At 65.0% G+C, this 56,856-nt stretch carries 52 protein-coding genes (2 of these 52 running past the window's edge); 37 read left to right on the top strand and 15 right to left on the bottom strand.

The annotated features are described in order from the left end of the window. The 5 genes from EPO50_RS23525 to gdhA all read left to right on the top strand — a co-directional run. On the top strand, positions 1-498 hold the 3' portion of the coding sequence (locus EPO50_RS23525; protein ID WP_296348063.1) for an ABC transporter permease. The gene continues 444 nt to the left of window position 1, outside the view; 498 of the gene's 942 nt are visible here — the last part of the coding sequence; its start codon lies beyond the left edge, outside the window; the stop codon is at positions 496-498. Position 499: 1 nt separating this feature from the next. Then, positions 500-1,375 carry an ABC transporter permease gene (locus EPO50_RS23520; RefSeq protein WP_296348061.1) on the top strand — a complete coding sequence of 292 codons (876 nt, stop codon included), beginning with the start codon at positions 500-502 and terminating at the stop codon, positions 1,373-1,375. Between the two features lie 2 nt (positions 1,376-1,377). Continuing rightward, positions 1,378-2,385 carry an ABC transporter ATP-binding protein gene (locus EPO50_RS23515; protein ID WP_296348059.1) on the top strand — a complete coding sequence of 336 codons (1,008 nt, stop codon included), beginning with the start codon at positions 1,378-1,380 and terminating at the stop codon, positions 2,383-2,385. Continuing rightward, positions 2,382-3,398 (top strand): ABC transporter ATP-binding protein, encoded by a 1,017-nt coding sequence (locus tag EPO50_RS23510; RefSeq protein ID WP_296348057.1) that lies wholly within the window; start codon positions 2,382-2,384, stop codon positions 3,396-3,398. The genes EPO50_RS23515 and EPO50_RS23510 overlap by 4 nt, the downstream gene beginning before the upstream one ends. 89 nt (positions 3,399-3,487) lie before the next feature. Next, positions 3,488-4,831, top strand: coding sequence for an NADP-specific glutamate dehydrogenase (gdhA, locus tag EPO50_RS23505; RefSeq protein ID WP_296348056.1), 1,344 nt, complete (start codon positions 3,488-3,490; stop codon positions 4,829-4,831). Positions 4,832-4,889: 58 nt separating this feature from the next. On the opposite strand, the gene EPO50_RS23500 is transcribed toward gdhA, so the two are convergent. Together EPO50_RS23500 and EPO50_RS23495 are read right to left on the bottom strand one after the other, a co-directional pair. Beyond that, entirely contained in the window at positions 4,890-5,525 is a 636-nt protein-coding gene (locus tag EPO50_RS23500; RefSeq protein ID WP_296348054.1) for a DUF1062 domain-containing protein, read from the bottom strand. 413 nt (positions 5,526-5,938) lie between these two features. After that, complete coding sequence (locus EPO50_RS23495) at positions 5,939-7,132, bottom strand: aminotransferase class V-fold PLP-dependent enzyme (RefSeq protein ID WP_296348052.1); 1,194 nt, start codon at positions 7,130-7,132, stop codon at positions 5,939-5,941. A 65-nt stretch (positions 7,133-7,197) separates the two neighbouring features. Here EPO50_RS23495 and EPO50_RS23490 point away from each other — a divergent pair, with 65 nt between their 5' ends. The 8 genes from EPO50_RS23490 (at position 7,198) to EPO50_RS23455 (ending at position 17,384) form a co-directional block, all read left to right on the top strand. Further along, on the top strand, positions 7,198-7,878 hold the full coding sequence (locus tag EPO50_RS23490; protein ID WP_296348049.1) for a GntR family transcriptional regulator: 681 nt from the start codon (positions 7,198-7,200) through the stop codon (positions 7,876-7,878). A gap of 14 nt (positions 7,879-7,892) precedes the next feature. Further along, complete coding sequence (locus EPO50_RS23485) at positions 7,893-8,882, top strand: tripartite tricarboxylate transporter substrate binding protein (protein WP_296348048.1); 990 nt, start codon at positions 7,893-7,895, stop codon at positions 8,880-8,882. Beyond that, complete coding sequence (locus EPO50_RS23480; RefSeq protein WP_296348046.1) at positions 8,840-11,803, top strand: FAD-binding and (Fe-S)-binding domain-containing protein; 2,964 nt, start codon at positions 8,840-8,842, stop codon at positions 11,801-11,803. The genes EPO50_RS23485 and EPO50_RS23480 overlap by 43 nt, the downstream gene beginning before the upstream one ends. 118 nt (positions 11,804-11,921) lie before the next feature. Next, complete coding sequence (gene nudC, locus EPO50_RS23475) at positions 11,922-12,851, top strand: NAD(+) diphosphatase (RefSeq protein ID WP_296348044.1); 930 nt, start codon at positions 11,922-11,924, stop codon at positions 12,849-12,851. A 33-nt stretch (positions 12,852-12,884) separates the two neighbouring features. Then, complete coding sequence (locus EPO50_RS23470; protein ID WP_296348042.1) at positions 12,885-14,021, top strand: NADH:flavin oxidoreductase/NADH oxidase; 1,137 nt, start codon at positions 12,885-12,887, stop codon at positions 14,019-14,021. A 46-nt stretch (positions 14,022-14,067) separates the two neighbouring features. After that, positions 14,068-15,228 (top strand): HlyD family secretion protein, encoded by a 1,161-nt coding sequence (locus EPO50_RS23465; protein ID WP_296348041.1) that lies wholly within the window; start codon positions 14,068-14,070, stop codon positions 15,226-15,228. After that, entirely contained in the window at positions 15,225-16,361 is a 1,137-nt protein-coding gene (locus EPO50_RS23460; RefSeq protein WP_296348039.1) for an FUSC family protein, read from the top strand. Before EPO50_RS23465 ends, EPO50_RS23460 begins: the two co-directional genes overlap by 4 nt. 123 nt (positions 16,362-16,484) lie before the next feature. Continuing rightward, positions 16,485-17,384 (top strand): DMT family transporter, encoded by a 900-nt coding sequence (locus tag EPO50_RS23455; RefSeq protein ID WP_296348037.1) that lies wholly within the window; start codon positions 16,485-16,487, stop codon positions 17,382-17,384. A 13-nt stretch (positions 17,385-17,397) separates the two neighbouring features. On the opposite strand, the gene EPO50_RS23450 is transcribed toward EPO50_RS23455, so the two are convergent. Further along, entirely contained in the window at positions 17,398-18,690 is a 1,293-nt protein-coding gene (locus EPO50_RS23450) for a transcription antitermination factor NusB (protein ID WP_296348035.1), read from the bottom strand. Between the two features lie 153 nt (positions 18,691-18,843). On the opposite strand from EPO50_RS23450, the gene EPO50_RS23445 reads away from it, so the two are divergent. Then, entirely contained in the window at positions 18,844-20,559 is a 1,716-nt protein-coding gene (locus EPO50_RS23445; protein ID WP_296348033.1) for an ABC transporter ATP-binding protein/permease, read from the top strand. Here EPO50_RS23445 and EPO50_RS23440 read toward each other — a convergent pair. Further along, complete coding sequence (locus EPO50_RS23440; protein ID WP_296348031.1) at positions 20,542-21,468, bottom strand: hypothetical protein; 927 nt, start codon at positions 21,466-21,468, stop codon at positions 20,542-20,544. The two genes, EPO50_RS23445 and EPO50_RS23440, sit on opposite strands and share 18 nt — an antisense overlap. A 95-nt stretch (positions 21,469-21,563) precedes the next feature. Here EPO50_RS23440 and EPO50_RS23435 point away from each other — a divergent pair, with 95 nt between their 5' ends. After that, entirely contained in the window at positions 21,564-22,196 is a 633-nt protein-coding gene (locus tag EPO50_RS23435) for a helix-turn-helix domain-containing protein (protein WP_296348029.1), read from the top strand. Between the two features lie 3 nt (positions 22,197-22,199). Continuing rightward, on the top strand, positions 22,200-22,685 hold the full coding sequence (locus EPO50_RS23430) for a hypothetical protein (protein WP_296348027.1): 486 nt from the start codon (positions 22,200-22,202) through the stop codon (positions 22,683-22,685). On the opposite strand, the gene EPO50_RS23425 is transcribed toward EPO50_RS23430, so the two are convergent. The 5 genes from EPO50_RS23425 to EPO50_RS23405 all read right to left on the bottom strand — a co-directional run bounded on the left by EPO50_RS23425 (position 22,682) and on the right by EPO50_RS23405 (position 28,635). After that, positions 22,682-22,918 carry a hypothetical protein gene (locus EPO50_RS23425; RefSeq protein ID WP_296348025.1) on the bottom strand — a complete coding sequence of 79 codons (237 nt, stop codon included), beginning with the start codon at positions 22,916-22,918 and terminating at the stop codon, positions 22,682-22,684. The two genes, EPO50_RS23430 and EPO50_RS23425, sit on opposite strands and share 4 nt — an antisense overlap. A gap of 34 nt (positions 22,919-22,952) precedes the next feature. Next, the gene (locus EPO50_RS23420) at positions 22,953-24,008 is read right to left on the bottom strand and encodes a 2-oxoacid:ferredoxin oxidoreductase subunit beta (protein ID WP_296348023.1); all 1,056 of its coding nucleotides are present in this window, start codon (positions 24,006-24,008) and stop codon (positions 22,953-22,955) included. After that, on the bottom strand, positions 24,005-25,849 hold the full coding sequence (locus EPO50_RS23415) for a 2-oxoacid:acceptor oxidoreductase subunit alpha (RefSeq protein ID WP_296348021.1): 1,845 nt from the start codon (positions 25,847-25,849) through the stop codon (positions 24,005-24,007). The genes EPO50_RS23420 and EPO50_RS23415 overlap by 4 nt, the downstream gene beginning before the upstream one ends. Beyond that, on the bottom strand, positions 25,834-27,648 hold the full coding sequence (locus EPO50_RS23410) for an FAD-dependent oxidoreductase (protein WP_296348019.1): 1,815 nt from the start codon (positions 27,646-27,648) through the stop codon (positions 25,834-25,836). Before EPO50_RS23410 ends, EPO50_RS23415 begins: the two co-directional genes overlap by 16 nt. A gap of 177 nt (positions 27,649-27,825) precedes the next feature. Next, a complete protein-coding gene (locus EPO50_RS23405) occupies positions 27,826-28,635 on the bottom strand; it encodes a helix-turn-helix transcriptional regulator (RefSeq protein WP_296348017.1) in 810 nt (269 codons plus the stop codon). A 72-nt stretch (positions 28,636-28,707) separates the two neighbouring features. Between EPO50_RS23405 and EPO50_RS23400 the strand changes: the two genes are divergently transcribed. From EPO50_RS23400 to EPO50_RS23365, 8 genes are all read left to right on the top strand, one after another. Then, positions 28,708-29,904 (top strand): MFS transporter, encoded by a 1,197-nt coding sequence (locus tag EPO50_RS23400; protein ID WP_296348015.1) that lies wholly within the window; start codon positions 28,708-28,710, stop codon positions 29,902-29,904. Positions 29,905-30,011: 107 nt separating this feature from the next. Next, on the top strand, positions 30,012-31,964 hold the full coding sequence (locus EPO50_RS23395; RefSeq protein WP_296348013.1) for an alkyl sulfatase dimerization domain-containing protein: 1,953 nt from the start codon (positions 30,012-30,014) through the stop codon (positions 31,962-31,964). 88 nt (positions 31,965-32,052) lie between these two features. Next, positions 32,053-33,363 (top strand): ABC transporter substrate-binding protein, encoded by a 1,311-nt coding sequence (locus tag EPO50_RS23390; protein ID WP_296348011.1) that lies wholly within the window; start codon positions 32,053-32,055, stop codon positions 33,361-33,363. Between the two features lie 59 nt (positions 33,364-33,422). Further along, the gene (locus tag EPO50_RS23385) at positions 33,423-34,184 is read left to right on the top strand and encodes an ABC transporter ATP-binding protein (protein ID WP_296348009.1); all 762 of its coding nucleotides are present in this window, start codon (positions 33,423-33,425) and stop codon (positions 34,182-34,184) included. Positions 34,185-34,198: 14 nt separating this feature from the next. Then, complete coding sequence (locus tag EPO50_RS23380; protein ID WP_296348007.1) at positions 34,199-34,903, top strand: ABC transporter ATP-binding protein; 705 nt, start codon at positions 34,199-34,201, stop codon at positions 34,901-34,903. Positions 34,904-34,945: 42 nt separating this feature from the next. Then, positions 34,946-35,827, top strand: a complete 882-nt coding sequence (locus EPO50_RS23375; RefSeq protein WP_020696823.1) for a branched-chain amino acid ABC transporter permease — start codon at positions 34,946-34,948, stop codon at positions 35,825-35,827. A gap of 14 nt (positions 35,828-35,841) precedes the next feature. Next, positions 35,842-36,798, top strand: coding sequence for a branched-chain amino acid ABC transporter permease (locus EPO50_RS23370; protein ID WP_296348416.1), 957 nt, complete (start codon positions 35,842-35,844; stop codon positions 36,796-36,798). Next, a complete protein-coding gene (locus EPO50_RS23365; protein WP_296348004.1) occupies positions 36,791-38,386 on the top strand; it encodes a GMC family oxidoreductase in 1,596 nt (531 codons plus the stop codon). The genes EPO50_RS23370 and EPO50_RS23365 overlap by 8 nt, the downstream gene beginning before the upstream one ends. Here EPO50_RS23365 and EPO50_RS23360 read toward each other — a convergent pair. From EPO50_RS23360 to EPO50_RS23350, 3 genes are read right to left on the bottom strand one after another with little or no spacing between them, the layout of a single operon-like run. After that, a complete protein-coding gene (locus EPO50_RS23360; RefSeq protein ID WP_296348002.1) occupies positions 38,363-39,400 on the bottom strand; it encodes an adenylate/guanylate cyclase domain-containing protein in 1,038 nt (345 codons plus the stop codon). The two genes, EPO50_RS23365 and EPO50_RS23360, sit on opposite strands and share 24 nt — an antisense overlap. Before the next feature lie 2 nt (positions 39,401-39,402). Next, positions 39,403-40,389, bottom strand: a complete 987-nt coding sequence (locus EPO50_RS23355; protein ID WP_296348000.1) for a threonine/serine dehydratase — start codon at positions 40,387-40,389, stop codon at positions 39,403-39,405. After that, positions 40,386-41,078 carry a haloacid dehalogenase type II gene (locus tag EPO50_RS23350; RefSeq protein ID WP_296347998.1) on the bottom strand — a complete coding sequence of 231 codons (693 nt, stop codon included), beginning with the start codon at positions 41,076-41,078 and terminating at the stop codon, positions 40,386-40,388. The genes EPO50_RS23355 and EPO50_RS23350 overlap by 4 nt, the downstream gene beginning before the upstream one ends. 63 nt (positions 41,079-41,141) lie before the next feature. Between EPO50_RS23350 and EPO50_RS23345 the strand changes: the two genes are divergently transcribed. From EPO50_RS23345 to EPO50_RS23330, 4 genes are read left to right on the top strand one after another with little or no spacing between them, the layout of a single operon-like run. Beyond that, positions 41,142-41,432 carry a monooxygenase gene (locus EPO50_RS23345; RefSeq protein WP_296347996.1) on the top strand — a complete coding sequence of 97 codons (291 nt, stop codon included), beginning with the start codon at positions 41,142-41,144 and terminating at the stop codon, positions 41,430-41,432. After that, the gene (locus EPO50_RS23340) at positions 41,432-42,403 is read left to right on the top strand and encodes an aldo/keto reductase (RefSeq protein ID WP_296347994.1); all 972 of its coding nucleotides are present in this window, start codon (positions 41,432-41,434) and stop codon (positions 42,401-42,403) included. The genes EPO50_RS23345 and EPO50_RS23340 overlap by 1 nt, the downstream gene beginning before the upstream one ends. 48 nt (positions 42,404-42,451) lie before the next feature. Then, positions 42,452-42,691 carry an AbrB/MazE/SpoVT family DNA-binding domain-containing protein gene (locus EPO50_RS23335; protein ID WP_296347993.1) on the top strand — a complete coding sequence of 80 codons (240 nt, stop codon included), beginning with the start codon at positions 42,452-42,454 and terminating at the stop codon, positions 42,689-42,691. 3 nt (positions 42,692-42,694) lie between these two features. Beyond that, positions 42,695-43,081: a PIN domain-containing protein gene (locus EPO50_RS23330; protein WP_296347992.1), complete on the top strand. Its 387-nt coding sequence runs from the start codon at positions 42,695-42,697 to the stop codon at positions 43,079-43,081. Positions 43,082-43,102: 21 nt separating this feature from the next. Here the strand turns inward: EPO50_RS23330 and EPO50_RS23325 are convergent, their stop codons facing one another. Continuing rightward, a complete protein-coding gene (locus tag EPO50_RS23325; RefSeq protein WP_296347990.1) occupies positions 43,103-45,286 on the bottom strand; it encodes a transglycosylase SLT domain-containing protein in 2,184 nt (727 codons plus the stop codon). A gap of 79 nt (positions 45,287-45,365) precedes the next feature. Between EPO50_RS23325 and dapA the strand changes: the two genes are divergently transcribed. The 9 genes from dapA (at position 45,366) to EPO50_RS23280 (ending at position 54,619) form a co-directional block, all read left to right on the top strand. Continuing rightward, on the top strand, positions 45,366-46,244 hold the full coding sequence (gene dapA, locus EPO50_RS23320; protein WP_296347988.1) for a 4-hydroxy-tetrahydrodipicolinate synthase: 879 nt from the start codon (positions 45,366-45,368) through the stop codon (positions 46,242-46,244). A gap of 33 nt (positions 46,245-46,277) precedes the next feature. Further along, entirely contained in the window at positions 46,278-46,751 is a 474-nt protein-coding gene (gene smpB / locus EPO50_RS23315) for an SsrA-binding protein SmpB (protein ID WP_020696813.1), read from the top strand. Between the two features lie 22 nt (positions 46,752-46,773). Beyond that, entirely contained in the window at positions 46,774-47,445 is a 672-nt protein-coding gene (locus EPO50_RS23310; RefSeq protein WP_296347983.1) for an SDR family oxidoreductase, read from the top strand. 15 nt (positions 47,446-47,460) lie between these two features. Further along, a complete protein-coding gene (locus EPO50_RS23305; protein WP_296347980.1) occupies positions 47,461-48,597 on the top strand; it encodes an acyl-CoA dehydrogenase family protein in 1,137 nt (378 codons plus the stop codon). Between the two features lie 116 nt (positions 48,598-48,713). Next, positions 48,714-49,805 (top strand): TRAP transporter substrate-binding protein, encoded by a 1,092-nt coding sequence (locus EPO50_RS23300; RefSeq protein ID WP_296347978.1) that lies wholly within the window; start codon positions 48,714-48,716, stop codon positions 49,803-49,805. A 119-nt stretch (positions 49,806-49,924) separates the two neighbouring features. After that, positions 49,925-51,469, top strand: a complete 1,545-nt coding sequence (locus tag EPO50_RS23295; RefSeq protein ID WP_296348414.1) for a carboxyl transferase domain-containing protein — start codon at positions 49,925-49,927, stop codon at positions 51,467-51,469. 8 nt (positions 51,470-51,477) lie between these two features. Continuing rightward, complete coding sequence (locus EPO50_RS23290) at positions 51,478-52,260, top strand: enoyl-CoA hydratase-related protein (RefSeq protein ID WP_296347976.1); 783 nt, start codon at positions 51,478-51,480, stop codon at positions 52,258-52,260. Next, positions 52,260-54,263: an acetyl/propionyl/methylcrotonyl-CoA carboxylase subunit alpha gene (locus EPO50_RS23285; protein ID WP_296347973.1), complete on the top strand. Its 2,004-nt coding sequence runs from the start codon at positions 52,260-52,262 to the stop codon at positions 54,261-54,263. Before EPO50_RS23290 ends, EPO50_RS23285 begins: the two co-directional genes overlap by 1 nt. After that, complete coding sequence (locus EPO50_RS23280) at positions 54,260-54,619, top strand: lipocalin-like domain-containing protein (RefSeq protein ID WP_296347972.1); 360 nt, start codon at positions 54,260-54,262, stop codon at positions 54,617-54,619. The genes EPO50_RS23285 and EPO50_RS23280 overlap by 4 nt, the downstream gene beginning before the upstream one ends. Here the strand turns inward: EPO50_RS23280 and EPO50_RS23275 are convergent. Both EPO50_RS23275 and EPO50_RS23270 read right to left on the bottom strand, forming a co-directional pair. Further along, a complete protein-coding gene (locus tag EPO50_RS23275) occupies positions 54,616-55,890 on the bottom strand; it encodes a solute carrier family 23 protein (RefSeq protein ID WP_296347971.1) in 1,275 nt (424 codons plus the stop codon). The two genes, EPO50_RS23280 and EPO50_RS23275, sit on opposite strands and share 4 nt — an antisense overlap. Positions 55,891-55,985: 95 nt before the next feature. Then, positions 55,986-56,856: the 3' portion of a DUF2189 domain-containing protein gene (locus EPO50_RS23270; protein ID WP_296347970.1), read on the bottom strand. It continues 2 nt past the right edge of the window; the window shows 871 of its 873 coding nt (coding positions 3-873); its start codon straddles the right edge of the window (only 1 of its three bases is visible, at position 56,856); the stop codon is at positions 55,986-55,988.

The following is a 56,856-nucleotide window of genomic DNA, read 5'->3' as shown; positions in this document are numbered from 1 at the left end:
TATATCCTGATCTACTTCTTCGCCGTGCAGTGGCAGCTCTTGCCGGTGCAGGGCTACGCACCAATCAAGCAAGGCTTTTGGCCCTTCGTCGAAAGCCTGATCCTGCCTTCGGTGGCGCTGGGCATCACCTACATGGCGTTGATCGCCCGCATCACGCGGGCCTCCATGCTCGAGGTGCTGGCCCAAGACTATATCCGCACCGCCAATTCCAAGGGCCTGGCGACAGACCGCGTGCTGCTGCTGCATGCCTTGAAGAATGCCGCCGTGCCGATCGTCACGGTGATTGGCATCGGCATCGCGCTCCTGATCTCCGGGGTCGTCATCACCGAGACCGTGTTCAACATTCCGGGCCTGGGACGCCTCACGGTCGATGCCGTGCTGAAGCGCGACTATCCGGTGGTGCAGGGGCTGATCCTGGTCTTTGCCGGCGCCAAGGTGCTGGTGAACCTGATCATCGACATTTCCTACGCCTTCCTCGATCCGCGGATCCGGTACTGACATGGCCGTTGTCGCCGACGATCTCGACCTGCCGGCCACGCGCCGTTTCTCGCTGTGGACCGCGGTACGGCGCAATCCCACGATTGCCTTCGGTGCCGTGCTGCTGGCGGCGCTGATCATCATGGCGGTCTTCGCGCCCTTCATCGCGCCCAATGACCCCTTGAAGCTGTCGCCCGTGAACCGGCTTCGCCCGCCGTCGGAGCGCTGGTGGTTCGGCACGGATCAGTTCGGCCGGGACGTCTTTTCACGGACGATCTACGGCGCGCGCGTCTCCCTGATCGTCGGCCTCTCGGTGGCTGCCTTTTCGAGCGTGCTGGGCCTCGCGCTGGGACTTGCTTGCGGTTACTTCCGCAAGGTCGACGGGATCGTCATGCGAATCATGGACGGGTTGATGGCGATCCCCTCGATCCTGCTCGCCATCGCGCTCATCACCCTGTCGCGGCCGGGCCTCGGCATCGTGATCGTGGCCATCGTCATCCCCGAAGTGCCCCGCATCGTGCGTGTCGTACGCGCCGTGGTGCTGTCGATCCGCGCCCAGCCCTATATCGAAAGCGCCATCGCCGGTGGCACGAAGAACCTGAAGCTCCTGTGGCGTCATGTGCTGCCCAACACGCTGGCGCCACTGATCGTACAATCGACCTATGTCTGCGCCTCGGCCATGCTGATCGAGGCGGGCCTCAGTTTCCTGGGTGCCGGCGTGCCGCCGGAAATCCCGAGCTGGGGCAACATCATTGCCCAGGGCCGCACCTATTTTCAGATTGCGCCCTGGACCATCCTGATTCCGGGGGCGTTCCTGGCCGTCACCGTGCTGGCGGTGAACCTGCTGGGCGATGGGCTGCGCGACCGGCTCGATCCGCGACTGGCGAGGCGGCTCTGACCATGGCCGAAGCCTCTATCCTCGAAGTTCGCGACCTGCATACGCAGTTTCGTACGTTGGACGGCATCGTCCGGGCCGTCGATGGCGTGTCCTTCCATGTCGCGCGCGGTGAGACCCTGGGCATCGTAGGCGAGTCCGGCTGCGGCAAGTCGGTGACGGCGATGTCGATCCTGCGGCTGATCCCGCCGGAGACCGGCCGCATCGCCTCTGGCTCGATCAAGTTCGAAGGCGAGGAACTCACGAGGCTCTCCGAAGAGGAGATGAAGCGTCTGCGCGGGCATCGCATCTCCATGATCTTCCAGGAGCCGATGACCAGCCTCAATCCGGTGCTGACGGTCGGCACGCAGATCGCCGAAAACGTCGTGCGCCATCTCCATGTGCCCTGGTCGGCCGCGCGCGATCGGGCGCGCGAGATGCTGGATCTGGTGCGCATCGCCGATGCCCGCCGCCGCCTTGACGAGTATCCGCACCAGCTTTCTGGCGGCATGCGCCAGCGCGTGATGATCGCCATGGCGCTCAGCTGCGATCCGCAGGTCTTGATAGCCGATGAGCCCACGACGGCGCTCGACGTCACCATCCAGGCACAGATCCTCGATCTCATGATCGAGCTCAAGGAGAAGACCGGCACGGCGATCGTGCTGATCACCCACGATCTCGGTGTCGTTGCCGAGACCACGGAGCGTGTCGTGGTGATGTATGCCGGTCGCAAGGTCGAGGAGGCGTCGGTCGAGGCGCTGTTCGCCGAGCCGCTGCATCCCTATACGCGCGGCCTGATGCGGGCGATCCCGCGTCTCGATGTCGAGGCCGATATCGCCGGCACGCGGCCACGTCTGCAGGAAATCCCCGGCCTGGTGCCGATCCTCACCAAACCCATCATTGGCTGTGCTTTCGCGCCGCGCTGTGGCTTCGCCACCGACCGCTGCCGCAGCGAGGCGCCGCCCCTGGTCGAGGGCAGCGCGGGCCATACCGTCGCCTGCTGGGAAGTCGAGCGCGTGAGGGCCTCGGCATGAGCGACAAGCTCGATACCCAGCCGGTCCTCAAGGTCGAAGGTCTCGTAAAGCACTTCCCGATCCATGGCGGTCTGCTGCAGCGCCGGGTCGGCGAGGTGAGGGCGGTCGACGGCGTCTCCTTCTCGATCCGTCGCGGCGAGACGCTCGGCCTGGTGGGCGAGTCCGGTTGCGGCAAGTCGACGATCGGCAAGGTCGTCCTGAAGCTGATCGAGCCGACGGCCGGACGCATTGCGCTGGGCGGCGAGGACATCACCCATCTGAAGCCGGGCGCCATGTGGGCCCATCGCCGGCGCATCCAGACGATCTTCCAGGATCCGTATTCGTCGATGAACCCGCGCTTGCCCTCAGGCACGATCGTGGGTGAGCCGCTGGAGAATTTCGGCATCGCCCACGGCGCGGCGCGCGACGAGAAGGTCGCACAGCTCTTCCGGCGGGTCGGGCTCCGGCCTGAGGCGATGCGCAAGTACGCGCATGAATTTTCCGGTGGCCAGCGTCAGCGGTTGGGCATCGCCAAGGCGTTGTCGGTCAATCCCGACGTGATCGTGGCCGACGAGCCGGTCTCCGCGCTCGACGTCTCGGTGCAGGCGCAGGTATTGAACCTGCTGATCGACCTGCAGGAGGAATATGGCCTCGCCTATCTCTTCATCAGCCACGATCTCGCGGTGATGCGGCACATCAGCCACCGCATCGCCGTGATGTATCTCGGCCGCATCGTCGAACTGGCGCCCAAGCGCACGCTCTTCACGCAGCCACTGCACCCCTACACCGAGGCGCTGCTCTCGGCCGCGACCGCGCCCGATCCCAAGCGACGCCGTCAGCGCAAGCGCATCGTGCAGGGCGACGTGCCGAGCCCGGCCAAGCCACCGCCCGGCTGCCACTTCCATACGCGGTGTCCCTATGCGATCGCCGAGTGCAAGGTGACGGCGCCGCCGCTGATCGAAGTGGCGGAAGGCCATCACGTCGCCTGCCTGCGTCGTCCTGTCGGCGGCGATCCGGGTCCTCTCTCGCCGTAAGTTCGTTCTCTGTGCGTCGTTGTGTCTCTTGCTTGGGCACACGTGCGGGTGCTCCTCGGCCTCCATGCCGATAGGAGTGCCTACAGAAAATGCTCGATGAAAAGCTGGAGCCGATTTTTGCCGATGTGCTGCGCCGCAATCCCGGCGAGGAAGAGTTTCATCAGGCGGTGCGCGAGGTGCTCGACAGTCTTGGCGCAGTGATCGCGAAACATCCGGATTACGCCGAAGATGCGTTGATCGAGCGTATCTGCGAGCCGGAGCGGCAGATCATCTTTCGTGTGCCGTGGGTCGACGATCGTGGCCAGGTGCAGATCAATCGCGGCTTCCGCGTGCAGTTCAATTCTGCCCTCGGCCCCTTCAAGGGCGGGCTGCGGTTTCATCCCACGGTCTATCTCGGCACGGTGAAGTTCCTGGGCTTCGAGCAGGTCTTCAAGAATGCCCTGACGGGCATGCCGATCGGCGGCGGCAAGGGCGGCTCCGACTTCGATCCCAAGGGCCGGTCGACCGGCGAGGTCATGCGCTTCTGCCAGTCGTTCATGACCGAGCTGTCGCGCCACCTCGGCGAGTACACCGACGTGCCGGCGGGCGACATCGGCGTGGGCCAGCGCGAGATCGGCTACATGTTCGGCCAGTACAAGCGCATGAGCAATCGCTACGAGTCCGGCGTGCTTACGGGCAAGGGGCTGGCCTGGGGCGGTTCGCGGGTGCGCACGGAGGCCACGGGTTACGGCGCCGTTTACTTCGTCGAGCGCATGCTCGGCACGCGCGGCCAGAGCTTCGATGGCAAGAAAGTGATCGTGTCGGGCGCCGGCAACGTTGCGATCTACACGATCGAGAAGGTGGCGGAGCTGGGCGGCAAGGTCATCGCTTGTTCGGACTCCAACGGCTATGTCCTCGACGAAGCCGGGATCGACCTCGACCTCCTGAAGGAGATCAAGGAGAAGCGGCGCGGCCGGGTAGAGGACTATGCCAAGCAGCGTGGAGCCGGCGCCACCTACGTTCCCGGCGGCTGCATCTGGGACGTGCCGGCGAATATCGCCATGCCGTCGGCGACGCAGAACGAGCTGACGGGGCGTGACGCGCGGACCCTGGTGAAGAACAAGGTGCTGGCGGTCGGCGAGGGGGCGAACATGCCCTGCACGCCCGAGGCGGTGCGGCTGTTCCTCGAGGCCGGAGTGTTGTTCGGGCCGGGCAAGGCGACCAATGCCGGCGGCGTAGCGACCAGCGCGCTCGAAATGCAGCAGAACGCCTCGCGCGACTCCTGGAGCTTCGAGGCCACGGAAGAGCGTCTGGCCGGCATCATGAATGGCATCCATGACCGCTGCGCCGAGGTCGCCGATGAATACGGTTCCCCTGGCAACTACGTGCTGGGCGCCAACATCGCGGGCTTCATCCGCGTCGCCGAAGCCATGCGCGCCTTCGGCGTGGTGTGAGCGGGTGTCGTTCCGCGCGGAACTTGCTCCGCGCGGAACGCAGCGAGGACCTTCCCGCCTAGAGTGGAATACCTGTCGCCAAAGGTCTCCATCGTTGCTCTCGGTCGGCCTCGGTAGAGAGGTCGATCGTAACCTGCGTGCCGGCTTTAATACGTCGCCGCAGAATGTCGGCGCCGGCCGAGTCCGTTCGAAGTGTACCTGCGTCGTGAAGCGTCTGAAGGCGCGCGCGAGAGACTTGCAACTCGGACGCCAACAGACGATCAAGGCGTGTGCTGGCTGGAAGCGGGACCACCAGCTCGATCTCCAGTTTCGTCCAATGGCGGGTTTCGTGCCGCACGTCTTTGACGACGTCGCATTCAGGAAACTCGTCGACGCGCTGCGACTTGCGTCTCAGCGCGTCGAGATTGAACGTTTCCGCCCGGATCCACTGCGGATCGTTGGCCTGTAGCGCGTCCAGTACAGAAGGCTCGATGGTGCGGACGTTCCGTCGTTCGAAGATCGGCCGGTTCCATGTCTTCTCGCAGGTCAGACATTTGTAGATCAGCCACGCATCGAGTTTGCGACCGTTGGCATTGAGGCGGGTTTTGCCGCTGGATTGAAAGGCTCTCAGGCTCCCGCATTTGCTGCAGGCAACCCAGGGCTGGGGAGCAGTCTGGGGAACGATGGTCCATCGAACCCGAAGTGAATCGCACATACCGTCTTGGGCTTCCGTTCGGAAGTCCACCACGGTGGTGCAGGAGAGAACCCTTGCGGGTACGCGGTGTGGCGATGTTCAGGGGTAGCTGAAGAGCTGAGACAGCGGCTCTGCACGAGACAGAAGGCTGCGCATGGCACATTTTAACAATGCCAAACCGGTCTCTTGCCGCCACCCGATGAACATGGTCGCACGCCCCGACGGCGTGTTGCTGTCGGGCAGTACGGGTGAAACTGACTGAGACCGGTATTTACTTAGGCAAAGTCTATCTCGATGCGCCAATGCTCTTCGACCGCAGCGATAACAAAGGAGCGGTTCGAAAGGGAGTCCCTCGACACATCCAGAAGCTGAAAGCCGCAGCGTTGCGGCTTTCATGCAACTTTGTTGATCCGGCCAAGGTGCGCGGAAGGCGCCTAGCCCCGCGCCCCCGGCGCCGTGTCGCGCAGGTAGGTCAGGGCGGCCTGGGCTCCGCCTGCCTTGTGCGGAACCTTGGCGAGACCCAGCGCCATCTCGACGCCGGAGAGCGTGCCCATCAGCATCAGGTCGTTGAAGTCGCCGAGATGGCCGATGCGGAAGACCTTGCCCGCGACCTTGGTGAGGCCCTGGCCGAGCGACAGGTTGAAGTTCTCCAGCGCTACCTTGCGGAAGGCGTCGGCGTCGTGACCCTCGGGCATGACGATCGCGGTCAGCGAGCCTGAATAAGCTTTGGGATCGCTGCACAGGATCTCCAGCCCCCAGCCGTTGACGGCGGCGCGTGTCGCCTCGGCATGGCGGGTGTGGCGGGCGAATACGGCGTCGAGCCCTTCCTCCAGCAGCATGTCGCAGGCTTCGTTGAGGCCATAGAGCAGGTTGGTCGCCGGCGTGTAGGGGAACCAGCCGTTGGCGTTGGCCGCCAACATCTCGTCCCAGCCCCAGAAGGCCTTGATCATCTTGGAGGCCCTGGAGGCCGCGACCGCTTTCTCGCTCACCGCATTGAAGGAGAGGCCGGGCGGCAGCATCAGGCCCTTCTGCGAGCCCGCGACCGTGACGTCGACGCCCCAGGCGTCGTGGCGGTAGTCGATCGAACCCAGCGAAGAGATCGTGTCGACCAGCAGCAGGGCAGGGTGCCGGGCGGCATCCATGGCGCGCCGGACGGCCGAGATGTCGCTCACAACACCGGTCGAGGTCTCGTTGTGGACGATGCAGACCGCCTTGATGGCGTGGGCGGTGTCTTCCTTCAGGCGCTTCTCGATGGCCGCTGGATCGGCCGGCTTGCGCCAGTCGCCACCCATGAATTCTGATTTGATTCCAAGCTTATCGGCCATCTTCTTCCACAAGGAAGCGAAGTGGCCGGTTTCCCACATCAGCACCTGGTCGCCGGGCGACAGGGTGTTTACGAGGGCGGCTTCCCAAGCTCCTGTGCCGGATGCGGGATAGATGATAACCGGTTGTTTTGTCTGGAAAACTTGCCGGACAGACCGCAGGACTTTTTTGGCCAGTGCATTGAACTCGGGGCCGCGGTGATCGATCGTCGGATGATCCATCGCGCGAAGAACGCGGTCCGGAACATTGGTCGGCCCGGGAATTTGCAGGAAATGACGACCGCTCGGATGGGAGTTCAGGCGCATGGCTTCAGCCTTTCCAACTGTTCACTTGCATTTTGTATACAATATGCCAAGCTGAGTCCAGACACATGGATGGCTCTTCCTTTCCCATCGCCCGATCGAGCCTGCCGGAGGCGGCGGCCGAACGGCTGCGCACCCTGATCATCGAGGGCGGGCTGCAGCCGGGCGCCAAGCTGAACGAGCGCGAGCTTTGCGAACGGTTGGGCGTCTCACGTACACCCCTTCGGGAAGCCTTCCGTATGCTGGCCGCCGACGGGTTGCTGGTTCAGCTCCCCAATCGCGGCGCCCAGGTCGTGGCCCTGTCGCCGGACGATGTGCGCGATGGCTTCGAGGTCATGGCCGCCCTGGAAGGGCTGGCGGGAGAACTCGCGGTGGCGCGGGTGACCGACAACGACATCGCCGATCTGCGCGCGCTGCAGGCGGAAATGGAAGCCGCGCACCTCCAGCACGATCTTCCGGCCTACTATCGCATCAACCGCATCATCCACGACCGGCTGAACGCCATTGCCGGCAATGCGGTACTTGGCCAGACCTACCGCACCCTCAACGCGCGCCTGCATGCGCTGCGGTTCCGCTCCAACCTCAACCGCGCCAAATGGGACCAGGCGGTTGCAGAACATCGTTCCATGATCGCGGCCCTTGCCGCGCGTGATGGCGCTGCGCTACGTGATCTCCTCATCCGGCATCTGCGTGCCAAGCAGCAGGCGGTGCTGGCTTCGATGAATAATCAAGACAGTGAGATCCTTTAGGGAGGAAACGAACAATGACGTCGACTTTTTCCACGCGCCGCAAAGCGCTGAAGCTCGGGCTTGCCGCCGCCCTGGCGGCGCCCGCCGTGGCGCGTGCCCAGCAGGGCTGGCCACCGCAGACGATCACCTGGGTCAACCCGTTCCCGGCCGGCGGCGGCACCGATGTCTTCGCGCGGCCATTGGCGGCCCAGGTTGGTGAGCAGCTTGGCTGCCAGATCATCATCGACAACAAAGGTGGGGCAGGCGGCACGGTGGGCGCCTCGCAGGCAGCCAAGATGAAGCCCGACGGCTCCGTCTTCTTCGTCGGCGCCATCCACCACACGATCGCGCCGTCGATCTACAAGAACCTCGACTACGATCTCGAGAAGAACTTCGAGCCGATCACCATGGTGGCGCTGGTGCCGCAGGTGATCTCGATCAATCCCAACAAGGTGCCGGTCAATACGGCCGCCGAATTCATCGCCTACGTGAAAGCCAATCCTGGCAAGGTGAACTACGCCTCGGCCGGCGCCGGTACGGCGCATCATCTGGCAGGCGAACTATTCAAGCTCGAGACCAAGACCCAGATTACGCACGTGCCTTACCGCGGCGCGGGCCCTGCCATGCAGGACCTGCTCGCCGGCAATGCCGACATGATGTTCGACGGCATGGGAACCTCGGCGCAGCAGATCAAGGCAGGCAAGCTGAAGGGCCTCGCGGTGGCGACCCAGCAGCGCCTGCCGGAGTATCCCGACATGCCGACGGCGGCCGAGATCGGCGTGCCGAACTGGCTCGTGTCGACCTGGTACGGGTTGTGGGCGATCAAGGGTACGCCGCAGCCGATCGTCGATCGCATGTACGCGGAGGTGGTCAAGGCGCTGGCGAACCCGAAGCTTCAGACCATCTGGAAGGATCAGCTCGCGCAGGTCGGCGGCGAAAAGCCGGCTGACTTTGCCAAGCGCATCCGCACCGAAATCGAGAAATGGCAGAAGGTCGTTGCGGCGGCCGGGGTGAAACTAGACTGAGCACGCTCGAACAAAATCTGCGACGCACGCTCAAGGGCGAGGTCCTGTTCGACAGGGCCTCGCGTGGGCGCTACGCGACCGACGCCTCGATCTACCAGGTCGAGCCGGTGGGCGTTGTCGTGCCGCGCGACGAGACCGACCTGGGGCTCGCCATCGAAGTGGCGCGCGATGCCAAGGCGGCGATCCTGCCGCGCGGTGCGGGCACCTCGCAGTGTGGCCAAACGGTCGGCGAGGCGCTGGTCATCGATTGTTCGAAGTACCTGCGCGAGGTCGTGGGGTTCGACAAGAACAAGGCGCAGGTGACGGTGCAGCCCGGCGTGGTGCTGGACCAGCTCAACGCCTGGCTGAAGCCGCATGGGCTTTGGTATCCGGTCGATGTCTCGACCTCGGCGCAGTGCACGCTCGGCGGCATGGCCGGCAACAATTCCTGCGGCTCGCGCTCCATCCGCTACGGCAACATGGTGCACAACGTCGCTTCGATCGACGCGATCCTGGCCAACGGCGAGAGGGCACGCTTCGGCTCGGCACGGCCCGAGGACATGCCGCCATCGGTGCGCGCCATCGCCGACAAGGTGGCCGAGCTTGCCTTCGCCGAACGCGACGAGATCGAGCGCATGTACCCCAAGGTGCTGCGGAGGGTCGGCGGCTACAATCTCGATATCTTTTTCCCGCAGTCGGAGCGGCCCTACACGACCGACAATTCGGTCAACCTTGCCCACCTGCTGGTTGGCAGTGAAGGCACGCTTGCGGTTACCGAGCGGCTGACGCTGAAGCTCGCGCCGCTGCCCAAGCACAAGACCCTGGGCGTTGTGAACTTCACGAGTTTCTACAAGGCGATGGACAGCGCCCAGCACATCGTGAAGCTGAAGCCCGCGGCGGTGGAACTGGTCGACCGCACGATGATCGAGCTGGCGCGTGCCAATCCTGCCTTTCGCCCCGTCATCGAGCGGGCGCTGATCGGCAAGCCCGAAGCGATTTTGCTGGTCGAGTTCGCCGGCGAGGAGCGCGAGGACCAGCTTCGCGATCTCGCGCGGCTGGTCGAGTTGATGGCCGATCTCGGCCTGCCGGGCAGCGTCGTCGAGATGCCGGAGCCCGGCCCGCAGGCGGCCCTTTGGGAGGTCCGCAAGGCCGGCCTCAACATCATGATGTCCATGAAGGGAGACGGTAAGCCCGTCTCCTTCATCGAGGATTGCGCCGTACCGCTGGAGCATCTCGCGGACTACACGCAACGCCTCACCGACGTCTTCGAGAAGCACGGTACCAAAGGCACCTGGTATGCCCATGCCTCGGTCGGCACGTTGCACGTGCGGCCGATCCTCGACATGCGCCGCGAAGGCGCCACCAAGATGCGCGCCATCGCCGAGGAGGCTTCGGCGCTGGTGCGCGAATACAAGGGCGCCTATTCGGGCGAGCATGGCGACGGGCTGGTGCGCTCGGAGTGGGTGGGCTGGCAGTTCGGCCCACGCCTCACCAAGGCCTTCGAGACGGTCAAGGATCTGTTCGACCCTCAAGGTATCCTCAATCCCGGCAAGATCGTGCGGCCCTCGCGCATGGACGATCGCAGTCTGTTCCGCTTCAAGCCGGGCTACACGGGTATCAACTACACCCCCGCACTCGACTGGTCGGCGTGGAACGTCCAGAACGATCCGCGCACCGAGGAACTCACCGAACCCGGTAGCGGCGGCGACAGCACCGGCGGCTTCGCGAAGGCCGCCGAGATGTGCAACAACAACGGCCATTGCCGGAAGTTCGACGCCGGCACGATGTGCCCGTCCTTCCGCGTGACACGCGACGAGAAGCATCTGACGCGCGGTCGCGCCAATACGCTCCGGCTCGCGCTCTCCGGCCAGCTCGGCCCCGAAGCTCTGCGCTCCGACTATGTCGCCGCGGCGATGGACCTTTGCGTGAGCTGCAAGGGCTGCAAGCGCGATTGCCCCACCGGCGTCGACATGGCGCGCATGAAGATCGAGGTGAAGTCGGCGCGGAGCATGGCGCGCGGCCTCTCCTGGCGCGACCGGATGATCGGCGCCGTGCCCTCGATGGCACCATGGGCGCGCCGGTTGCCGTGGCTGTTCAATGCGGCCTGGTTCTTCCAGACCTATCTCGGCTTCGCCAAGCAGCGCCGCCTGCCGCAGTGGCGCAGCGATACCTTCCTCACCACCACCGAGGTCGACGATCGCGACGCCACGGTGGTGATCTTCGCCGACACCTTCTCCAATAACTTCGAGCCGGAGATCTTGCACGCCGCCCGGCAGGTACTGACGGCAGCCGGCCACAAGGTCGCCGTCGCCTGGCCGACCCTGGGCGCCCCGGCGCTCTGCTGTGGCCGAACCTATCTTTCGACCGGTCAGGTCGAGCGGGCGCGCAGCGAGGCACGGCGGCTCCTGAATGCGCTCCGACCCTTCGCGATCAAGGGCGTGCCCATCATCGGCCTCGAACCCTCGTGCCTGTTCACCCTGCGCGACGAGTTCCTGGCGATGAATCTCGGCGAGGACGCCAAGGCGGTGGCCGACAACGCCGTCCTGTTCGAGGAGTTTCTGGCGCGCGAGAAGCGAGAAGGGCGGCTGACGCTCGATCTCAAGCCGCTGCAGGAGAAGACGGCACTGCTGCACGGCCACTGTCACCAGAAGGCGTTTGGCGCGATGAGTGCAGTGCAGGAAGTGCTGGGCCTGGTGCCCGACCTCAAGGTGACGCCGATCGAATCGAGCTGCTGCGGCATGGCCGGCAGCTTCGGTTACGAGGCCGAGCACTACGAGACGTCGATGGCCATGGCTGAGCTGTCGCTGCTGCCGGCCGTGCGCAAGGCCGATGCCGATACGCTGGTCGTGGCTGACGGCACCTCCTGCCGCCACCAGATCGCCGACGGCGCCGATCGCCAGGCGCTGCACGTCGCCCAGGTCCTGGCCTCGGCGCTGGATTAGCGGGCGCGCGCCTCCGGCACGTGCAATCGATTGCACGAGCCGGCGGTATGTCCCCTCGCGGTGCAGAAGGCCCGGATTTATTGCGGTCCCGCCCTCGCTGTGGCACGGTCCGCGCCCTATGCAGAGACCTAGAAACCCCTATTCCAGCGCCGAAATCGACCGCTCCTCCCATGAGCGCGAGAACGACGAGCGCATGATTGAACTGGCCTCGTCAGGCGCGGCGCGGTTCGTTCCGATCGATACCGAGAGGAACCTGGTGAAGACCGGGGGCGACCCGGAACCGGTGTTCCTCCAAGGCATGATGGCGCGTGCCGTCGTCAGTTCGAGCGAGACCAAGATCTTCCTCGGCTATGTCGAAGGCACTCCGTATTTTGCCGTCGACGTGACCGGTCTCGAAACGCCCCTGACCGAGATGGGCGAGTTCGTCGATCTGCGCCAGGTCGGCGCGCTGCTGTTCGCGCGCGAGGGTTCGATCCTCGCTTATGCACGCGGCATGACCTACTGGCATCGCCGCCATCGTTTCTGTGGCGTGTGCGGATCGCCGACCCGCATCACGCGCGGCGGTCACGTGCGCATGTGCACCAACGAGTCGTGCAAGACGGAGCATTTCCCGCGCACGGATCCGGCGGTGATCATGCTGGTCCATCACGGCGACAAGTGTTTGCTGGGACGCGGCAAGCAGTTCCCGCGCGGCATGCATTCAACTCTCGCGGGCTTCGTCGAGCCTGGCGAGAGTTTCGAGGATGCCGTCGCGCGCGAGGTCTACGAGGAAGTCCGGGTCAAGGTGAGTAACGTGACGTACCGGTCCTCGCAGCCCTGGCCGTTCCCGGCTTCGGTGATGATCGGCTTCCACGCCGAAGCCGAGTCGTTGGACTTCACCGTCAACGAGGACGAGTTGGCCAGTGCCCGCTGGATGAGCCGCGAAGACCTCAAGCCGGAGAACCTGCCCACGGACGGCTCCTTCTTCATGCCGCGCCGCGATTCGATTGCCCGCCGCCTCATCGAGGAATGGCTGGGTCACGAGGCCGGTCCTTCCATCAACGGTTAACCGATCTACGGCTGATCACATCAGGATTACAGTATGACCGCCAAACTCTTCACTCCTGTCGAGCTCGGCGGCGTCACGCTGCCCAATCGCATCGTCGTTTCACCGATGTGCCAGTACTCGGCCGTCGATGGCAGCGCTCAGCCCTGGCATCAGGTGCATTACGGCATGCTCGCGATGTCGGGGGCGGGCCTGCTTTGCCTCGAGGCGACGCATGTCGAGCGCGAGGGCCGCATCACCCAGGGGTGCCTCGGCCTCTACAGCGACGAGAACGAGGCGGCGCTAAAGCCGGTGATCGACTGGGTGAGGGGATGGATGCCCGGCGTGAAGCTCGGCATTCAGCTTGCCCATGCCGGGCGCAAGGCCTCGGCGCAACGACCCTGGAAGGGTGGCGGACCGCTTACCCAGGCCGACGCGCCCGATCTTCCCTGGACCACCTATTCGGCCTCGGCACTGCCCTATGATCCGGCTGCCAAGTGGCACACGCCCGTGGCGCTCGATGGCGTCGGCCTCAAGCGCGTGAAGCAGGCTTTCGTGACGGCGGCGGAGCGCAGCGCACGGCTGGGCTTCGACGTGATCGAGCTGCATGGCGCCCACGGCTATTGTCTCAGCCAGTTCCTCTCGCCGCTCAGCAACCACCGCACCGACGAGTACGGTGGCACGATGGAGAAGCGCCGTCGTTTCCCGCTCGAAGTCTTCGAGGCCGTCCGCAAGGTCTGGCCGACCGACAAGGCTCTGGGCATCCGGCTTTCGGCCGTCGAGTGGGTCGAGGGTGGCGTCACGATCGAGGATACGGTCGAGACCGCGCGCCAGTTGAAGGCGCTCGGCTGCGACTTCGTCGATGTGAGTTCGGGCGGCAATGCGCCGGGACAGAAGATCAAGATCGAACCCGGCTACCACGTTCCGTTCGCGGCGCGCGTGCGCAAGGAAGCCGGCATCAAGACCTGGGCGGTCGGGCTGATCACCGAGCCGGAGCAGGCAGAGCGGATCATCGCCAGTGGCGAGGCCGACTGCACCGCGCACGCAAGGCCGTTCCTGCTCGATCCACGCTGGGCCTGGAATGCCGCACGCGCCTTGGGTGTCGAGACGCCGTCCTTGCCGCTGCCCGCGGTGCGCGCGACGACGATCCTGCCGTTCAAGCCGAAGGCTGCCATGCCGAAGGCGGCAGAGTAGACGAGGGCATGGGCTTCCCGGGCTGGTCGCGCTATTTTGCCGAACAATGCCGCCCGACGTTACCCAGCCGCAACCGCCGGCGCCTGCCGAGGTTCCACGGAAGCCTGAGCCACAGGCGCCGGCCGTGGCTGCGCCTGCATCAGTTCCCGAGCCCGCGCCAGATCCGGTACCCAATCCAGCTCCTCCACCGGCGCCTGCATCGGTCACTCCGCCGACGGGTCTGACGAAGCGCGAGACCAGCCGTCTTCACCGGCTGCTCGTGGTTGGCGGGACGCTTCTTGCACTTTTCATAATTTGGGAAGTTTTCACCGCGTACGTCGTCTATACGGACGATGCCTATGTGCGCTCCGACCTCGTCGCGCTGGCACCGGAAATCACGGGCCGAATCATCGCCGTCCATGTCGTCGACAATCAGACGGTCAAGAAGGGCGACAAGCTCGTCACCATCGACCCGGTGCCGTTTCAGCTCGTCGTCAACCAGACCAAGGCACAGATCGAGCAGGCAAAGGCACTCCTGAAGTCTTCGCAAGAGGAGCTCAGCACGGCGCAGGCAGCCCTTGCCGCGTCGACCTCGGCAAACGTCTACGCAGCGCAGGAGCAGGCGCGCTATGCCGATCTGGCCAGGAACGAGTACGCGCCGCGCGCCGAACTCGATCGGGCCAACGACGAACTCCGCCGTTCCCAGGCGGAGATGACGATCAGCCAGATCGCGATTTCCAAGGCGCAGACCGGCATCGTGGCGCACCAGGCTGCCCTGGAAGTCGCCATTGCCGAGAATGCGACAGCCCAGTGGAAACTGGACCGCACGCAGGTCTTCGCACCGGTCAACGGCACGATTACCAACCTGACCTTGCAGCCCGGTGATACCGCCAACATCGACGTGCCGATGATCGGCATTGTCGATGCCGATGCGTGGCGCATCATGGCCAACTACAAGCAGTATTACATTCGCGACTTCAAGGTCGGTCAGACCGCGTGGGTGTGGCTGGACAGCGAGCCCTGGCGTTGGCATCGCGCGAAGATCACCGGTATCGCGCGCGGCATCAGCCGCAATCCGGGGCCGGACATGCTTTTGCCCTACGTGGCGCCGACCACTGACTGGATTCGCCTGCAGCGCCGCATTCCGGTGACCATCGTGCTCGTCGACAAGCCGGACGAGTTCAAGCTCTACATGGGCGCCGATGCGCGCACGGTGATTTTCCCGTGAAGACGTCCTTCGCACGCAATGTGATCGAGGACTTCGCCGAAGGCGGCCGGATGGTCGAACAGACGCTTGCGGGCTTTTGGCGGGAACTGAAGGAACTGGGAACAAACCCCGTGCAGACCCGCCAGGGCATCGTCGCCGCCGTCTCGGTGACCCTGTCGACGACTCTGGCGCTCGCCCTGCAGCTCGACGCGCCATGGTGGGTGGCGATCAGCGGATTCATGTCCCTGATGTCGACGGGCGCAGCTTCCCTGCGCCGCGGCCTCTTGCGCCTGACAGGGACGATCGCCGGTGCAGTGCTCGGCTTCATCATGGCGCGCTGGCTGCCCTACGATCACCTCGCTCTTTGTTTGTTTCTTGCTCTGACGACCGCGTTTGGCGTCATCGCCATGCAGGTCAGTCCACATGGGCTTGCCTGGTTATTCATGTCGATCACGTCGAGCCTGGTACTGCTGTCGAACCTGAACGACCCGACGCAGGCCTTTCAGCTCGCCGTCTATCGCGTGATCGACGTGGCGGTCGGCGTCGGCTCCGCCATTGTCGTCGCCAATGTCCTGCAGGACTGGCATGCCGATCCTCCGCCCACGGCGCCGGGATGGCGCCATCTGCTGGGTGCGCAATGGCCGGCTGTGCTGCATGGCGTCCGATCGGCCATCGCCGTCGTCGCCGTGCTGGAGATCTGGGTCATGATCGACCTGCCGGATGTGACCGAGATGGCGGTTACGATCGCGGTGGTGATGGCCGCGCCCTTGATTGCGGACGGTGGCGTCGGTACGCGGCATCAGGTTGCCCAGAAATCGTTGCATCGTTTCATCGGTTGCCTGTTCGGCGGCGTCGTGGCGTTGGCTTGTCTTGCCCTGCAGGTCGAGTCCTTCATTTGGTGGCTTGCCATGATCGCCGCGGTGGTCTGGGTGGGTATGCACATCCAGGTCGGCAGGCACGGTGTCGGCTATGTCGGCACCCAGTTCGCCTTCGTCTTTGTCATCACCATGATCCAGGGGCTGTCGCCGCCTGCCAGCATCATGCCGGGCATCGACCGGTTTGTCGGCATTACCGGCGGACTCGGCATCCTGATGCTCGTCTCGCTTCTGCTGTGGCCGAGCGCGGAAGAGTTGAAGGAAGAGCTGAAGCCCTAGCGCAGCCGCTGGCACACTGCTTGCACGCTGCCTGTCGTTTCGGAGCGCGATCCATGCAATTGGCAGGAGGGCGTAGTCCGATGCTGCGCTTGCTCACGCGACGCCAATCGTTAGGTTGCAAAGATGAAGAGCGACGTGCCGCCGCCGGTGGACCGGACCCTGCGGGCCATTCTTTCCATCATCTTTTCAGTCCTTTGTTTCTCGGTCCTGAATGCAATTTCCAAGACGCTGAGCCAGACCTTTCCGGTCGTCGAGGTCATCTGGGGCCGCTACATCTTCGCCTTCATCTTCATGCTGGTGCTGTTCCTGCCGCAGAGCGGGATGAACCTGTTTCGCTGGCACAACGTGCCGAGCCAGATCATCCGCGGCCTGCTGCTCTTCTTCTCGTCGTTCCTGTACTTCCACGGCATCGTCTATCTGCCGCTGGCGACGGCGGCTTCGATCTCGCTGACCAGCCCGCTGGTGGTGACGGCGCTTTCGTCGAAGTTCCTCGGTGAACCGGTCGGTCCACGCCGCTGGGCGGCGTGTGCCGTCGGCTTCATCGGTGCGCTGATCGTGGTGCGGCCGGGGCATGCCCATTTCGAGTGGCACTCCCTGCTGATCGTCGCGAGCACACTCTGCAGCTCGCTCTACCAGCTCTTCTCGCGGCGCTATGGCCAGACCGAGCGGCCGGATGCTTCAGCCACCATGGCGACGATCGTCGGCACTGTCGTGGCGATGCCGCTGCTGCCCTTCGAATGGGTGACGCCGACGCTCGGCTGGCATTGGGCGCTGTTCGTCGGCATGGGCGTCATGGCGGGCGTCGGGCACTACTTCCTGACGATTGCCTACAGCCAGGCGCCGGCAGCGGTCGTGGCGCCGTTCAACTACATGCAGCTCCTCGGTGCGGCCCTGCTGGGCTATCTCGTGTTCCAGGACGTTCCCGATTTCTGGACCTGGATCGGCGCGGGTGTGATCGTCTGCTCCGGCCTCTACCTCGGCCACGTCGAACGCCAACGCATCAAGTCGGCGCTGAAACCATAAGGCGTCTTGCCTCTCAGGTCAGAACGGCACGCCCGATGAAAAATCCGTCGAGCCCGCCACAGTCGGACCACATCGAGGGCAGGGTGCGAATATCGCCGTCCTTGGTAATCGCGGCTTCGAGACCCGGCAGTTCCGCAGGCTCGACAGGCTGACGGCGCAGGCGCTTGTCGCGGGCCAGCAGGGCCTCGAAACGGGCAGGGCCTTCGTCTTCCTGCAGCGAGCAGACGGCGTAGACCAGCATGCCGCCGGGCTTCAGCAGTTCCGTGGCGTGGAGCAAGAGTCGGTCCTGGGTGAGGGTGAGGCGATCGACATCTTCCTCGTCCTTCAGCCAGGCGATGTCCGGATGGCGACGCAGCGTGCCAGTGCCGGAGCAGGGAGCATCGAGCAGCAGCGCATCGAAGGTCCGCGCGGGCGCCCACTTGCTGGCATCGGCCGTCACGAGTTCGGCTGTCAGCCCGGCGCGCGCCAGGTTCTCGCCCAGCCGCGTCATGCGACGTGCGGAAATGTCGACAGCCGTGACCTCGGCGCCGGCGGCGCAGAGCTGCATCGTCTTGCCGCCGGGAGCCGCGCAGAGATCGGCCACGCTCTTGCCGGCAATGTCGCCCAGCAGGCGCACGGGCAGGGTGGCGGCCGCGTCCTGCACCCACCAGGCGCCCTCGGCGAAACCCGGTAGTTCGGTGATGGCTCCGCCACCCGAGCGGCGCAACGTACCGGTCGGCAGCTTTTCGGCTTCGAGCTGGCCCGCCCAGAAATCGGCATTGGAGCGCGGCGTCAGGTCGAGCGGCGCTTCGATCAAATGTGCGGCTGCAATGGCGCGGGTTTCCGCTTCGCCATAGGCCTCGGCCCAGCTCTCCCACAGCCATTGCGGCGTGTTGAGTCGAGCGGGGTCGCGATCGCCCATGAGGGCTGAGCCGTCGCGGCTGATACGGCGCAACACGGCGTTGGTCAGGCCCTTGAGGTGCGGCAGGCGGGCATCCTCGGCCAGGCGGACCGAGGTATCGACGGCGGCATGCGGCGGCGTACCCAGGAAAAGGAGCTGGGCCGCGCCCAAGCGCAGTATTTGCTTACCGGTAGCGTTAGCGCCTTCCAGCGGCCGTTCTATGAGGCCTGCCAGCACTTCCTCGATTTCGCCCAGCCGGCGCAAGGTCGTGGCCAGCAGCAGGCGCACGAAGGCGCGGTCGCGCGGGTCCAGGCCGGCAAAGCCCTGGTGCCGTGCCAGCGCGTCGTCGAGCGGTTGTCCCTTGTCGAGGCAGGCGACCAGCACATCCAGTGCGACGCGGCGGGAGGCGAGCGGAGTAGCGTCCATTGCGCGGCGCTATAAACCCGGTTGGCGCGCTTGTCATGGGTCTTCATCGCGACTGGTCTGCTGCGGCTGATTATCCTCGCCGCGTTTCCCCTGATCGCACTCTGGCTGCCCCAGCAAATGTAAGGTTACTGTGCCGGCCGAAAGGATTCCGGCATGAAAAGCGTAGGTTCGTTCTTCGGAGATTGGTGGCGGCTCACCATTCCGTACTTCCGCTCCGAGGAGCGCTGGATCGCGCTGATCCTGCTGGCAGGAGCGGTCGGGCTGACCTTGGCCAGCGTCTCGGTGAGTGTGGCCTTCAGCGAGTGGAACCGGCGCTTCTACGACTCCCTGCAGAACAAGGACGAAGCGGCTTTCTGGACCGAGATGATCAGCTTCGGCTGGATCGCGGCCCTCGCCATCTTCTTTGGCGTGGCGCGCGGCCTAGTAAGCCCCTATCTGCGGCTGCGCTGGCGGCGGTGGCTGACCCGGCACTATCTCGGCCACTGGCTGGACGGCCGCGGCTACTACCGTATTGAGCTCGCCCGCAAGGTCGACAATCCCGACCAGCGCATCGCCGAAGACCTGCGCCTGCTCGGCTTCTACACGATGACCCTGCTGCTGGGCTTCATCAGCGCCGTGGCCACGCTCGTTTCCTTTCTGGTCATCCTCTGGATGCTGTCGGGGCCGCTGTCGCTGGCGCCGATCGGGATCGACATCACCATCCCCGGCTACATGGTCTGGGCCGCGCTCATCTATGCCTTCTTCGGCACCTTCTTCGCCAATCTTGTCGGCAGGCGCTTGATCCCGCTCAACTTCATGCAGCAGCGCTACGAGGCGAACTTCCGTTTCGGGCTGATTCGCGTGCGCGAGAACGCCGAGGGCATTGCCCTCTATCGCGGCGAGCCACGCGAGAGCGAGGTGCTCGATGCCCGATTCACCGATGTCTTCAACAATACCTGGCGCGTGCTTGTGACCGAGCTGCAGCTCGTTTTCTATCAAATCGGTTACGGCCAGCTCGCGATCATCTTTCCCTATATCGTGACGGCGCCGAAGTTCTTCGCCGGCGCGATCACGCTCGGCGTCGTGATGCAGACCGCGCAGGCCTTCGGCCAGGTTCAGTCGGCGCTGTCGTTCTTCATCGACAACTACACCAACGTCGCCGAGCTGAGGGCGGTGATGGAGCGTCTGCGCGGCCTACAGGCCGCCATCGACGACAAGCCACCCGAGGGTATTGCCGTGGCGCCGCAAGCGGGAAGTGCCGATGTCGCCACCGCCGGCCTCGACCTCGCGCTGCCCAATGGCCAGAAGCTGTTGCAGGACCTGAACCTCGTCCTGCCCAAGGGCACCTCGACCCTGATCTCGGGCACCAGCGGCTCGGGCAAGAGTACGCTGTTCAGAGCATTGGCCGGCATCTGGCCATTCGGGCGGGGCCAGGTCCGTGTACCGGCAGGCGCGCGCGTGCTGTTCCTGCCGCAGAAGCCTTACATTCCCATCGCCACCCTGCGCGACGCGGTGAAGTACCCCGATGTCGAATCGAAGGCGACGGATGGCGAGATCGTCGACGCACTGAAGGCGGCCCGGCTCGGCCATCTCGCGGAGCGACTCGACGAGGAGGCGCATTGGAGCAACGTCCTGTCGGGCGGTGAACAGCAGCGGCTGGCGATTGCGCGGGCGCTGGTCTTCAAGCCGGACTGGCTGTTCCTCGACGAAGCCACGGCGTCGCTCGACGAAGCCAACGAGGCGGCGGTCTATGCCGTGCTCCGAGAGCGCTTGTCAGGGACGACTATCGTCTCGATCGGCCACCGCCCGTCGCTCAAGCAGTGGCACCAGCAGCATCTCGAGCTGCGCCGGGCGCCGGGTGAGACCGGCAGTCTAGGCGTCGTGGCCTGAGTAACGATCGAAGGTGAGGCCGGGGACGCGCTCCAGGGCGCGCACGGCATCGGCGATGGTGCGCGACTTCCAGGCGTCGCGCGCCCACCAGGCGCCGACATCGATGGTGGCGCTGCCGCCACCGCGCGCCGGCTCGAGCTGTACCACTTTCACCTTCGACGTCTCAGGGCCACCGAGGACGATGGTGTCGCTCAACGTCGAAAGGTGCCAGCGCGTGGCGGCTTGATCGCTCCATAGCGCAAAGCGTTTGTCGTCCAGTCGGGCGGCAATTGGTTTCGGCGTGTTGAGGATCTCGGGAGAGTTCAGGCAGAGATTGACCCCGCGCTTGGGATCGTCGAGCGGGTGGACACGCGTGTCGTACTGGACCGAAAAGAGTTCGACCTTGCCAGGCGCCTTTGCGGCGCGATCGACTTCTTCGTTTGCGGCGAGCCAAGCCGGCATCCAGGGGGCGGCCGCGGCCTCCAGATTGCCCCAGCTCACATAGAGTTTGCCGATACCGTCGCCGAATTCAGACGCCCGCGGCGCGCCATAGAAGGAAGCGCCGATCGGCTGGCCTCTGTCCTTCCAGTTGGCGTAGAGCACGACGTGGTCCGGGGAATGGGCGTATGGCGAGAGCTCGTCGCGGTCGATCTTGCCCGGCATACCGAGCTTGATCACCAGTTGGGCGAACACGTCCTTCGGTGGTTGGCCGGTTGCCGCCAGCTCGTAGGCGACGGTCAGGATCGGCCGGTCCGGCCGTGGCGCCGTCACTTCGAGAAAGCGCGTGGCGAAGCCATAAGCCTTGGGGCAGGCAAGCTCGCGGCTGGCATAGCCGGTGCGCTCGAAGTCCTTCACGACCTCGTCGAAGCGGGTACCCCAGGGCACCAGAGTGCCGTCGGCCAGTCGAAAGCCTTGTGTCGTCTCGTCCATGGGCCGCGAGCTTACGCAGGAAAGACTGGGATAACGCAGTTTCCTTAAAAGAAGGAAGACTTGCCTGTAAGGAAAGTCCGGCCCATGCTCCCGTCATGGACAAGATCGCCCGTACCACCCAGGACATCGGCCGCCGGCTTCGCGCGGCGCGCGTCGGCGCGGGCCTGACCTTGGCGTCGGTCGCGCGTCAGGCGGGGGTATCGGAAGGCTTTCTCTCCAAGCTCGAACGCGGCCAAGCGGCGGCCTCGATCGCCAACCTGATCCAGCTCGCCGACGCACTCGGCCTCGGCCTGCACGAGTTGTTCCCGAGCGACGGCGCGCCCGCCAAGACACGCGTCGCCGTGCATCGCGCCGGGGCGGGTGACCTCCAGGAGGTGGCGGCCACCGGCTATCGCTGGCGCCATCTCGGCGGCGGAGCGCCGCTCGATCGCATGGAAGTATTTCACCTGGTCTTCCCGCGCGCGAAGGGAATGGCGACCACGGTTTCCCATCCCGGCCAGGAGCATTGCTATGTGCTGTCGGGGGAGGTGCTGTTCCATGTCGGCGATGCGCAGTACCGCCTGAAGGCGGGCGACGGCATCCTGATCGATTCCCAGCAACCGCATCGCGCCGAGAATGCCGGTCGTGGCCAGGCGCAGATGCTGATGACAGTGGCCCGCCCGGCCGACGCCTCGGACGTGCCGGACTGGTGGCGTCTTTCTGCGACAACGACCAAGGAGGAAACATAAGCCATGAGCAAGCATGTTCCCGACACAGCCCAGGCCAATGCCGCACTGGGCACCGCCCGCGAGGCCTCGCGCCGCGATCATCAACCGTACCAGGTGCGCCATCTCGACGAGATCGAGTGGGAGACGATCCGCTGGCCGGGCGAGACCGGCAAGATGCTGTTCCATCCAAAGCCCGAGAGCCCGACCGAGCCCAATGCTGGCATCCTGCGGCTTGAGCCCGGCGCGTACCATCCCGAGCACTATCACGGCTTCGCGCAGGTCTGGTACGTACTGAAGGGTGAATTCAAGATCGACGGACGACTCTGCCCGCCCGGCACGATGCTCTATCACCCCGATCCGCATTTCGAGGGCGAGTTCCATACCGACACCGGCGGCGAAATCCTGATCGTGCAGTATCCCGGTCCCTCGACCGGCGAGCGGCCGATCTATGCCGGCCGCTTCAACATGGACAAGCGCAAGTCCGTCGCAGAAGAGCGGGTCGACCTCTAACTGACAGGCGGCTTGGGCGCTGGCTTCCAGAAGTGCAGGACCAGCCAGCCGCCGATCACGAACCCCGCGATGGCGCCGAGCGGCAGACCGACAGTGACGCCGCCCATCGCGGCCGAGCCTTCGAAGCTGCCCCAGATCGCCGTGAAGATGATGGCGAGCGCCATGGCGAGCAGGCCAGCGCCGACGACTGCACCCAGAAGAGCGGCGGCAATCGCCAGAAGAAGGCGGCCCATTGTTGGCCCCTCACTGCGACGGCAGTGATGAGCGTCAGCGCAGGCCGGCGTTGATGCGGTCGAGCGCCGAAGTGCCGGGGCAGAGCTCGGCTGCCTCGAGCGTGTTCAGCGGCGCGTCGATCGTGTTCAAGTTGTCGTGCAGGTCCTTCGGACTCGGATCGACATAGAGCAGGCCGGTCACGACCTCGCCGGCATGCATGCCTTCCTGGACGCGCTTCATGGCGGCGACCTTGTCGGAAGGATCGTAGTCCTCGCCGAGCTTGCGCAGGCGGAGCAGCGAGCCGTCGTGCTGCTGCACCGTGGTTACGGTGCCGGGCTCGTAGTCGGTGGTGATCTCCTCGCGGCCCTCGATGAAGTCGACGCGGTTCAGCGCTTCGTTGTGCTCGCGCACATAGTCGTAGCTCTTGGTCGAACCGGCATGGTTGTTGAAGGCGACGCAAGGGCTGATGACGTCGAGGAAGGCGGCACCCTTGTGCGCCATCGCGGCCTTGATCAGTGGCACGAGCTGGTGCTTGTCGCCGGAGAAGGAGCGACCGACGAAGGTGGCGCCCATCAGGATGGCGAGCGACACCATGTCGATCGAGGAGTCGGAGTTGGCGACGCCCTTCTTGCTGATCGAGCCCTTGTCGGCGGTCGCCGAGAACTGGCCCTTGGTCAAGCCGTACACGCCGTTGTTCATGACGATGTAGGTCATGTTCACGCCACGGCGCATGACGTGCGCGAACTGACCGAGGCCGATCGAGGCGGAGTCGCCGTCGCCCGAGACGCCCATGTAGATCAGGTCGCGGTTGGCGAGGTTGGCGCCGGTCATCACCGACGGCATGCGGCCGTGCACGGTATTGAAGCCGTGGCTGGCGCCCACGAAGTAGGTCGGCGCCTTGGACGAGCAGCCGATGCCGGAGAGCTTGGCGACCTGGTGCGGCAGGATATCGAGCTCGTAGCAGGCCTGGATGATCGCGGCGCTGATCGAGTCGTGGCCGCAGCCGGCGCAGAGCGTCGAGACGGCGCCTTCATAGTCGCGCCGCGTATAGCCGGCCTTGTTCTTGACCAGCGAGGGATGATGCAGCCGGGGCTTGGCGATGTAGGTCATGACGCCGCCTTTTCGAACGAAACTACCTTGAACTGACTGAGCTTCTTGGCGATGTCGGTCGCGATGAAGCGGGCGGTGATCGGTGTGCCGTCATAGTGCAGGACGGGAACCAGCTTGCGTGCGTCGAGCGTGAATTCGCTCATCAGCATGGTGCGGAGCTGGCCGTCGCGGTTCTGCTCGACGACGAACACCTTCTCGTGCTCGTGGATGAACTCCTCGACCGACTGGGCGAAGGGGTAGGCGCGCACACGCAAGGCGTTGACGTGGTTACCCTCGGCCTCGAGATGATCGAGCGCCTCGGTCATGGCCGGGCTGGTCGAGCCGAAGTAGATCACGCCGTAGCGCGTCGGCTTCGGCGAAGAGTAGCGCAGCGGCTGCGGCGCGATCTTGGCTGCCGTATGGAACTTCTTCTGCAGCCGCTCCATGTTGCGGATGTAGACGGGGCCTTCCTCGCTGTAGCGCGCGAACTCGTCCTTCGTGGTGCCGCGCGTGAAGTAGGAGCCTTTGGTCGGATGCGTGCCGGGGTAGGTCCGGAACGGGATCCCGTCGCCGTCGACGTCGAGATAGCGGCCGAAGGTCTTGCCGGCGTCGAGGTCGGCCGCGGTCATGACCTTGCCGCGGTCGAGCACGCGGTTCTCATCCCAGGCGAACGGCTTGCAGAGGCGATGGTTCATGCCGATATCGAGGTCGGTCATGACGAATATCGGCGTCTGCAGGCGGTCGGCGAGATCGAGGGCGTCGGCCGTGAATTCGAAGCACTCGCGCGGGTCCTCGGGGAACAGCAGCACGTGCTTGGTGTCACCGTTGGAGGCATAGGCGCAGGAGAGCAGGTCCGACTGCTGCGTGCGCGTTGGCATGCCCGTAGAGGGGCCACCGCGCTGCACATTGACGATCACCGCCGGTACTTCGGCGAAGTAGGCGAGGCCGATGAACTCGGTCATCAGCGAGATGCCGGGGCCGGACGTCGCGGTGAAGGCACGCGAGCCGTTCCAGCCCGCGCCGATCACCATGCCGATCGAGGCCAGTTCGTCCTCGGCTTGCACGATGGCGTACTTGGCCTTGCCGGTCTCCTTGTCGTGGCGGAACTTCTTGCAGTGAGCCTGGAAGGCCTCGGCGAGCGAGGAGGACGGGGTGATGGGGTACCAGGCGCAGACCGTGGCCCCGCCATAGACGGCGCCGAGCGCGGCCGCACTGTTGCCCTCGACGAAGATGCGGTCGCCGACATTATCGGCCTTGCGGACCTTGAGCTTCACAAGGTCGGGATCGACATGCTGCTTCACCCAGTCCCGGCCAAGGTTCATTGCCTTGACGTTCGAGTCGATGAGCTTTTCCTTGCCCTTGAACTGCTCGCCGAACAGCCGCTGGATCTCCTTCTCGTCGATGTCGAGCAGCACGGAGAGCGCGCCGACATAGATGATGTTCTTGAAGAGCTGGCGCTGGCGGGCGTCGGAGTAGGTGGCGTTGGTGATCGCCGTCAGCGGCACGCCGATCACGTTGATGTCCTCGCGGAACATCGACGACGGCATGGGCTTGGTCGAATCGTAGAAGAGATAGCCGCCGGGCTCGATCTCCTTCACGTCTTCGGCCCAGGTCTGCGGATTCATGGCGACCATCATGTCGACACCGCCGCGCCGGCCGAGATAGCCCTTCTCGGTGACACGCACCTCGTACCAGGTCGGCAGGCCCTGGATGTTCGAGGGGAAGATGTTGCGCGGGCTGACGGGCACGCCCATGCGCAGGATCGAGCGGGCGAACAGCTCGTTGGCGCTCGCTGATCCGGAACCGTTGACGTTCGCGAACTTAACGACGAAGTCGTTAACGGCAGTTATTGCTTGCGGCATGCGTGCTCCGCGTGAGTCATTTCCACGTAATACTTGCGCATATCCCAGGCGCCGGTCGGGCAGCGCTCGGCGCACAGCCCGCAGTGCAGGCAGACATCTTCGTCCTTGACCATCGCGCGGCCGGTCTTGAGGTCGTTGCCGATGTAGAGGTCTTGCGTCGGATTGATCGCCGGCGCGTTGAGCCGGGTGCGCAGATCCTTCTCCTCACCGTTCTCGGTGAAGGTGATGCAGTCCATCGGGCAGATGTCGACGCAGGCGTCGCACTCGATGCAGAGATTGCCGGTGAACACGGTCTGCACGTCGCAGTTCAGGCAGCGCTGGGCTTCCTTGAAGGCGAGCTGCGGATCGAAGCCGAGCTCGACCTCGGCCATGATGTCCTTCAGCGCTTCCTGCTTGGCGCGATGCGGGACCTTGAGGCGGTGGTCGATGGTGGGCGCGTTGTCGTAGCTCCACTCGTGGATGCCCATCTTCTGGCTGACGATGTTGACGCCCGGTGCGGGCCGTTCCTCGACATTCTCGCCTTGCAGGAACTTGTGGATCGAGATCGCCGCGTCATGGCCGTGGGCGGCCGCCCAGATGATGTTCTTCGGGCCAAAGGCGGCATCGCCGCCGAAGAAGACGGTCTTGTTGGTGCTCTGCAGCGTCGTTTCGCCGAGCTGCGGCAGGCCCCACTTGTCGAACTCGATGCCGGCGTCCTTCTCGATCCACGGGAAGGCGTTCTCCTGGCCGATCGCCACCAGGACGTCGTCGCATTCGTAGAATTCGTCGGGGTCGCCCGAAGGAACCAGCGAGCGGCGGCCCTTGGCGTCGTACTCTGCCTTCACCTTCTCGAACAGGACGCCCTTGATCTTGCCGCCCTCGTGCCGGACTTCCTTCGGCACCAGCATGTTCAGGATGGGGATGTCCTCGCCCATCGCGTCTTCCTTCTCCCACGGCGAGGCCTTCATTTCCTCGAAGCCGGAGCGGACTATCACCTTGACGTCTTCACCGCCCAAACGGCGCGCGGTGCGGCAGCAGTCCATCGCAGTGTTGCCGCCACCCAGCACGATCACGCGCTTGCCGACCTTGCTGATGTGGCCGAAAGAGACTGACGACAGCCAGTCGAGGCCGATATGGATGTTGGCGGCAGCTTCCTTGCGGCCCGGCACATCGAGGTCGCGGCCGCGCGGGGCGCCGGAGCCGACGAACACAGCGTCATAGCCTTCGCCGAGGATCTTCTTCATCGAGTCGACGCGCTGGTGGCGGAACTCGATGTTGCCGATGTCGGTGATGTAGGCAACTTCCTCGTCGATCACAGACTCCGGCAAACGGAAGTGCGGGATCTGCGTGCGGATGAAGCCGCCGAGCTTGGGATCCTGATCGTAGATCACGATCTCGTAGCCCAGCACAGCGAGGTCGCGCGCGACGGTGAGGGAAGCGGGGCCGCCGCCGATGCAGGCGATGCGCTTGCCGTTCTTGGCCGGTGCCTTGGGCATGCTGGCCTTGATGCCGTCGTCGTCCTTGTAGTCGGCGGCGACGCGCTTCAGGCGGCAAATCGCGACCGGCTCTTTCTTGCCCTTCACGAGGGTCTCGTCTTCGACGCGGCTGCGCCGGCACGCGGGCTCGCAGGGGCGGTCGCACGTGCGGCCGAGGATCCCCGGGAAGACATTGGATTTCCAGTTGATCATGTACGCGTCGGAGTAGCGTCCGTGCGCGATCAATCTGATGTACTCGGGGACAGGCGTATGTGCGGGGCAGGCCCACTGGCAGTCGACTACTTTATGGAAGTAGTCGGGATTGGCGATGTCGGTCGGCTTCAACAGGAACTCCAAGCGGCGGCGGAGCAACGAGATCAGGTAAATGACAATTTAGATTACCCCAAAAGGGGGCGGCATTGGGGGATTATTACCGCCCAGCGTCAAGAACTGTGTGTGCTAACCATTTGCAACACCGCATAAAATCCCCTCACCCGCGGGAGGGCTTTCGGGAGATTTCCCCTAGCGGGACGGTCTGTAGGCGCTGGGCGAAACGCCGGAGGCCCGGCGGAACATCGCGCTGAAGGCGCTGACGCTGTCATAGCCGAGATCGAGCGCCACTTCGGTCACAGCTTGACCACCGCCCAGACGCCCCATTGCCTCCAGGACACGGGCCTGCTGCCGCCAGGCGCCGAAGGTGAGGCCGGTCTCGGCGACGAACAGCCGCGCGAGGGTACGCGGGCTGGCGTTGGCCGAGTGTGCCCATTCCTCGAGCGTGCGCGGATCGCCGGGCTGCTCCAGCAGCGTAGTGCAGAGACGACGCAGGCGCCTGTCGCGCGGCATGGGCAGGTGCAGCGGCAACGACTGTTCGTGATGCAACTCGTCGAGGATCAACGCCACGACGTGACCGGCGGCGCCTCGCTCGTCGTAATGCATGGGAAGCTCGGTCGCGCGCACGATCAGCTCGCGCAGCAGCGGCGAGACCTGCAGCACGCGGCAGACCTCGGGCATGCCGGCCGCGGCATCGTGCCGGAGATAGAGCGTCCGCATGGTGACGTCGCCCGACATGGTGATGGAATGGCGGATACCGGCCGGCATCCACAGGGCGCGCTGGGGCGGGACCACCCAGACGGCGGCATCGGTCGAGACGCGCATCGTGCCGACGGTCGCGTAGATCAGTTGCGCGCGGGCGTGGCGATGCGGTGCGATCTCGTGGCCCGCGGCGAAGTCCTTGGGCATGGCCGCGACTGCCCGCGGCACCCGCTGATAATCCTCGGGGTCCGTCGAGCGGGCGCCTGTGGAGCGCAGGGCAGCTTGGCGTTTTCGCGACATAAGTTGGCACTCTAGCGCAAGACAGACAGGGCAGCCATGCTTACTCTTTTAAGCACCGGAGGAAGCGTAAAAATGAGTCACGGAAGCCCGACATCCATTCTGCTGAACATCGGCCATGCCATGGATCACTGGATCCTGGTGGTCTTCGCCTATAGCTGGGGCGTGATCGCGGGCGTCTGGGGCGTCGAGTGGACGGAGCTGACGCCCTTCAACTACGGCGCGCTGTTCATGTTCGGCGCAGGCTCCCTCGTCAGCGGCCGCCTCGGCGACCTGTGGGGCCGCTGGATCATGATGGTGATCTTCTTCGCCGGTATGGGCGTCTCGGCGCTGATCATCGCGCTCTGCACGAACAAGTGGCAGATCGGTGCGGCGCTGACCCTGATGGGTGCCTTCGCCTCGATCTACCATCCGGTCGGCATTCCGATGCTGGTCCAGAAGGCGAAGAATCCCGGCTTCACGATTGGCGTGAACGGACTGGCTGGCAACATGGGCATCGCTATTGCCGCCGGTGTCTCGGTCTACATCGCCCAGCGCTTCGGCTGGCAGATGGCGTTTGTGATCCCCGGCATCATCTGCCTGGTCTCCGCCGTGGCCTTCGTCCTCCTGGTGCCGCGCGAGGAAGAGGCGCCAGCCAAGCGCAAGGCCAAGATGCTCGACCTGCCGCCGTCGGTCATGGCGCGCGTGTTCAGCATCATGACCTTCACCGCGGTGACGGGCAGCATCATCTTCAACTTCACGACAAACGGGAACGGCGAACTGCTGCGCGAGCGCGTGAAGGGCGCCGTGCAGGATCCCGCCGAACTCGCGATGATGCTGTTCGTGATCTTCTCGCTCGCTTCGCTCGCCCAACTCGTGGTCGGCAAGCTGATCGACCGCTATCCGCTGAAGAACATCTACCTGCCGATCGTGCTCCTGCAGGTGCCGCTGTTCCTCATCGCCTCGCAGGTGACGGACTGGGCGCTGTTCGTGACGGCGATCATGTTCATGCTGCTGGTGTTCGGCGCCATCCCGTTCACCGACGCCATGATCGTGCGCTACATCGACGACCGCATGCGCAGCCGCGTCACTGGTGTGCGTCTGGCCATCGGCTTCGGCGTCAGCTCGATCGTCGTCGCCCTGATCGGGCCGGCCGTGAAGGACGCCGGCTTCCCGATCCTGCTGATGGTGCTGGCGGGCGTGGCCTTCTGCTCGTTCCTGGCGCTGTCGATGCTTCCCAGCGAGCGGGACGTGCACAAGGCTTCCTCGTCGTCGCTGAAGCCTGCGGAGTAAACGCCGCCTCGCGACACCGGACACTGGACCGGCGGGCCGAAGAGCAACAACATCGCGACTTCCTCCTCCGCGGATGCGGAGGAGGAACGTCTTGAAAGGTTGTTGCTATGGCCGCTAGTTCCGCCGTTCCCGTTCCTGCTTCCCATCTCGACATCGCGCGCGATGCCGAGCCTGCGACCCGAGCAGCAAATGCCGCGATGGCGGCGCGCCTGCCGTTTTCGGATACCGCGGATTTCGAGGCGGCTAAGCGCGGGCTGATTGCGCCGGTGCCCGGCGGCATGGTGCGCACGGCAGGCGGCACGGTGCTGTGGAACCTCGGCGAATACGCCTTCATCGACGGCGAGCTGGCGCCGGCCACGGTCAATCCCAGCCTATGGCGTATCGCCCGACTCAATCTCGCCAATGGCCTGTTCAAGGTCACGGACCGTCTCTACCAGCTTCGCGGCTTCGACATCGCCAACATGACGGTGATCGAAGGCGACAGCGGCCTGATCCTGATCGATCCGTTGACCACAGCCGAAGTGGCGAAGGCGGCGTTGGAGCATTACTGGGCGCATCGGCCGAAGAAGCCGGTAGTGGCCGTGATCTACACCCACAGCCATGTCGATCATTACGGCGGCGTACGCGGCGTGGTCGACGAAGCCGATGTGAAGGCAGGCAAGGTCGAGGTGATCGCGCCGACCGGCTTCATGGAGGCAGTGTCGGGCGAGAACGTGCTGGCCGGGCCGCCGATGATTCGCCGTGCGCAGTTCCAGTTCGGTTCGTTGCTGCCGCGCGGCGCGCGGGGGCAGGTCGATGCCGGCCTGGGCAAGGGGGTGGCGCGCGGTACGCCAGGACTCATCGCGCCGACCCGATCGATCGTGAAGCCGGTCGAAGAGCATACGATCGACGGCATCGAGATCGTGTTCCAGCTTGCGCCGGAAACCGAAGCGCCGGCCGAGATGCACATGTTCTATCCGCAGCTCGGCGTGCTCAACATGGCGGAGAACGCCTGTCCGCTGTTGCACAACTTCATCCCGTTGCGCGGCGCCGTCGTCCGCGATCCCCGCATCTGGGCGAAGTATGTCGGTGACGCGATCGCCCTGTACGGGCCACAGACCGAAGTTCTGATCGGCCAGCATCACTGGCCGACCTGGGGCCGTGAAAAGGTGATCGACTACCTCGAAGCGCAGCGCGACCTCTACAAGCACATCCACGACCAGACCTTGCGCTACATGAACAAGGGCTGGCGGCCGGCCGAGATCGCCGAGCAGATCGACCTTCCGCCGGGCCTGGCCGAGCGCTGGTCGGTGCGTGGTTACTACGGCACGGTGAGTCACAACGTGAAGGCGGTCTATCAGCGATACCTGAGCTGGTACGACGCCAATCCGTGCAACCTCCATCCACTGCCGCCAGCGCCGGCGGCACGGAAGTTCGTCGAGTACATGGGCGGCAGTTCCGCGGTGATCGCGCGCGCCCGCGCGGACTTCGCCAAGGGCGAATATCGCTGGGTGGCGCAGGTCATGAAGGAGGTCGTCTACGCCGAGCCGGGCAATCTCGAAGCACGCGCGCTGTGCGCCGATGCGCTGGAGCAGATGGGCTATCAGGCCGAGTCGGCGATCTGGCGCAACGCCTTCCTCTACGGCGCGCAGGAATTGCGCCACGGTGTCTTTCAGGTGCCGGCGCGATCCACCATGGGCGCCGACACCTTGGCGGGCCTTGCGACCGACGTTTTCTTCGACCTGATGGCGATCCGTCTCGATGCTGCCAAGGCGGCTGGGCAGGCGATGGTGATCAATTGGCACTTCACCGACCGCCAGGAACGACTGGCGCTCACGTTGAAGAACTGCACCTTGACCCACCGCATGGGTGAGGAGGCGCCTGACGCCAGCGCATCGGTCACGACAACACGCGCGACGATGGACGACATCATACTGCGTCGAACGACCGTTGCCGATGCGGTGGCCAGCGGTGTGATAAAGCTCGACGGCGATCTGTCCCGGCTGGCCGCGTTGTTTGCGATGATGGACCAACCCGCCGGTATGATGTTCGACGTCGTTACGCCGGGCGAAGGACGCTGACGACGCGGAGACCGCTTGACATTATCCGTGTCGGCCCGTGTGATGCGCACAACGAATGCACGCACAAGCGCGCTTGGGAGGAACGGGAATGTCCAGGATGATGGGTCGGCGCCTGCTCGGCGCGACGGTGGCCGCTGTGGCCGCTCTGGGTTTTGCGGCGTCGGCCGTAGCTCAGGAAAAGAAACTGAAGATCGGCGTCATCTATGACCTCACCGGCCCGCTGGCCGGTGGCGGCTCGGAGCTGCAATACACCGGCGCCAAGATCATGCTCGACAACTTCATCAAGCAGGGTGGGGTCGAGGGCTACAAGATCGAGGCGATCTACGCCGACGCTCAGAGCAAGCCGGACGTCGCGATCAACGAATCGGTCCGCCTGATCGAGCAGGAGAAGGTCGATATCCTGCTGGGCTTCTTCTCCTCGGCGCAGTGCGTGCCGGTGGCCGCCCGCGTCGAGCAGCTCAAGAAGTTCATGTGGATCACCACCTGCATCTCCTCGGCGGTGCTGGAGAACAAGAACTACAAGTACATCTTCCGTCCCCAGGCCAGCGGCAACCAGTTCGGCCTGATGACCATGGACTTCATCGCCAACAACGCGAAGGCCAAGTTCGGCAAGGAACCGAAGGACCTGCGCGTGGCGATCATCCACGAAGACGGCGCCTACGGTGTCGACGTTTCCAAGGGCAACGAGGCCGGTGCCAAGAAGGCCGGCTTCAATGTCGTGCTGAAGGAAGGCTATGCCGCGACCGCGCCCGACCTGTCGGCGATGGTCACCAAGCTGAAGCGCGCCCGGCCGGACGTGATCTTCCATACCGGCTACAACCCCGACATCACGCTGTTCGCCCGTCAGGCGCGCGAGCAGGGGCTGAAGTTCGGCGCTCTCGTCGGCCACGGCGCAGGCTACGGCGTCTACGAGAAGCTCAAGGAAGGCATGGGCAGCGACGTCAACTACATCTTCAACACCGATCCGATCTCGATCTGGCTCGCCAAGCCAGAAGGCCTCAATCCCAAGCTGCCGCCGGTCATCAAGATGGTCGGTGAGGAGTTCGACAAGGCCAAGCCGGGCGTCGCGATCCGCTCTGCCCATGTCGGCATGGCCGCCAGCAACGTCTATGTGCTGCTGACCGAGGTCGTGCCGCGCGCCATCAAGAAGTATGGCGGCGTCGATCCGGAAGCGCTTCGCAAGGCCGCCCTGGAGGTCGATCTGCCCGAAGGCGGCACCATGCTGGGCTTCGGCGTGAAGTTCCCGGCCGATGGCTCGATGGCCGGGCAGAACGAACGCTCGTTCCCGGTCGTCATCCAGTACGTCGACGACAAGTCGTACGTGGTGTGGCCGAAGAGCCAGGCGCAGCGCGAAGCCGTGCTGCCGCTGCCGAAGGGCACGACCTACAGCAACCAGTAGGGCGTGCCTATCGGACCTGCCGGTCGAGCGTAGGCGTCGCGTCAGCGAGGTAATCGACAGTGCTTGTGGTAAATGGGCTGGTGAAGCGCTTCGGCGGCTTCACCGCCGTCAACAACGTGTCGTTCAAGGTCGACAAGGGCGAGATTCTCGGCCTGATCGGCCCGAACGGTTCAGGCAAGAGCACCATTTTCAACATGCTCTCGGGGACCTTTCCGCCATCGGCCGGATCGATCTCCTTCGAGGGGCGTGAGCTCGCGGGCCTGGCGCCGCATCGCATCATCAATGCCGGCGTCGGCCGCACCTTCCAGATCCCGCGGCCATTCCGGCGGCTCTCGATCTTCGAGAACGTGGCGCTGGCGGGTTACTACGGCCAGGGAAGTCACAGCGCTGCCAAGGCCAACGAAGCGGCCGAGCAGGCGCTGGCCATGGTCGGGCTGCCGACCGATCGCACCGCCAGCGTCGACGGGCTGGGCGCGGCCGGCCTCAAGAAGCTGGAACTCGCCAAGGCACTGGCCACGGCGCCGAAGCTCCTGCTCGCCGACGAGAGTCTCGGCGGACTCGACGAGAGCGAGATGGATCAGGCGGCCGACATGCTGCGCAAGATCCGTGACGAGCTCGGCATCACCATCATCTGGGTCGAGCACATCATGGGCGTGCTGATGCGTGTGGTCGATCGCGTCATGGTTCTCGATCACGGCGAGAAGATCTCGGAGGGTCTGCCGAGCCAGGTCTCGAACGACCCGCGCGTCATCGAGGTTTATCTCGGCACCGACGCCCATTCGACCCAGGCGACGGCAGCCGCCGCCGAAGCGCGACGCTGACGGGGATCCGGTAAATGCTCGAACTCAAGTCGGTCGACGCAGGCTACGGCAGCTTCCATGCGCTGTTCGGCGTCAACCTCGAGGTCAAAGCCGGTGAAGCGGTCGGCGTGATCGGCCCCAACGGGGCCGGCAAGACGACCCTGATGCGGGTGATCTCCGGCCTGATCCGGCCGACCAAAGGCAGCATCACGATGCAGGGCACTAACGTGCTCACCACGCCGGCCCACAAGATCGTCGAGCTGGGCATCGCCCATGTGCCCGAGAATCGCCGGCTGTTTCCGCGGCTCACCGTCGAGGACAACCTCAAGATGGGTGCCTACATGCCGGCGGCGCGCGCGCGCTATGCTGAGCGGCTGGACTTCGTGTTCAACCTGTTCCCGCGCATGAAGGAACGGCGCCACCAGCTTGCCGGCACCATGTCGGGCGGCGAGCAGCAGATGTGCGCGATCGGCCGCGCCCTGATGAGCGATCCGAAGCTCTTGCTGCTCGATGAGCCGTCGGCCGGCCTGGCGCCGGTCGTGGTGCAGCAGGTCTTCGAGCTGGTGAAGCGCATCCGCGCCGGCGGCCTCACGGTGCTGATCGTCGAGCAGAACGTCCAGCAGGTGCTGCAGGTCGTGGACCGCGCCTACTTGCTGGAAGCCGGCTCGATCCGCACCTCGGGCTCGTCGGCCGAGCTCCTGGCCAGCGACACGATCCGGCAGGCCTATCTCGGTGTTTAGTTCAAGCGGACGGCGCGCCCGCGCTCCGATCTGGAGAAAATGATGGGTTCATTTCTCGAAATTTTCGACATCTATCTCCTCGAGGCGGTCCTCAACGGGATCCTGCTCGGCGGTGTGCTGGCGCTGCTGGCGCTAGGTCTCAACCTGATCTTCGGCGTGATCGACGTGACATGGATCTGTTACGCCGAGCTGGTGATGATCGGCATGTACGGCATGTACTACCTGGTGCAGTACTACGGCCTGTCCTATTACGCGGCGGCGCCGCTTGCGATCCTGCTGGTCGCGGCCCTGGGGGCGCTACTGCACTTTTTGGTTATCGCGCCGCTGCTTTCGTCCCCGCCGATCAACCAGCTTCTCGCCACCGGCGGCGTGCTGTTCGTGCTGCAGAGCTTCGCCACGGTCGCCTTCGGCATCGACTTCCGCAACCTCGGCATCCGCCTGCCGATTCTGACCTTGGGCGACATGCATCTGAGCTACTCGCGGCTGCTCGCCTTCGGCGCAGCGCTGATCGGCATGATCGTCGTCTATCTCTTCATGACGCGGACCTTCACCGGCACGGCCATCCGCGCCATCGCCCAGGATCGCCAGATCATGGCGCTGATGGGGGTCGACGCGAAGAAGATCTATGTCGTGACCTCGGCCCTGGGTGGTGCTCTGGCCGGGCTCGCGGCCTGCCTGCTGGTGCTGCAGTACGACGTGCATCCCTTCGTCGGCCTGTCGTTCGGGCCGATCACCTTCCTGATCTGCGTGCTGGGTGGGCTCGGCAACTTCGTCGGCGGCTTCGTTGCGGCCTTCCTGTTCGCCGAGATCATCTCGCTCGGCGGTCTCTTCTCCGACCTCGAGTGGGGTTACGTGCTGGCCTTCGCCTTCTTCATCGTAATGATGTTCGTCCGGCCTGCCGGTCTTCTGGCGAGGCGCTCGTGAGCCTGCGCCAGTACATGCCCTGGATTGCCGGCGCGGCTCTGGTCGCGCTGCCTTTCGTCTATCGCGATCCCTATCACCTGCACATCCTGATCCTCATCCTGATCTGGTCGTTTGCTTATACGTCGTGGGCGGTGATGGGGCGGTTCGGCCTGGTCTCGCTCGGCCATGGCGGGTTCATGGGCGTCGGCGCTTATGTGACCGTGCTGCTGTGGAATCACTTTGGCCTGACGCCCTGGCTCGGCATTCCGGCGGCGTTGCTTTGCTCCGGCGCCCTGGCGATGGTGGTGGCCTATCCCTGCTTTCGGTTTCGCATCACCGGACATTATTTCGCCCTGGTGACGCTCGCCCTGTCGGGCATCGTGCTGCAGGTCATCACCGCCACACGCGACCATACCGGCGGTTCGCTGGGCTACACGCCCGAGCGCACCAAGGGCAATCACATCCTGGCGTTACAATTCGACGACAAGGTCGTCTGGTATCTGATCGCGCTCGGCGTGTGGGTGGGTGGTCTGCTGATCTGGCGCTGGATCGATCGCAGCATGAGCCGCTACGCCATGGAGGCGATCTCCGAGGACGAGGATGCGGCGGCGGCGGCAGGCGTGAACGTGACGGCGGAGAAGCTGCGCATCACCGTGATCAGTGCGCTGATGACGGCATTGGCCGGCGCGCTCTACGGGCAGTACCAGATGTTCATCTCGCCGGACACGGTGAGTGGCATCGGCATCTCCCTGCAGATGGTTTTCGCGGCAGTCGTTGGCGGGATCTACGTGGCGTTCGGACCGACAGTCGGCGCAATCATTACCATTCTCCTTGCAGAGGCCCTGCGCATCGGTTTCGGCACCAAGGCCGTCGGCTGGGACAACCTCGTCTACGGCGTTCTGCTGGTCGTGTTCATCATCTTCCTTCCCAAAGGCATTCTTGGTAGCTTGCTGGCGAGTATCAAAACTCCCAGTAAGCGGCAGAATGGATGAATTCGATTTCGTAGTTGTCGGGGCAGGCTCTGCGGGCGGTCCGGTCGTCGACCGCCTGACCGAAAGCGGGCGATACAGCGTCCTTTTGCTCGAAGCGGGGCCGAACGACACCAGCCGCTGGATTTCGATGCCGCTGGGGTTTGCCAAGACCTTTCTCGATCCTGCAGTTAACTGGAAGTATGTGACGGCGCCCGAGCAACGGCTCGGTGGACGGCGCATCTATTGGCCGCGCGGCAAGGTGCTGGGCGGCAGCAGCGCGATCAATGGCATGGTCTATATCCGCGGCCTGGCGTCGGACTACGACGGCTGGCGGCAGATGGGCAACGACGGCTGGTCGTTCGACGATGTCCTGCCGTACTTCAAGCGGCTCGAGAGCTATCCGGGCGGTGAGAGCGACCTGCATGGCGGCAATGGCCCCGTGAAGATCACGCAGGGCGAGTATCGCAACGAACTGAGCGACAGTTTCCTCGCGGCTTGCGCCGAAGTCGGCCTTAAGGCGACGGACGATTTCAACGGCGTTGGCCAAGAGGGCGCGGGTTACTATCACGCCACCATCAGCGACGGCCGGCGCAATTCGACCGGCCGTGCCTATGTCGCCCAGGCGCGCAGACGCAACAACTGCCAGGTCATCACCGGGGCAATGGCCGAGCACATCGTCGTCGAGAACGGCCGGGCCACGGGCATCGCCTACCGCCGGAACGGCGAGAGCCGGACGGTGCGCGCGCGCCGCGAAGTGGTGCTGTGTTCCGGTGCGATCGGGTCACCGCAGCTTCTGCAGCTCTCAGGCATTGGACCGGCTGCACTCTTGTCTGAGCGCGGTATTCCGGTGGTGCGCGACATGCGTGGCGTCGGTGAGAACCTGCAGGATCATTGGGGCATCCGATCGACCTACAGGACCTGGTGGCGTCTCACCATCAACGACGACCTCAACTTGATCCATCGCCGGGTGAGTGCGGCGTTCGAATATCTGCTGATGAAGACGGGACCGCTGACGGCCAGCCCGGCCTTTGCCGGCGCCTTCACGCGCCTGCTGCCGCAATCCGCCGAAGCCGACACCCAGTTCCATTTCTTCCCCTGGTCGACCGACCGGATCGACCGCGGCCCGCACAAGTTTTCCGGCTTCACCATCCTCGCGAACCAGTCGCGCCCCGAGAGCCGGGGCCATATCCGCGTCGTCTCGCGCAACCCCGAGGATCATCCGGAGATCGTCGCCAACTACCTCTCGACGCCCGGCGACCGGAACGCCGCAGTCGCGGCGATCAAGTTCACGCGTGTGCTGAGCCGCACGCCGGCCCTGTCGCGCATCATCACCGAGGAGTTGCTGCCCGGTTCGGAAGCGTGGACCGACGACGACTTCCTCGATTACGCGAAGCGGGAAGGGCAGTCGGCCTATCACCCTGTCGGGACCTGCCGGATGGGACGCGATCCGGACGCCGTCGTCGATCCACAACTGCGCGTGCACGGGATCGGTGGTCTGCGCATCGCCGATGGTTCGATCATGCCCACGCTCGTGTCAGGCAACACCAATGCCGCCTGCATGATGATCGGCGAGAAGGCGGCCGACCTAATCCTGGCCGACGCGCGATAGCGCGGAAATGCCGAGCGGTGCCGCCCGTCCGCGGACAGCTAATGTCGGCAGGGGAGTGGCCTGGAGTCCATCCGGCAGCTTGACGATCGCCAGCAGGTCTTGCGAGACGAGCGTGTCGTGACCGAGGGTCTTCGAAGCCTCGAGCAGGCGGGCCGCGACGTTCAGTGTGTCGCCGACATAGGCGATCTCACGCCGCATGTCGCCGATCTCGCCGGCGACGATCTCGCCACAATGAAGCGCGGCGCGGAAAGTCGGCACAATGCCGTAGCGCCGGCGATAGTGCTCGGCATTGCGGGCGATCAGGTCGCTAGCAACGAAGGGGCAGGCGAGGCAATCGCCGCCAGCCAGCGCCTTGTTCATCGGCCAGGTCAGGATCGCTTCGTCTCCGATATATTTGTGAATCTCGGCATCGCATTCGAAAGCAGCATCGGCGATGTCGCGGAAGAAGCTGTTGAGCAGCTCGTGAAAGCGGACGGGCCCCAGCTTTTCGGCAAGCCCGGTCGAGTCTTTCATGTCGACCAGCAGGAAGGCTTTCTGTTCACGCTTCGGCTGCACGTAGCGGCCGGTCAGGAAGCTCTTCAAGGTCGAGAAACCCAACAGGCCACCCATCTCGACTGCCAGGTTGCCGAGGAATGCCATGGCGACGCCGAAGGCGATCGAGCCGCGAAGGGTCGCGTCGAACGCGAAGGGATCTTCGTCGGGAGCGTGGGTCAGCACGCGCATCGTCAGCAATCCGCCGACGATGACGACTGCATAGAAGGCGGCCTTGATGGCGAAGAACGCGGCCAGCGGCAGGCGTCGCAGGCGGCGCAGCAGGCCGATGCGTCGACGTCTGATCTCCACGAAGAAGATCGGCGTGGCGATCAGCACCGAAGCCAGGACACCGTGCGAGGCCCCGCGCAGCGGCGGATCGTCCGCCGATCCGACGGCGTAGCCGAAGTAAGCACTGACCACGGCACTGGCCAGGCTGACCCAGAAGAAGAACCGCCATTCGCGGCGGACGCGCCGCGCCATGCTCATGCTTTGCTACGACTCAGGGCCCGCTTGAAGGTCTCATGATCGACATTGCCGCCGGAGCAGACGACGGCGATAGCACGCCCTTTCACCGGCAGCTTGCCGGTGAGCGCCGCCGCCAGCGCCACGGCGCCACCCGGCTCGACCACTAGTTTGAATTCGCGGAAGGCCAGTTCCATGGCATCGAGCACCTCCTCGTCGCTGACGACGAGGCCCGGCCCCAGCACCTTCTGAGCGAGCGGGAAGGTGACATCGCCCGGCGTCGGCGCCAGCAGGGCGTCGCAGATCGAGCCCGACAGTTTCTCGTTCTTCTGCTTGGTGCCGGTGGCCAGCGAGCGTGCAAGGTCGTCGAAGCCTGCCGGTTCGCCGGCATGCACCGACGTCGTCGGGCTGATGCCCTTGACCCCGAGCGCGACGCCGGTCGCGAGGCCGCCACCCGAGCAGGGCGCGGCCACGGCATCGAGCGTGACGCCCAGCGCCTTCGCCTGTTCGGCAATCTCGATGCCTGCCGTGCCCTGGCCGGTCAGGATCCAGGGATGATCGTAGGGCGGCACGATGGTGGCGCCGGTTTTGGCGGCGATGCCGTGGCCGATCTCCTCACGACTGTCTTTCACGCGATCATAGAGGATCACCTCGGCGCCGCTTGCCTTCGTATTGGCGACCTTGAGGGCCGGTGCATCGGATGGCATCACGATCGTTGCCTTCACGCCCAACAGGCGTGCCGCTTCGGCGAGCCCCTGCGCATGATTTCCGGACGACCAGCCGACGACACCCTTGGCGCGGTCAGTCTCGCTCATGGCGGCCAGGAAGTTGTAGGCGCCGCGCAGCTTGAACGAACCGGTCCGCTGCAGGCACTCCGCTTTGATGAACAGCCGGCCGCCCAGTGCACGGTTGACCCGCTCATTCTCGAGCAGCGGCGTGCGGATCGTCACGCCGTCGAGACGGCGGGCGGCGGCTTGAACATCGGCAAAGGTCGGCAACGAACTCATCGCGGAACACCTATCAGGTCGGGAAGCTCGGAAAGATCGCGGATTTCGCGCGCGAGCGCACCGGGCAGATTGTCGTTGGGAGCGCCTGTCCGGTTCACCCAGACGGCATGAAAGCCGAATTGCGCCGCGCCATGCGCATCCCAGCAATTCGAAGAGAGAAAGCAGACCTTCGCCGGGGGCACGCCGCAGCGCGCCTCGACCAGCTTGTAGACACGCGGATCGGGCTTGAAGACGCCGGCCTCGTCGACGCTCAGCACGGCCTCGAACGTATCGGCTTGGCCGGATGCTGCCACCATCGGGTCGAGCATCTCGGGATTGCCGTTCGACAGGATCGCCATCCGCATGCCGCCGCGCTTCAGGCAGGCGAGCATGCCGGGCGCTTCGGGGAAGGGGTCGAGCGCCAGGTAGGCGCCCATCAGTTTCTCGCGCACGGCGGTGTTGGCGATGCGGTGCGCGGCCAGGCAATGGTCGAGCGCTTCGCCGGTGACCTGCCAGAACTTGGCGTAGGTGCCCATGCTGTTGCGCAGCCAGGTGTACTGGATCTGCTTGGTCCGCCAGGTGTCCGACAGCGCCTCGGCGGAAGGCCCGACCGCGATGCGGTGGCGCGCAACGGCTGAGTTGAAGTCGAACAAGGTGCCGTAGGCGTCGAAGACGCACATCTCGATGCCGGCAAGGTCGGCGCCCATCATTGCTCCCTCGAGGCGAATGGACGTAGGCTAACTGGTATGTTCGTTGCCATCGTTCAAATCCCCATGAGCAAGCGCCCGCGCGACGCCGCCGTCGATGCCGCGCGCAAATCGGCCCCTACCTATACGGCGCTTGGCGCCAAAGGGCTCCTGAAGAAATACTACCTCAACGGCGATGCCGGGGGCGGTGGCGTCTATCTCTGGGAATCCGAGGCCGCGGCCCGGGCGTGGTACACGCCGGAATGGGAGAAGCGCATCGCGACCGCCTTCGGGGCGACGCCGACTGTGACCTACTACGACAATCATGTCGTCGTGGATAACGAAGCCGGCAAGGTCCGCATCGAGGGTGAGTCCTGATGGAAAGACGTCGTCTCGGCCGCACGGGCCTCAATGTTTCGGTTCTGGGCTATGGCGCCGGCGCCGTCGGCGGTCTCTTCACCAAGGGCGCTGCGGCTGACCAGGAGCGCGCTCTTTCGCGCGCCCTCGAAGCCGGCATCAACTATTTCGACACTGCGCCGGTCTACGGGAATGGTGAATCAGAACGTAACCTCGGTCGCGCCCTGAAGGCACTGAAGGCCGATGTCGTCGTCGGCACCAAGGTGCGCCTGACTGCCGATCATCGCGCCGATGTCGCCGGCGCCATCGTGCGCGGCATGGAAGAGAGCCTGAAGCGCATGGGGCGGGACCATGTCGATCTCTTCCAACTGCACAACCCGCTGACTGCCCAGGATGCCGGCGATAAACTCGCCATCGATATCGTCCTGGAGCAGGTGGCGCCGGCGATGGAGAAGCTCAAGGCGTCCGGCAAGACGCGCTTCATCGGCTTCAGCGGCGTCGGCGAACCGGCGGCATTGCTGCGGGCCGTCGAGTCGAAGCTTTTCGATACGGTCCAGGTCGTCTACAACGCATTGAACCCCAGTGCCGGCGGTCCGATGCCGGCCGGCGCGCCGGGGCTGGACTATGGCTGCCTGCTCGACAAGGCGAAGGCTGCCGACATGGGCACCATCATCATCCGTGCTCTGGCTGGCGGTGCGTTGAGCGGCACGACCGACCGCCATCCGCTCGCCATGCAGGACGTAGCGCCCATCGGCTCAGCGCCCGACTTTGCCGCCGACGTTGCCCGCGCCAAAAAGTTGGAGCCGCTGGTGCGCGACGGCGTGGCTGGCAGCCTGACGGAGCTTGGCGAGCGCTTCGTCATCTCCCATCCCGCCGTATCGACGATGCTGATCGGCTACTCGAATCTCGACCATCTCGAAGCCGCGATCGCCGCCGTCGAGAAGGGGCCGTTGCCGAGCACAGTGCTGAAGCGAGTCAACGAAGACACTTGAAGATGGCACTCGGATGGGTATATACTTGTATATACTATGGAGGCTGCCATGACGATCGCCCGGAGCCGTACTTTTAGGAGCGGCAATAGCGAGGCTATTCGGCTGCCGAAGGACATCGCTTTCGGCAAAGATGTCGAGCTCGTAATCGTGCGCTCGGGGGACGTCCTGACGATCTATCCGACCACTTCTTCTATTCCGACGATGATCGAGCGGCTGCGGTCGCTGCCAGTGCCACCGCGTGTCGAGCAGCGAGATGATGAGGAACTGCCGGAGAGACAGGGTCTCTAGGGCATGGCGCTCTTACTCGACACCGATGTCGCGATTCACCTTCGCGACGGCGACCCCGCTGTCATGAACAAAGTGGCTACACTTGAAGAAGCGGTGCTGATGTCGATCGTTACGCGCGTCGAGCTCGAGGGTGGTGTCTACCGGGATCCCACCCAAACCGGCATACGACGCGCACGACTTGATGCGATTCTGGCTGCCGTGCCCACATTGGCATTCGATGACGCTGCCGCCGAGGCCTATGGCGCGATCGTTGCCCGTGCGGGTTACTCGCGCCGTAAACTGTTGGATCGCATGATAGCTGCTCAAGCGATTGTTCATCGTGCGTCGCTTGTGACGATGAACTCGGGCGACTATGCCGACATTCCAGAGCTTTCTCTGTTGTCGTGGTGAACGCCCTTCACGGACAGAGGGTTACGATCGTCCCAGCGCCGGCGGCACGGTGCGGACCTGGCCGTTCAGCCGGTCGCGGTAGACCACGACGCCTTCCATGATGCGCTGGACGTAGTCGCGCGTTTCGCGGAAGGGGATCGTCTCGATCCAGTCGACCATGTCGATCTTGCTGGTTCGCGGATCGCCTATGGACTCCAACCAGCGAGCGACGCGGTTGGGACCGGCATTGTAGGCGGCGAGCGCAATCTCGTAGGAGCCGCCAAAGCGCTGCAGCATCTCGGTGAGATACTGGCTGCCGAGCTGGACGTTGTAGGCGGGATCGCGCGTCAGCTTGTCCTGAATGAAGGGCACGCTGAGCCGGCCGGCCACATCGCGCGCGGTTCCGGGCAGGAGCTGCATCAAGCCGAGCGCGCCGGAGGACGAGACGGCGGCGGCGTTGAACGAACTCTCCTGCCGCGTCAGAGCCAAAGCGAGAGCGCGCTCGATCGAGCCGGTGGCGCCGAGATCGACGACGGGGAAGGCCGCATCGAAGAGGGTTACACCGTTCTGCGGCGCGCGGCGGGCGATGGTCAGGCCGACATCCGGACGCTTCAGTTCGAGAGCGAGCTGGGCCAGCAGCGCGGTTTCACCCGGTGCTTTCACCAGTCGGGCAAGCTGGAGCAGGAAGGGACGCGTGCGCTCGAAATCGCCGGCCTGGCCGAGATAGCGCGCCATCGTCGCCAGGTCGCGGCCGTCGAGCGACTGGCGTTCGGTGGCCGTAGCGACCGGATCGCTGGGCAGCTTCGCGCTGCCTGCCGTGGCTTTGCGCGCGGCGAGCTGGCCGTAGAAGGTCTGGCCGTAACCGGCGGCACGGGCGTACCAGTCGCCGGCTTCCTTGGTGCGACCCGCGGCTTCGTGCGCGCGGGCGAGCCAGTAGGCGCCGCGGCTCTTGGAGATATCGGTCGAAACGCCGTCGTGCAGCTTCTGGAAATGCTTCACCGCATCGGCCGGCTTCTTGAGCTGGCGCAGCGCCGTCCAGCCGGCAAGGAACTCCGCATCGGCGAAGGCCACGCCCTTGGTGAGGCCATGGCTCGCCGCGACAGCGTAGGCGTCGGCGGGGCGGTTGGCGGCCAGCAGATCGCGCGCGAGCTGATTGCGCTCGCTCCACCAGGCGTCGGACTGGTTGGTGGCCGGACCGGCGAATGCCGTCTTGGCCTCGCCGAGATTGCCGGTGCGGCGCAGCCATTGTGCGCGTTCCAGACGTAACGCGGGCTCGTTGAGTTTCGCCGCCGGCACCGCGCGCAACAGGTTTGCCGCGTCGGCGGCGCGTGTCGCCATGGCCAGCCGTGCAATGGCGATCGGCTGATAGTCCGGCGGTAACTTGGGCAGAAGCTCGCGCGCCACCTCGGTACGACCGCTGCGCAGGATGCGGTCGAAGCGCGCGACATGATCCGGCCCGGTCAGGAGCTGGGCGTAGCGATTGAGGAAATCGTTCTCGTCGGAATTGCGCAGGGTCGCGTTCTGCCAGGTGTCACGCGCAAACTTGGCCACGTCGTTCGGGCTCGCGGCCTGCGCAGCCTCCAGACGACGCATGTGGCCGCTGCTGGTGAGTGGCGGGAAGGCGGTGAAGTAGCGGACGACTTCCGGCGCGGGCGTTTCCGCGGCGATCCGCTCCTCGGCCTGGCGGCGCAATACTTCGGGTTCCGGCCAGTCGCCATTCTCCCGCAGGAAGCGCCAGGTGGAGGCGAAGTCGGCATCGGTCTTGGGCGCCGCGCGCAAGATGCTCCAGGCGATGTAGCGGTCGAGCAGAGGCTGCTTGAAGTTGGCGACCGCAGCTCGTGCATCGGCCCAGCGGCTTTCGTCGAGAGCCTTGAGGGCGGCGGTGAAGGCCGCAGCCTCGGCCGGGCTCAGCGGCTTGGCCGGTGTCGTGGCCTGAGCGATGTCGCTGCTGCCGACCGGCGGCGGTGCGGGTTGGCTGGTGGCCGGCGCAGGGACCATGGAGGTTGCTGGCGGCGGTGCCGACGGCGTCGTGTTGCCGTGGTCTGACGGCACGCGCCGCAGGCCGGTATTGGGCGCGCCGGAGACCGGCTGGTCGCTGCCTTGGTCGCGCAAATTCTGGGCGCTGGCTTGCGGAGCCAGAGTCGGCGCTGCGGCCAGGACGGCCAGCAGGAGGAGGGGAGATTTTTTCTTCTTCACCCAGGAATCGTAGGCAGGGAGTTGGGGCATCACAATGGCAAGTTGCCAACCTTGCAGGGGCGTACCCCGGAGCCTAGAGTGAATTATCAAGGCAAAATCGGAGGAAGCCATGTTCACCGGGTCGCTCGTCGCGCTGATTACGCCGTTCAAGAACGGGTCGGTCGACGAGAAGGGATTCGAGAAGTTCGTGGCCTGGCAGATCGCCGAGGGCACCGACGGGCTCGTCCCGTGCGGCACGACCGGCGAATCGCCCACGCTCTCCATGGAAGAGCACAAGCGGGTCATCGATATCTGCATCCAGACCGCCAAGGGCACCGGCGTTCCGGTGATCGCCGGCACCGGCTCGAACTCGACCGAGGAGGCGATCGAGCTCACCCGGCACGCCAAGCAGGCGGGCGCCGACGCCGCCATGCTGGTCGTGCCCTATTACAACAAGCCGACCCAGGAAGGCCTGTTCCAGCATTTCAAGGCAGTGGCCGAGGCCGTCGACATTCCGATCCTGCTCTACAACGTGCCGCCGCGAACCGGCGGCGACATGCAGGTCGAGACCGTCGTGCGCCTCTCGCAGGTCCAGAACATCATCGGCATCAAGGACGCCAGCTACGACATGGCGCGGCCGACGCTCACCAAGCTCAAGGCCAAGAAAGGCTTCATCCAGCTCTCCGGCGAGGATGCGAGCGCCGTCGGCTTCCTGGCGCAGGGTGGTGATGGTTGCATCTCGGTGACGGCCAACATCGCGCCGCGTCTGTGCGGCGACATGCACGACGCCTGGAAGAAGCGCGACCTCGACAAGGTGTTCGAGCTCCAGGACCGGCTGATGCCGCTGCACAAGGCGCTGTTCGTCGAGACCAGCCCCGGCCCGGTGAAGTATGGCGCCGAGCTGCTGGGCCAGTCGGGTGCCAAGATGCGCCTGCCTCTCGTCGAATGCACCGAGGCAACCAAGAAGCAGGTGCGTGAGGCAATGGTCCACGCCGGCCTGATCAACTAGCCAATCTAAGAGTCCCGATAACACGAGCGTCCTGTGGCCAAGAAACCGGAACTGGACCGCACCGTTGTGGCCCAGAACCGCAAGGCGCGGCATAACTACTTCATCGAGGAAACCTTCGAAGCGGGGCTGGCTCTGACCGGCACCGAAGTGAAGTCGCTGCGCGGCGGGCGCAGCACGATCGCCGAGTCCTACGTGACGGAGGAAGGCGGCGAGGCCTGGCTGGTCAACGCCAACATCCCGGTCTACGCCTCCGGCAACCGCTTTAACCATGAGCCGCGGCGGCCTCGGAAGCTGCTGCTGCACCGGAAGCAGATCAACAAGCTGATCGGCGCCATCCAGCGCGAGGGCCGCACCGTCGTGCCGCTGCAGGTCTATTTCAATCCGCGGGGTCGCGCCAAGATCGAGATCGCTCTCGTCACCGGCAAACAGGCGCACGACAAGCGCCAGTCCATCAAGGATCGCGACTGGCAGCGCCAGCGTGCCCGGTTGATGTCGACTCGTCGCTGAACCTCCGGAGGGGAGCCCCCGCATGAGTACCGTTCTGATCACCGGCGCCGCGCGTGGCCTTGGCCTCGACTTCGTGAAGCAGTACGCGGCCAAGGGCTGGAAGATTCATGCCTGCGCCCGCAAGCCCGAAGCCCTGAAGGGGATCACGGGCGATATCCACGCCCACAAGCTCGAAGTCACCGACTACGCGGCGGTCAAGGCTCTCGCCCAGAAACTGTCGGGCGAGGTGATCGACGTGCTGATCTGCAACGCCGGCATCTCTGCCGGGAGGGCCTCGGCCCTGGGAGAGATCGATCCGGCGACGTGGCGTGAAGTCTTCGAGGTGAATGCCCTGGCGCCACTGATGATGGCCGGAGCCTTCGTCGACCACGTCGCGCGCTCGACTGAGCGCAAGCTGGTGGCGATCTCGAGCCGCATGGGCAGCATCGCGAATAATGGTGGTGGCAGCTACGCGTACCGCGCCAGCAAGACGGCGTTGAACATGGAATGGAGCTGTGTGGCCCGGGACGTGGCGGCAAAAGGCGTGACCTGCGTCGTGCTGCATCCCGGCTGGGTGCAGACCGACATGGGCGGCGCGCAGGCCACGCTCACCATTGCCGAGAGCGTGCCGTCGATGGTGAAGGTGATCGACGGGCTGAAGCCCGCCGACAACGGCCGGTTCATCAACTACGATGGCAGCCCGATTGACTGGTAACGCAAGCGAAGGCCGATGCTGCTCAGCGAAGAACAGACCCTGATCCGCGATACCGCCCGCGCCTTTGCGCAGGAGCAGGTGCTGCCCAATGTTCGTACCTGGGAGGCCGCGGGCGAGATCCCGCGCACGCTTCTCGCCGAGATGGGGCGCATGGGCTTCATGGGCATGTGTGTACCCGAGGAATGGGGCGGTGCCGGTTCCGACATGGTCTCGTATGTGCTGGCGCTCGAGGAGATCGCGGCGGCAGACGGCGGCCTCTCGACGGTGATGAGCGTCAACAACTCTCCCGACTGCGCGGCGCTGCTGGCCTACGGTTCGTCCGAGCAGAAGGAGCGCTGGCTGAAGCCGCTGGCGCGCGGCGAGATGCTGGGTGCCTTCTGCCTCACCGAGCCACACGCCGGTTCGGATGCTTCCAATCTCAAGACACGCGCCGAGCGCCGCGGCAACGGCTGGGCGCTGAACGGCGTGAAGCAGTTCATCACCTCGGGCCGCACCGCCGACGTGGCGCTGGTCTTCGCCGTGACCGATCCGGCAGCTCCCAAGCGTGGCATCTCCTGCTTCATCGTACCGACCAAGACGGCCGGCTATCGCGTCGCCTCGGTGGAGAAGAAGCTCGGCCAGAAATCATCCGATACCTGCCAGATAGCCTTCGAGGATTGCACGGTCGGCGCTGACGCCCTGCTCGGTGCGGAAGGCGAGGGCTACCGCATTGCGCTTGCCAACCTGGAGGCTGGTCGCATTGGCATCGCGGCCCAAGCTGTCGGCATGGCGCGTGCGGCGTTCGAGGCCGCACGCAGCTACGCCAACGAGCGCGTGGCCTTCGGCACGGCGATCGCCAATCACCAGGCGATACAGTTTCGGCTGGCCGATATGGCCACCAAGATCACCGTTGCCCGGCAGATGGTTCTGCATGCGGCAACGTTGCGTGCCGCTGGGCGCCCATGCCTCACCGAAGCCGCAATGGCGAAGCTATATGCTTCGGAAATGGCCGAGGAGGTGTGCTCGGCCGCTATTCAGATCCACGGCGGTTACGGGTACGTTTCGGACTACCTGGTGGAGAAGATCTGGCGCGATGTTCGCGTCTGCCAGATCTACGAAGGCACCAGCGACGTGCAGCGCATCCTGATCGGTCGCGGATTGGGCTCTTTGTAGGGGGCCCGTCTTTCCCTTGTTCCCGGCCCCGGCGCGTGCAAAGCTCACCCGGTGTGTGAATAAGGCCGCAAAAGCGGTCGGGGGAGCTGGGGGAGCCGGGCGACGGATGGTCGGTCGTGCGCCGTAATACTGCGAAAATCATTGGCCTCGCCGCAGCGCTGGTTGCGGCGGCGGGTCTCGCTGTCGCCCAGGACAAGGCCCAGCCACCTGGCAAGAACGGCGACTCCAGCCGCATTATCCATATGCAGACGGCCTTCAACCCGGCGCTTCCAGGCTCCGGTGAGGGCGTCCGCGTCTTCACCCGCACTGTCAAACACATGTCGGGCGGGGCGCTGGCCATCAAGATCGTCGAGCCTGGGCGACTGACGCCGACGTCCGAGATGGTCGATGCCTTGCAGAACGGCGACCTCGAGGCCGGCTTCACCTGGACGGGCTATGCCGCCGCCAAGGCGCCGGTGTTCGGGGTGTTCGCCACGGTGCCGTTCGGCCCCGGCCCGGAGGACATGATCTCCTGGATGCTGGAGGGTGACGGCAGCCGCATCCACCGTCAGGCCTATGAGAAGCTGGGCATCGCGGGCATCCCATGCGGGATCCAGGGACCCAAGGGCGGTGGTTGGTTCCGCAGCGACGTCAACACGGTGGCCGACTTCAAGGGCCAGCGCCTGCGCTACGGCAAGATGGCCGCCGAAGTGATCGCGCGTATGGGCGCCGTGCCGGTACCGCTGCCGCCGGGCGAATTCTTCTACAAGCTGCAGCAGGGCAACGTGGATGGCGGCGAGATGTCGACGCCTGCCATGGATGCCGCCCTGGGTTTCGACAAGCTCGGCTTGCCTTACTACATGCCGGGCTGGCAGCAGCCCTCGGCCCTGCTCGACTTCCTGATGCGCAAGGACAAATGGATGGCGCTGCCGCCAGCATTGCGGGTGCAGATAGAGACAGCTTGCCAGGCCAATATCGCCTGGATGCTGGGCCGCTCGCCCAATGTGCAGGCCATCGCGATGGAAAAGCTCAAGGCGTCGGGTGTCGTGATCCGCGAATGGTCGGCAGATGTGCTCGCCGCGTTTCGCAAGAACACCGAAATCGTGCTGAAGGAGCAGGCCGAACGCGACCCTGATTTCGGCGCGGCCCTCGCCAATCAGCGGGCTTTCGTTCAGCAGTCCGCGAGCTGGCGGATCATGTCCCGCCTGCCGCACCTGCAGCAGCCCTAAACAACCGTAAGCGCTCGCTTGCACGGGGCCGCCGGTCCGGGCAGTTTTGCTCGGACATGACTGTACTTTCCTCCCAGATCGACACCCGCTCCGACACCTTCAAGCGCAATGCCGAGGCGATGCGCGCGCAGCTCTCGGATTTGCGCCAGCGCACCGACCAGATCCGCCTCGGTGGTGGCGAGGAATCGCGCAAACGCCATGTGGCACGCGGGAAGCTGCTGCCACGCGAGCGGGTGCGGGCGCTACTTGATCCAGGTTCGCCGTTCCTTGAGCTGTCGCCGCTGGCGGCGCTCGACATGTACAAAAACGAGTCGCCCGGCGCGAGCGTGATCACCGGTATCGGCCGGGTGAGCGGCGTCGAATGCGTGATCGTCTGCAACGACGCCACCGTGAAGGGCGGCACCTACTACCCGATGACGGTGAAGAAGCATCTCCGTGCCCAGGAAGTGGCGATGGAGAACCGGCTTCCCTGCATCTACATGGTCGATTCCGGCGGCGCCAACCTGCCGCAATGGCCCGAGGTCTTTCCGGACAAGACCCACTTCGGCCGCATCTTCTACAACCAGGCCAACATGTCGGCGCAGGGCATCCCGCAGATCGCCGTCGTGATGGGCTCCTGCACCGCGGGCGGCGCCTATGTGCCGGCGATGAGCGACGAGACCATCATCGTGCGCAAGCAGGGCACGATCTTCCTGGCCGGTCCGCCGCTGGTGAAGGCGGCCATCGGCGAGGTGGTGAGCGCCGAGGATCTCGGCGGCGCCGACGTCCACGCCCGCACCTCAGGTGTTGCCGACCACTATGCCCAGAACGACAGTCACGCGCTCGGCATGGCGCGGCGCATCGTGGCCAACCTCAACTGGAAGAAGTCACCCTCGGCGTCGCTGCTGCCGCCACGCGATCCGCTCTACGCCGCCGAGGAACTCTACGGCGTGGTGCCGCCCGACAGCCGCACGCCCTACGACATGCGCGAGGTCATTGCGCGCCTGGTCGACGGCAGTGAACTCGACGAGTTCAAGCATCTCTACGGCACGACCTTGGTGACCGGCTTTGCCCGCATCTGGGGCTATCCGATCGGCATCGTCGCCAACAACGGCATCTTGTTCAACGAATCGGCGCTGAAAGCTGCGCACTTCATCGAACTCTGCGGCCAGCGCGGCATTCCACTGCTCTTCCTGCAGAACATCACGGGCTTCATGGTCGGCCGTAAGTACGAAGCGGGCGGCATCGCCCGCGACGGCGCCAAGATGGTGACGGCGGTTTCGACGGTGAACGTGCCGAAGTTCACGGTGATCGTCGGTGGTAGCTACGGCGCCGGCAACTACGGCATGTGCGGCCGCGCCTATAGCCCGCGCTTCCTCTGGATGTGGCCCTCGGCACGCATCTCGGTCATGGGCGGCGAGCAGGCGGCCAGCGTGCTGGCCACGGTGCGCCGCGACAATATCGAGGCCAAGGGCGGCGCCTGGTCGAAGGAAGAGGAAGAGAAGTTCAAGCAGCCGATCCGCGATCAGTACGAGCGCGAGGGCCATCCGTACTACGCCACGGCGCGGCTGTGGGACGACGGCATCCTCGATCCGGCCGACACGCGCATGGCGCTGGCGCTGGGCCTGTCGGCGGCAATGAACCAGCCGATCGGCCCGACCAAGTTCGGCGTCTTCCGGATGTGATGCAGACCATGACGTCTTCCATCCTGACCAAGGTCGAAGGGGGCGTGGCGACGCTCACCCTCAATCGGCCGAAGGAGATGAACTCCTTCGACGGCGACACCGCCCGCGTCATCATCGACACGATCGAGGCCTTCGCGGCCGACGAGGCCGTGCGCGTGCTGGTCGTGGCAAGCGAGGGGCCGGCGTTCTCTGCAGGCGGAGACTTCAACTGGGTGCTGACCTGGCCGGAGCTCGATGCCATCACCCGCAGGGTCGGCGCTGACGCTATGATGGGCGCGGTGCAGGCGGTCTACGACTTTCCCAAGCCCTCGATCGCGCGTGTCCAGGGCGCGGCGGTGGGCGGAGGGGTCGGCCTGATGCTGGCCTGCGATTTTGCCGTGGCGGCGTCCACGGCCCGTTTCGGCCTGACCTCGGCGCGTAACGGTTTGCTGGCCGGCATCGCCATCCCGGTGTTGATCCAGGCCGTGGGCCCGCGCAAGGCGCGCCAGCTTCTGATGCACGGCGGAATCTTCGACGCCGCGACGGCATTGCGCATCGGTTTGGTCGATCAGGTGGTCGATGCCAGTGCGCTCGACGCCACAGTGGCAGAGCTGGCTGGAGAGCTGAAGCGCAGTGCGCCGTCGGTGCAGACCTTGATCAAGCAGCTCATCACTGAAGTCGACGGCATGACGCACGATGCACGGGTTGCTGACCTGATCGGCGAGCATGTTGCCGCGCAGTGCACGACCGTAGAAGCGATCGAAGGCATGAGCGCCTTCCTGAACAAGCGCAAGCCAAGGTGGGCCGCCTGATGTTTTCCAAGATCCTGATCGCCAACCGCGGCGAGATCGCCTGCCGCGTCATCAAGACGGCGCGGCGGCTCGGCATCAAGACGGTGGCCGTCTATTCCGATGCTGATCGTACCGCTCGCCATGTCGCGATGGCCGACGAGGCCGTGCATATCGGTCCGTCTGCTGCCCGCGAGAGCTACCTCGTCGCCGAGAAGATCATCGATGCGGCCAAGCGGACCGGCGCGCAGGCCATCCATCCCGGCTACGGCTTCCTGTCGGAGAACGCCGGCTTTGCGGACACTTGCGCCAAGGCCGGCATCGTCTTCATCGGCCCGCCGCCCGCTGCGATCCGTGCAATGGGCTCCAAGAGCGAAGCCAAGAAGATCATGGAGAAGGCCAAGGTGCCGCTGGTGCCGGGCTACCATGGCGACGACCAGTCGCCCGACCTGCTCGCCAAGGAAGCAGCCCGCATCGGCTTCCCGGTGCTGATCAAGGCTTCGGCCGGCGGCGGCGGCAAGGGCATGCGCGTGGTCGAAAGCGCCGACAAGTTCGCCGATGCGTTGGCCGGCGCCAAGCGCGAGGCCAAGGCTGCCTTTGCCGACGATCATGTGCTGGTCGAGAAGTATCTGACGCGGCCGCGCCATATTGAAATCCAGGTCTTCGCCGACGGCCAGGGCGGCTGCCTCTATCTCTTCGAGCGCGATTGTTCGATCCAGCGACGCCATCAGAAGGTGATCGAAGAGGCGCCCGCCCCGAACATGGATCCGGCACGGCGCAAGGCGATGGGTGAGGCGGCGGTCGCAGCGGCGCGCGCCATCGGTTACCAGGGTGCCGGCACGGTCGAGTTCATCGCCGACCAGGACGGCACCTTCTTCTTCATGGAGATGAACACCCGCCTGCAGGTCGAGCATCCGGTGACCGAGGCCATCACCGGTCAGGACCTGGTCGAGTGGCAGCTCGTGGTCGCTGCCGGCGGCAAGATGCCGTTGACGCAAGACCAACTGCATATCGACGGTCACGCCGTCGAGGTCCGGCTCTACGCCGAGGATCCGGCCCGCAACTTCCTGCCGTCGACCGGAACTCTCGTGCATCTCCGGCTGCCGGAGGAGGATGCCCATGTGCGCGTCGATACCGGCGTGCGTCAGGGCGATACGGTGACGCCCTTCTACGATCCGATGATCGCCAAGGTGATCGTGCACGATCGCGACCGCACCTCGGCGATGCGCCGTATGGCGGCGCTGATGGGCGAGACCGAAGTGGTGGGCGTGACGACCAACGCCGCTCTCCTGAAGGCGTTGTGTTCCCACCCGGCTTTCGTCGGTGGCGAAGTCGACACTGGTTTCATCGAGCGTCATCGCGATACGCTGTTCGCCAAGGCTGCCCCTGCCGCAGACCGCACCTTCGCGGTCGCGACCCTGGCGCGGCTGTTCGAATGGCAGGATGCCACACCCTCAGCAGGTGACCCGTGGTCGCCCTGGGGAGAGCAGAACGGGTTCCGTCTGCTCGACGAAGGCCATGACGAAGTGCGCTGGAACGATGGCGAGCGTGATGTGGCGGTGATCGCGCGGCGGCTGAAGGATGGCGGCTTGCGACTCGAATTGCCGGGCGGAGTGCAGGAAGCGCGCGTCCAGCGCAACGGCGAGGGCCGGCTGGCGATCGGCCTGGGCAGCGATACGTTTGTGGCCACCGTGGTGCGCCGCAAGGCCAACGATGGCGGCATCGACTATGCAGTGTTCGCCGACGGTGAGAACCGCCGGCTGCGGCTGGTCGATCCGCTGGATGTGACGCAATACGAGGCGACCGCATCGGCCGAGACCGCCGTGCGTGCGCCGTTGCCCGGCAAGATCATCGACCTGCGCGTGAAGGCCGGCGACACGGTGAGCAAGGGCCAGCCCTTGCTGGTGCTCGAAGCCATGAAGATGGAGCACACGCTCGCAGCCCCCGCCGACGGCAAGGTGAAGAGTGTGCGCTATGCCGTCGGTGAACAGGTGACCGAAGGCGCCGAGCTGGTCGAGTTCGAATGAGCGGCCTGCTGGGCGGCTGGCGTCTCGAAAGCTGGTCGTTCCTCTACGAGGACGGTCGGCCGCCCGAGTTCCCGATGGGCGCCGATGCGAAGGGCTACATCCTCTACACGCCCGGCGGCCAGGTGAGTGCCACGATCATGCGCGCCGATGCCAGCGAGTGCTTCGCCTATGCCGGCCGCTACGAAATCGCGGACGGCACGGTCTTTCACAGCATCGAGCTCTCGACTAATCCCGCGCTGGTCGGCCTGCGCTCGACCCGGCACATCAAGCTCGAAGGCGACCGGCTTACCTTGTCGGGGCCGGACTTCACGGCCGGCACCAACCGCACGCAGCAAATCGTCTGGCGGCGGGCCTAGCGTTTTCCACCACCCAGCACGGCGTTCAGGATGATGGCGCCGAAGGTCGCGGTGCCGATGCCGCCCATGGCGAAGTCACCGAACTTCAGGGTGAAGTCGCCCGTGCCCAGCACCAGGGTGACAGCCGCTACCATCAGGTTGCGGCTGTCTGAGAAGTCGACCTTGTTGTCGACCCAGATCTTGGCGCCGGCGATGGCGATCAGGCCGAACACCACGATGCTGACGCCGCCCATCACCGGCAATGGGATGGTGTGGATCAGGGCACCGAACTTGGGCGAGAAGCCGAGCACGATGGCGAAGAGGGCGGCGACCACGAACAGCGCCGTCGAGTAGACGCGGGTCGCCGCCATCACGCCGATATTTTCGGCATAGGTGGTGACGCCGGTGCCGCCGACGCCGCCCGATACCATGGTGGCGACGCCGTCGCCCAGGAAGGCGCGGCCGAGATGGGGATCCATGTTGCGGCCGGTCATCGCGCCGACGGCGCGCAGGTGACCGAGGTTCTCGGCCACCAGGATCAGGGCCACCGGCGCGATCAGGACGATCGCCCTGGTATCGAAAACCGGCGCCACGAAGTTGGGGGCGCCGAACCAGGCAGCCTTGGCGAGCAGGTCGCCGCTGATCGGCTTGCCCCAGCCCAGGCCGTTGGTCAGCACGGCGTAGGCAATCGTGGCGAGGATCAACCCGACCAGGACCAGCAGCCGTCGCGTCATGCCGCGTGTGAAGACGGCGACCAGGGCGATGGTGGTGAAGGTGAGGGCCTGCATCCAGGCATCGAACGATGTCGGCGCCATGTTCTTGACCGGCACGGACGCGAGATTGAGGCCGATCACCGCCACCACGGCGCCCGTGACGACCGGCGGCATCAACCGCTCGATCCAGGCCGCGCCCGCGCTCATCACACCGAGGCCGATCAGCGCATAGATCGCGCCGCAGACGACGATGCCGCCCAGTGCGAGGGGAATATTGGCGTTGGCGCCCTGGCCGGCATAGCCGGTCGCGGCAGCAACGACCGAGATGAAGGCGAAGGAGGAGCCTACGTAGCTCGGCACCTTGCCGCCAACGGCCACGAAGAAGATCAGGGTGCCGACGCCGCTCATCAGCACGGCAATGTTGGGATCGAAGCCCATCAGCAAGGGGCCGAGGATCGTGGCGCCGAACATGGCCACCACATGCTGGATGCCGAGTGCGACGGTTTGCGGCCACGGCAACCGCTCATCCGGCGCAATGACGATGCCATCGGCCGGCTGCCTCACAGTCCAGGTGAACATGCGTATCTCCCCCGAGGTTTTCGCTGCTCACCTCCTCCCTAACGCTCCCCCGCGATACGGGGGAGCGGAAAGACGAAGTTATCCTCCGTCAGAGGTCAAACGACGACCTTGCGGTAGAGATGCCAGGTCGCATGGCCAAGCACCGGCAGGACAATGGCAAGCCCGACCAGCAGCGGGATCATGCCCACCACCAGGCTCGCCGCCACGATCAGGCCCCACAGCGCCATCTGGACGGGATTCATCCGAACCGCACGAACGGAGGTCGTGATCGCCGTGCCGACACCGACCTTGCGGTCGAGCAACAGGGGGAAGGACACGACGCCGATCACTAGGACGGCGAGGGCAAACAGGAAGCCGACGCCGATGCCGACGACGGTCATGGTCCATCCCGCCGGCGTGGTTAGCGCATCGCGGGCAAAGGCCACGGCCGAGACTGGTGCATCGGGGCCGAGCGTCACCGTGTAGATGAAGTTGGCGGCGAACAGCCACAGGCAGAAGATCGCCAGCAACAGCAGGCCCATTACCATGATCGAGCCGATGTTCGGAGAGCGCACGACAGAAAAGACGTTGGTCCAGCGCGCCTCCAGTCCTTGCTCACGCCGGCGGCTGATCTCGTAGAGGCCGATGCCGAACAAGGGTGCGATGAGCGCGAAGCCCGCGATCAGCGGAAAGACCAGTGCCAACATGCCGTAGTCGAACGCCATGCGCGAAATGACGAGGCCGGCGAGCGGATAGAGCAGGCACAGGAAGACAATGTCGGTGCGCACAGCGCCGAAGTCGCGCCAGCCGGCCGACAGAGCATCCTTGATATCGGTCGACGTGATGCGGCGAACCGTGGGAGGTGCCGCAGCACGATCCTCCCAAGTGCCTTCCATCGTCTGCGCGGCCGAACCGAAGGCCTGGCCAGTTTGCTTCAGGTGCTCCCAACCCCATTCCAAGGGGTTACGGATGTGGTTCTGCGTCGCC

It is taken from the genome of Reyranella sp. (assembly GCF_004297405.1).
Classification (GTDB): domain Bacteria; phylum Pseudomonadota; class Alphaproteobacteria; order Reyranellales; family Reyranellaceae; genus Reyranella.
This window is presented reverse-complemented; position numbering and strand designations above follow the sequence as displayed.

Bases quoted from the DNA above. Each gene is read 5' to 3' on its own strand.
- EPO50_RS23305 (WP_296347980.1), top strand. From the start codon at position 47,461: ATGCTGCTCAGCGAAGAACAGACCCTGATCCGCGATACCGCCCGCGCC.
- EPO50_RS23285 (WP_296347973.1), top strand. From the start codon at position 52,260: ATGTTTTCCAAGATCCTGATCGCCAACCGCGGCGAGATCGCCTGCCGC.
- EPO50_RS23470 (WP_296348042.1), top strand. From the start codon at position 12,885: ATGACCGCCAAACTCTTCACTCCTGTCGAGCTCGGCGGCGTCACGCTG.
- EPO50_RS23500 (WP_296348054.1), bottom strand. From the start codon at position 5,525: ATGTGCGATTCACTTCGGGTTCGATGGACCATCGTTCCCCAGACTGCT.
- EPO50_RS23480 (WP_296348046.1), top strand. From the start codon at position 8,840: ATGGCAGAAGGTCGTTGCGGCGGCCGGGGTGAAACTAGACTGAGCACG.
- gdhA (WP_296348056.1), top strand. From the start codon at position 3,488: ATGCTCGATGAAAAGCTGGAGCCGATTTTTGCCGATGTGCTGCGCCGC.
- EPO50_RS23425 (WP_296348025.1), bottom strand. From the start codon at position 22,918: ATGGGCCGCCTTCTTCTGGCGATTGCCGCCGCTCTTCTGGGTGCAGTC.
- EPO50_RS23340 (WP_296347994.1), top strand. From the start codon at position 41,432: ATGGAAAGACGTCGTCTCGGCCGCACGGGCCTCAATGTTTCGGTTCTG.
- EPO50_RS23455 (WP_296348037.1), top strand. From the start codon at position 16,485: ATGAAGAGCGACGTGCCGCCGCCGGTGGACCGGACCCTGCGGGCCATT.
- EPO50_RS23485 (WP_296348048.1), top strand. From the start codon at position 7,893: ATGACGTCGACTTTTTCCACGCGCCGCAAAGCGCTGAAGCTCGGGCTT.
- EPO50_RS23290 (WP_296347976.1), top strand. From the start codon at position 51,478: ATGACGTCTTCCATCCTGACCAAGGTCGAAGGGGGCGTGGCGACGCTC.
- EPO50_RS23490 (WP_296348049.1), top strand. From the start codon at position 7,198: ATGGATGGCTCTTCCTTTCCCATCGCCCGATCGAGCCTGCCGGAGGCG.
- nudC (WP_296348044.1), top strand. From the start codon at position 11,922: ATGCAGAGACCTAGAAACCCCTATTCCAGCGCCGAAATCGACCGCTCC.
- EPO50_RS23370 (WP_296348416.1), top strand. From the start codon at position 35,842: ATGCCCTGGATTGCCGGCGCGGCTCTGGTCGCGCTGCCTTTCGTCTAT.
- EPO50_RS23345 (WP_296347996.1), top strand. From the start codon at position 41,142: ATGAGCAAGCGCCCGCGCGACGCCGCCGTCGATGCCGCGCGCAAATCG.
- EPO50_RS23420 (WP_296348023.1), bottom strand. From the start codon at position 24,008: ATGACCTACATCGCCAAGCCCCGGCTGCATCATCCCTCGCTGGTCAAG.
- EPO50_RS23445 (WP_296348033.1), top strand. From the start codon at position 18,844: ATGAAAAGCGTAGGTTCGTTCTTCGGAGATTGGTGGCGGCTCACCATT.
- EPO50_RS23435 (WP_296348029.1), top strand. From the start codon at position 21,564: ATGGACAAGATCGCCCGTACCACCCAGGACATCGGCCGCCGGCTTCGC.
- EPO50_RS23430 (WP_296348027.1), top strand. From the start codon at position 22,200: ATGAGCAAGCATGTTCCCGACACAGCCCAGGCCAATGCCGCACTGGGC.
- EPO50_RS23335 (WP_296347993.1), top strand. From the start codon at position 42,452: ATGACGATCGCCCGGAGCCGTACTTTTAGGAGCGGCAATAGCGAGGCT.
- EPO50_RS23380 (WP_296348007.1), top strand. From the start codon at position 34,199: ATGCTCGAACTCAAGTCGGTCGACGCAGGCTACGGCAGCTTCCATGCG.
- EPO50_RS23325 (WP_296347990.1), bottom strand. From the start codon at position 45,286: ATGCCCCAACTCCCTGCCTACGATTCCTGGGTGAAGAAGAAAAAATCT.
- EPO50_RS23360 (WP_296348002.1), bottom strand. From the start codon at position 39,400: ATGGCGCGGCGCGTCCGCCGCGAATGGCGGTTCTTCTTCTGGGTCAGC.
- EPO50_RS23355 (WP_296348000.1), bottom strand. From the start codon at position 40,389: ATGAGTTCGTTGCCGACCTTTGCCGATGTTCAAGCCGCCGCCCGCCGT.
- EPO50_RS23450 (WP_296348035.1), bottom strand. From the start codon at position 18,690: ATGGACGCTACTCCGCTCGCCTCCCGCCGCGTCGCACTGGATGTGCTG.
- EPO50_RS23280 (WP_296347972.1), top strand. From the start codon at position 54,260: ATGAGCGGCCTGCTGGGCGGCTGGCGTCTCGAAAGCTGGTCGTTCCTC.
- EPO50_RS23395 (WP_296348013.1), top strand. From the start codon at position 30,012: ATGGCCGCTAGTTCCGCCGTTCCCGTTCCTGCTTCCCATCTCGACATC.
- EPO50_RS23495 (WP_296348052.1), bottom strand. From the start codon at position 7,132: ATGCGCCTGAACTCCCATCCGAGCGGTCGTCATTTCCTGCAAATTCCC.
- dapA (WP_296347988.1), top strand. From the start codon at position 45,366: ATGTTCACCGGGTCGCTCGTCGCGCTGATTACGCCGTTCAAGAACGGG.
- EPO50_RS23515 (WP_296348059.1), top strand. From the start codon at position 1,378: ATGGCCGAAGCCTCTATCCTCGAAGTTCGCGACCTGCATACGCAGTTT.
- EPO50_RS23465 (WP_296348041.1), top strand. From the start codon at position 14,068: ATGCCGCCCGACGTTACCCAGCCGCAACCGCCGGCGCCTGCCGAGGTT.
- EPO50_RS23365 (WP_296348004.1), top strand. From the start codon at position 36,791: ATGGATGAATTCGATTTCGTAGTTGTCGGGGCAGGCTCTGCGGGCGGT.
- EPO50_RS23510 (WP_296348057.1), top strand. From the start codon at position 2,382: ATGAGCGACAAGCTCGATACCCAGCCGGTCCTCAAGGTCGAAGGTCTC.
- EPO50_RS23390 (WP_296348011.1), top strand. From the start codon at position 32,053: ATGTCCAGGATGATGGGTCGGCGCCTGCTCGGCGCGACGGTGGCCGCT.
- EPO50_RS23350 (WP_296347998.1), bottom strand. From the start codon at position 41,078: ATGATGGGCGCCGACCTTGCCGGCATCGAGATGTGCGTCTTCGACGCC.
- EPO50_RS23330 (WP_296347992.1), top strand. From the start codon at position 42,695: ATGGCGCTCTTACTCGACACCGATGTCGCGATTCACCTTCGCGACGGC.
- EPO50_RS23275 (WP_296347971.1), bottom strand. From the start codon at position 55,890: ATGTTCACCTGGACTGTGAGGCAGCCGGCCGATGGCATCGTCATTGCG.
- EPO50_RS23295 (WP_296348414.1), top strand. From the start codon at position 49,925: ATGCGCGCGCAGCTCTCGGATTTGCGCCAGCGCACCGACCAGATCCGC.
- EPO50_RS23310 (WP_296347983.1), top strand. From the start codon at position 46,774: ATGAGTACCGTTCTGATCACCGGCGCCGCGCGTGGCCTTGGCCTCGAC.
- EPO50_RS23520 (WP_296348061.1), top strand. From the start codon at position 500: ATGGCCGTTGTCGCCGACGATCTCGACCTGCCGGCCACGCGCCGTTTC.
- EPO50_RS23415 (WP_296348021.1), bottom strand. From the start codon at position 25,849: ATGCCGCAAGCAATAACTGCCGTTAACGACTTCGTCGTTAAGTTCGCG.
- EPO50_RS23440 (WP_296348031.1), bottom strand. From the start codon at position 21,468: ATGGACGAGACGACACAAGGCTTTCGACTGGCCGACGGCACTCTGGTG.
- EPO50_RS23375 (WP_020696823.1), top strand. From the start codon at position 34,946: ATGGGTTCATTTCTCGAAATTTTCGACATCTATCTCCTCGAGGCGGTC.
- EPO50_RS23405 (WP_296348017.1), bottom strand. From the start codon at position 28,635: ATGTCGCGAAAACGCCAAGCTGCCCTGCGCTCCACAGGCGCCCGCTCG.
- EPO50_RS23400 (WP_296348015.1), top strand. From the start codon at position 28,708: ATGAGTCACGGAAGCCCGACATCCATTCTGCTGAACATCGGCCATGCC.